Raw genomic sequence first — 57,465 nt, 5'->3', positions numbered from 1 at the left:
GCCGGCGGGGCGTGGGAGCGCTCGGAGGTGCCCGTGCACGTGTCGGCGGCGGCGGACGAGCGGCCGGACATCACCCGGATCGTGGCCACCGTCCGGTCCGCGGCGGAGCGGGTCGGGCTCGACGCTCCCCGCCGGCCGTGGCTCGACGAGCTGGCCGGCGAGATCCCGCTCGAGCGGCTGCTCGCGACCCCCGAGGCGGCCGAGCGGATCGCCGCCGGGGCGATCCCGTTCGGCCTCGGTGACGACCCCGCCGAGCAGCGGCAGCTCCCCATGGGCTTCGACCCAGAGCGGGACGGGCATCTGGCGGTGTTCGGCACGGCCGGGTCGGGCAAGACGACGGTGCTGCGCACCCTCGTCGCCGCGCTCGCGCAGGGCGAGGAGCGTGACCGCGTGCACGTGCAGGCGCTCGACCTCGCCGCCGGCGGGCTCGCCTCCCTCTCCGTGCTGCCCTGCGTCGGCTCGGTGATCGGCGGCGACGACGCCGACCGGGTCAGCCGGCTGATCGGGCTGATCCGCGCCGAGATCGAGCAGCGGGCGCCGCGGTTCGCCGCGGTGCGGGCGGGCGGGCTCGCCGAGTACCGCCGGCTCTCCGGGGAGCGTGACCTGCCCCGCATCGTCCTGCTGCTCGACGGCATGGCGGCCTTCCGCAGCGAGTACGAGTTCCAGTCCCACTCGAAGGTGTTCGACGGCCTGCTGCAGATCCTCACCGACGGCCGCCAGGTCGGCGTGCACGTCGTGCTCACCGCGGACCGGCCCGGGGCGCTCTCGCCGAGCGTGGCGAGTGCGGTGCCGCGGCGGCTCGTGCTGCGTCTGGCGGACGCGACCGACTACGCGTCGTTCGAGCTGCCCCAGGACGTGCTCGGCCCGGACAGCCCGCCCGGTCGCTGCCTGTTCGACCGGCTCGAGACGCAGGTCGCCACGCTGCGCGGCACGGCCAGCGTCGTCGAGCAGGGGATCGCCCTCGACGAGCTCGGCGCGCGGCTGCGCGCCGAGGGCGTCGCCCAGGCCCCGGCCGTGCGCAGCCTGCCGGAGCGGGTCGCGCTCGCGGATGTCGCCGACGCGGCCCGGCCGGACCTGCTGCCGATCGGCATCGCCGACAACACGCTCGCCCCGGCGGGGATCGAGCCCGCGGGCACGTTCATGATCAGCGGCCCCTCGGGGAGCGGGCGGACGACGGCCCTGCGCACGATCGCGCGGATGGCGGGCCGCGTCGGCGGGTTCCGCACGGTGCTGCTGAGCGCGTGGGCGCGCACGACGCTCGACGCGGGCGAGGACGCCGCGCTCTGGCAGACGGTGCTCCGGGGGCCGGACGCGGTGCGCGAGGCACTGCCGGAGCTCACCACCGCTGCGACCGTGCCCGCCACGGCGGACCACCGACTGTGCCTGGTCGTCGAGGACATCAGCGGCTTCCTGGGCAGCGGCGTCGACACCTCGCTGACCGAGCTGCTCAAGACCGCCAGGCGGGCGGGGCACCTCGTCGTCGCCGAGGCGGAGACGAGCGACTGGGGGCAGTCCTGGCCGCTCATCATGGAGCTGCGCCGCGGCCGTCGCGGGCTCGCCCTGCAGCCGGATCAGCAGGACGGCGACCTGCTCTTCCGCACGTCGTTCCCCCGTGCCAGCCGCTCGGGCCTCCCCGAGGGCCGCGGGTACCTCATCGAGCGCGGGCGGGCCCGCGAGATCCAGGTCGCCCGGTGGGCGCGTCCCCGCGACGGAAGCGCCGGAGCGGAGGCCACATGCGCGCCGGGTTGAGGGTGCCTCGCCGACCGCTACCGCGTCCCCGGCGCGGTGACGAAATCGATCAGCTGCTCGACGCGGCCGGTCAGCGCCGGCTCGAGGTCGCGCCAGGTGCGCACCCGGGCGAGGATGCGAGACCAGGCCCGCCCGACATCCGCCGGTGTGTCGGCCGGCCAGCCGAGCGCCCGGCACATGCCCGTCTTCCAGTCGACGCCGCGGGGGATCGACGGCCATGCGTCAATGCCCAGCCGCTCGGGCCGCACGGCCTGCCAGATGTCGATGAAGGGATGCCCGACCACGAGCACCGCGTCGCGCGTCGTCCCGGCGGGCAGGGCGGCGACGAGCCGGCTCTCCTTCGACCCGGCGACCAGATGGTCGACGAGCACGCCCATCCGCCGGTCGGGGCCGGGGCGGAACTCGTCGACCGCCTCGGCGAGGTGGTCGACGCCGAGCAGCTGCTCGACGACGAGCCCCCAGGCCTTCAGATCGTCGCCCCACACCTTCGCCACGAGCTCCGCGTCGTGCTTGCCCTCGACGAACAGGCGGCTCGCCCGCGCCACCCGGGCCTGCTCGTCCGGGGCGACGCGCATCCCGCTGCGGCCGACCCGCGGGCGACGGGGCGCCGGAGTCGGGGGCACGAGGTCGACGGGCTCGCCTGCGAGCAACAGCCCCGGCCCCCAGCGGAACGCGCGCACGGCCCCGTGGCGGTCCTCCAACGACAAGGTCGCGCGGTCGAAGCGCACGAGGGCGCCGACGAACCCGCTCGCCGGGTCCTCGTACACCTCGCCTATGCGCGCGGCCACCCGGCGCGGGGCTGTCACCCGCTGCCACGAGCGGTCGGCCAGCGGGTCGACATCATAGCGGTCGTCGAACATCGCGTCTCCTCTCCACCGGCGCGGGTCGCCACGGGGCTCGCCCGCCGCTCACCCCGCGAGCAGGCGCCGCAACCGGGTCAGGCTCGCGGGCGCGGCCGTGCCGAGCTCCTGCGCCCACAGGCCCACCTGCAGCTCCTCGAGCATCCACCGGGCCTCGTCGAGCACCCGGGCGCGGTCGTCAACGAGGGCCAGCCACCAGTCCGCCCCGGGCAGCGTGCCACCCGCCTCGCGGTAGAGGGCGCGGGCCTGCTCCGCCTGGGCGCGCCAGGCGTTGTCGCGGCCGGGGGCGCGCTCGAGCTTGCGCAGGCGCAGCGCGAGCCCGTCCAGGTACCGGCGCACGTGCGGCAGCCGGGCGAGCCCGTCGACGCGCACGAACCCGTCGTGGACGAGCTCGTCCAGATGCTCGCGCACGTCGGTCACCGCGCCGAGCAGCGCGAGCGACGTCGTCTTCTTCAGCGCCCGCTCGCAGTCGCGGCGCGCGCCGAGCACGCGTGCCACGGCTCCGGTCGCCTCGAACAGGCCGTCGGCCATCCGGGCGTTCACCCGGTCGGCGAGGGCGACGAACGCGTCCCGGTCGCGGGGCAGCCGCCCGGCCAGCCGCACGGCGCGCACCCGGTCGGCGGCGGGGGCCGCGTCCGCAGGGTCAGCCGCGTCGCCGGCGGGGGCGTCCGTCGTCTCCGCGCCGGTGACGAGGCGGGCGAGCTCGTCGTCGATGATCGCCAGCGCCGCGTCCTCGACGACCGCCCGTGGCGACGGGTACGGCGAGGCGGCCAGGGTCAGCTTCTCCGGCGCGGTGAGATGCCCGAGCACGTACTCGGTGGGCAGCGGCACGGTGAGCGCGACGAGGCGGCGCACCCCGCGCCAGTGGGCGACGAGGGCCTCGGCAGGGGTCGCGAGCGTGCGCAGGGCGACGCTCTTCGTCTCGTCGACGAGGGCCGGCCAGCCGCGCACGACGTTGCCGTCCAGCCGCTGCTCGGTGGCGACCGGCAGCGTCCCCAGCGCGTCGTCCCAGGCGACGATGCCCGTCCGCTCGGCTGCCGTGCTGTGCCGGGCGACGGCCGCCCGGGCGGTGACCCGGTGCTCGCGCTGCAGGGCGGCGAGGTCGGTCGACTCGCTCAGCGCCCGGCCGCGGTCGTCGAGCACCCGGAACGTCACCCGCAGGTGGGCGGGCACCCGCGAGCCGTCCCAGGCGTCGGCGGGGATCGGCATGCCCGTCAGCCTGCGCAGCGCGTCGCCGAGCGCCGTGGTGAACAGCCGGCCGTCGGGCCGCGCCGGCAGCGTCGCCAGCGCCCTGCGGGCCCAGTCGGCGGCGGGCACCACGTGACGGCGGACCGGCTTCGGCAGCGTGCGGATCAGCGCCACGGCGAGATCCTCCCGCAGACCGGGCACGAGCCAGTCGAAGCCGTCCGGGCGCAGCCGGGCGAGCAGGGGCAGTGGCACGTCGACGTTCACCCCGTCGGTGTCGCTGCCCGGGTCGAAGCGGTAGCTCACAGACAGGGTGAGATCCCCCTGCCGCCACACGCTCGGGTAGTCGGCCTCGTCGACGGCGGCCGCGTCGGGGTCGGCGACGTCCGCCAGTCGCAGCGTGAGCAGGTCGGGATGCTTCCGCCGCTCGTCGCGCCACCACCGGTCGAACGCGCGGCCGCTCGTGACGTGCTCGGGGATGCGCCGGTCGTAGAACGCGAACAGCGTCTCGTCGTCGACGGCGATGTCGCGGCGCCGGCTGCGGTTCTCGAGCTCCTCGACCCGCTCGCGCAGCCGCTGGTTCTCGGCGAAGAACGTGTGGCGGGTGTGCCAGTCGCCCTCCACGAGCGCGCTGCGGATGAAGATCTCGCGTGTGGCGGCCGGGTCGACGCGTGCGTAGTCCGCGAGCCGGCCGGCGACGATCGGCACGCCGTAGAGGGTCACCCGCTCGGTGGCCACGACCTGCTCGCGGCGGGCCGACCAGCGCGGCTCGGCGAAACTGTGCTTGGCGAGATCCCCGGCGAGCGCCTCGGCCCAGGCGAGGTCGACGCGCGCGTTCACCCGGGCCCACAGCCGGCCGGTCTCAACGAGCTCGGCGGTCATGATCTCCGCGGGTGGACGCTTGAACAGCGCCGAGCCCGGGAAGACGCGGAACCGGGTGCCCCGGCTGCCCAGATAGTCGCCGTGCGCGTCATCGCGCACGCCGAGCTGCGAGAGCAGGCCCGCCATGAGCGAGCGGTGGATCGCGTCCTGCCGGGCGCCGGCGGCCTTGGCAGCGGGGTCGTGCGCGCCCCGGCCGCGACCACCGCTGCCGCGACCACCGCGGCCGCGACCGCCGGAGCGATCCCGCCCGTCGTGGGATCGCCGCCCGTCGCCGTCGTGTTCACCGTCGCCGGCCTGGCCGCGTCCGGCCTCAGCCGTCGCGGGACGCTCGCGCAGCGCGGCGACGGCCGGGGCCGCGGCGGTGCCCCCGGCGGCGTTCGCGGGCGAGGGCTCGCCCCCGTCGCGTCGGCGGCCGTGGCCGTCCTGGTCGCCGTGGCCGTTCCGGCCGCCCCGGTGCTCGCCCTCGCGGCGCAGCCGCTCGAGCTGGTGGACGAGGTCGACCCACTCGCGCACCCGCTGGTGGTTCAGGAACTCGCGCCGGCACATCCGCCGGAACGCGCTCGACGACAGCTCGGCGCGCTGTTGCTCCAGGTGCTCCCACAGGCGCAGCAGGCCGAGGAAGTCGCTCGTCGGGTCGGCGAAGCGGGCGTGCATCTCGTCGGCGGCCTGGCGGCGGTCGCGGGGACGCTCGCGGGGATCCTGCACGGTCAGCGCGGCGACGATGACGGTCACCTCGTGGGCGACGCCCTCGTCCTCGGCGGCGAGGATCATCCGCGCGAGCCGGGGGTCGATCGGCACCCGGGCGATGCGCCGGCCGATGTCGGTCAGCCGCACGCCGACGCGGCCGGCGCCTCTCCCCTGGCCGGCGTGCCCGCGTCCGCCGCCGTGCCGGCGCTCGGGCAGGATCGCGCCGAGCTCCACGAGCGTGTCCATGCCGCTGGCGATCGCCCGCGCCTCGGGCGGCTGGATGAAGGGGAAATCGTCGATCGCGCCGACGCGCAGCAGGGCCATCTGCAGGATGACGCTGGCGAGGTTCGTGCGCAGGATCTCGGGGTCGGTGTACTCGGGGCGGCCGGCGAAGTCGTCCTCGGCGTACAGCCGGATGCACACGCCGTCGGCGACGCGCCCGCATCGGCCGGCCCGCTGGTTCGCGCTCGCCTGCGAGATCGGCTCGATCGGCAGCCGCTGCACGCGCGAGCGGGTCGAGTACCGCGAGATGCGGGCGGTGCCGGTGTCGATCACGTACCGGATGCCGGGCACGGTCAGCGACGTCTCGGCGACATTCGTGGCGAGCACGAATCGGCGGCGCACCCCGGCGGCCCGGCCGGGCTCGAACACGCGGTGCTGCTCGGCGGCGGAGAGTCGCCCGAACAGGGGCAGCACCTCGGTGAAGCGGTGCCGGCCCTCCAGCGCGCGGGTCGTCTCGCGGATGTCGGCCTCGGTGGGCAGGAAGACGAGCACGTCGCCGTCGGGCTCGAGCATGAGCTCGTCGGTCGCCCGCAGCAGGGCCTCGAGCGTCGACTCGTCGCGCTCCGGGGGTCGCCAGCGGATCTCCACCGGGTAGGTGCGGCCGCTGACCTCGATGACCGGCGCGTCGTCGAAGTGGCGGCTGAACCGCTCGACGTCGATCGTCGCGCTCGTGATGACGAGCTTGAGGTCGGGGCGCTCGGGCAGCAGCCGCTTCAGATACCCGAGCAGGAAGTCGATGTTCAGACTGCGCTCGTGAGCCTCGTCGATGATGATCGTGTCGTACTTCAGCAGGCGCCGGTCGCGGCGGATCTCGGCCAGCAGGATGCCGTCGGTCATCACCTTCACCCGCGTGTCCGGCCCGGTGTGGTCGGTGAACCGCACCTGCCAGCCGATCACGTCGCCGAGCTCGGTGCCGGTCTCGGCGGCGAGCCGCTCGGCGATCGTGCGCGCGGCGATCCGGCGCGGCTGTGTGTGGCCGATCATCCGACGGCGGCGGTGCCGGCGGCCGTCGCGGCCGACGCGCTCCACCTCGCCCCCGCGGCCGAGCTCGAGACACATCTTCGGGATCTGCGTCGTCTTGCCCGACCCGGTCTCGCCGGCGATGATGACGACCTGGTTCGCCTCGAGCGCGGCGATGATCTCGTCGTGGCGGGCGCTGACCGGCAGCTGCGGGGGATAGGTCAGGATCGGCTCGCTCATGTTCTCACCACTGTAGCCGTCGGGATGCCACGGCCGGGTGCCGTGGTCGGGTCCGGTCGTCGGGGCGGGCCGCGGGCCGCGAACCGGGCGGTCCGCCGCGTCCGCCCGACACCGGGGTCACAGCCAGCTCGACGGCAGCCACGCGTGCAGCGCCCAGACGTCGCGGGCGATCGTCTCCCCGGTCCACAGCGGGTAGAACCAGGCGGAGAGGAGCACGGCGACGGCGACGAACGCGACCGTCGCGGGCCGCGTCCACCGCCGTCGGCGCAGGGCGCGGGCGGAGTCGTCGGCGCCGTCCGGCTCGAGCAGGCGCAGCGCGGCGACGAGGGCGAGCACGAGGAACGGCTCCCACGCCACCGCGTAGAAGAAGAACACGGTGCGGTTCAGGTACAGCAGCCACGGCAGCCAGCCGCCGGCGACGCCGGTGATGATGAGCCCCGCCCGCCAGTCGCGCCGCCACGCCAGCCAGCCGAGCACGACGAGGGTCGCCAGCCCGGCCGCCCACCAGATGAGCGGGTTCGCGATCGACGAGACGGTGGCCACGCAGCCGGAGGGGTCGGTGCAGCCGTCCTCGCCGTACGCGGTGATCGTGCGATAGAAGAGCGTCGGCTTGAGCATCAGCGGCCAGGTCAGCGGACTCGACGCCCAGGGGTGCGGCGCGTCGAGCGTGGTGTGGAACCGGTAGGCGACCACGTGATAGTGCCACAGGCTGCGCAGCGGGCCGGGCACGAGCGCGGCCACCCCCGAGACGGGGTTGTCGTCGGCCCAGTGGCGCCCCCAGCCGTCCTGCGTGACGAGCCAGCCCGTCCACGACGCGAGGTACACGACGAGCACCGTCGGAGCCATGATCGCCGCGTTCACGAGCCCCTGCAGCCCGCCCCGCAGCGGCCACAGGCGCACGCGGGCCGGCGGGCGGGCGGCGCCGGTCGCGTCCCGGCGCAGCACGTGGCGGGCGGCCAGGTCGTCGACGACGGTGAACAGCCCGAACGCGAGGGCGAACCACAGGCCTGACCACTTCACCGCGGTCGCACAGCCGAGCAGCACGGCCGCGGTGAGCAGCCACGGCCGACGCCAGTCGATCGCGCCACCCGTGGCGACGAGTCTGCGCCGGTGCCGTTCACGGTCGAGGACGATCGCGCCGGCCGCGGCGGTGACGAACAGGCCGATGAACACGTCGAGCAGCCCGGTGCGGCTCATCGAGATCGCGAGGCCGTCGATCGCGAGCAGCCCCCCGGCGAGGGTCGCCCACCAGCCCGAGCGGAACAGGCGCAGGGCGAGCAGGCACACGAGCAGCACGGTGAGCGTGCCGGCCAGCGCGGCCGACAGCCGCCACGCCCAGCTCTGGCCGACGTCGGCGTTCATGCCGAGCCAGATGAGCCACTTGCCGAGCGGCGGGTGGACGACGAACGACCCCTCGCCGGGCAGGAACGAGCTCCAGTCACCCGACTCGAACGTCGGGTTCGGGTCGTCGGACCACTGCGCCTCGCTGCCGCGGGCGCCGAGCGACCAGGCATCCTTGACGTAGTAGGTCTCGTCGAACACGAGCGTGTCGGGCCAGCCGAGCCGCCACAGCCGCAGGCCCAGGGCGAGCAGGGTGACGGCAGCGGGACCCATCACGCGCAGGTCGCTCCACCAGTGCCGGGCCGTCTCGGGATGCCACCGGGCATGCCGGGGCTCGCCGGCGCGCGAGCGGCGGGGAGACGCGGCGTGGTCGTCGTGGGTGCGGGCGTCCGGCCGGTGCGCCTCGCGGTCGTCAGCCGGGCCGCCGGCGACATGCCGGGGGAGGGAAGACGGCGTGCGAGGCATGGCGCCATTGTACGGAGTGCGGCCCTGCCGGGGGCTGTGTCAGGACGCGGCTTCAGTCCACCCCGCGGGCGGAGAGCGCGTCGGCCAGCCCGTCGGCGTGCCGCAGCACGAGCACGAGCAGCGGCACAAGCCAGGACCGCAGGCTCCACGGGGCGCCTCGGGCGACCTGCGCCTCACGGACCCGCCCGGCGAGCGCGGCGATGACGGGCACCGCGGTGATCGTCAGGGCGAGGGTGAGGGCGACCCGGGCCGGTCGCACGCCGACCCGGGCGAGGGGGCGCATCCCCCGCTCGAGCGCGTCGAGCAGCTCCGTCGTCGAGGTGGTCAGCGCGATGAGCGTGGCGAGCAGCACCACGGCGACGATCCGGCTCGTGGTGACCAGCGCGTCCTGCCACCCGTGGAAGACGACGAGGAACGCGGCGAGCACGACGATCATCCAGCGCAGCCCCCACAGCTGATGGCCGAGGGCGGCCGGCCTCTGGCCGCCGAGGGCGTACAGGACGACCACGAGCCCGGCCAGCGCGGCCGGCAGCCAGGCGACGGGCGGCGTGAGCGACACGGCGAGGGCGAGCCCCATGAGCGTGAGAAGCTTCACCCCGGCGGGCAGGCGGTGCAGCGGGCTCGTGCCCGGCCGGTACAGGGCGATCATCGCCACTCCGCCCGGTAGTCGGCGATGAGTCGGGCGGGGGCACCGATGTCGACGACGCGCCCGGCGGCGAAGCGCACGGCGAGGTCGCAGCGGGCGGCGAGGTCGAGGTCGTGCGTGGCGATGACGATCTGGCCGGGGTGCTCCTCGACGAGCAGGCGGGTGACCCGGCGGGCGTTGGGCAGGTCGAGCATCGTCGTCGGCTCGTCGGCGAGCACGAGGTCGGGGCGGCGGATGAGCACCGCGCCGATCGCGAGCAGCTGCTTCTGCCCGCCGGAGAGGCTGTGCGCCGGGGCGTCGCGGCGATGGGCGAGCCCGTGGTCGGCGAGCCACCCGTCGACTCGCTCGGCGATCTGCACGCGGGAGAGCCCCGTGCCGCGCAGCGAGAAGGCGAGATCCTCGTGCACGGTGGGCATGATGATCTGCATGTCGGGGTCGGTGAACACGAACCCGACCCGGCGGCGCAGCGCCCGGGGAGCGGCCGCGGGGTCAATCCCGTGCACGCGCACCGTGCCCGAGACGGGGCGCACGAGCCCGTCGAGCACGCGCAGCAGCGTCGACTTGCCCGAGCCGTTCACCCCGATCACCGCGACGCGACGGGCGTCGAGGTCGAGCGAGACGTCGTCGAGGATGCGGGTGTCGCCCGCCTCGACGCTCACGTGGGCGAGATGGACGCCGGCCGCGGCGGGGCCGGCGGGATCGGGGCCGGCGGGGCGTCTGGGGTGCCTGCGGTCGCTCATCGCACGACCTCCACGAGCAGCGCCTCGCCCTGGCCGCCGCCGATCGACACGGCGGCGAGGCCGAGCGTGCCGGCCGGGGCGCCGGAGCGCACGAGCCGAGTGAACAGCCGCACGACGGTCGCCGCGCCGCTCGCACCCCAGGGATGCCCCCAGGCGAGCGTGCCGCCGTCCGCGTCGACGCGCGCGTCGACGACGCCGGGTGCGGCGGGCGGGGGCACGGTGGCGTCGGACCGGGCGCCGGGGACGTGTCGCGGCTTCGCGTTCGCCCGCTCGCGCAGCCCGAGCGCGTCGAGCACGGCGAGGGTCTGGGCGGCGAACGCCTCGACGAGCTCGATCGCCGCGACCTCGTCGAGGGTCACCCCGGCCCGGTCGAGCAGGACGGGCACGGCGACCGCGGCGCCGAGTCCGGGGCGGGCCGGGTCTGCGGGCACCGCGATCGCCGCGCGCACGCGCAGGCCCGGGCGGGGGTCGTCTGCGCGGTCGGGCACGAGCACTGCGGCGGCGGCCCCGTCGCAGTCGCGGGTGCTGTTCGAGGCGGCGACCGTGGGCGCCCAGTCGGGATGCCCGGCGGGTGAGGCGGTGATCGGACGCAGCCGGCCGAGCGCGGGCTCGACCCGGGCCGGCACGATCGTGTCGTGGTCCACGCCGGCCAGCGGAGCGATCTCGGCGGCGAAGGCACCGCGAGCCTGTGCGGCGCGGGCGAGCTCGCGGTCGCGGCGCGCCCAGGCGTCCTGCGCCGCCCGGGTGAGCCCGCCCTCCGCGGCGAGCAGCTCGGCGGCCTGGGCCATGTCCGGGTCGGGCATCCCGGCCGGTGCGAACGGCGCCCGTCGGAACGGCACCCCGTCGAGCGTGCGCACGGGCGCCCGGGAGGCGCTCTCGGCTCCGCCGGCGACGACCATCGCCGGCTCGGGCTGCGAGCGCACGAGCCGGTCGGCCAGGGCGATCGCGGCCAGCCCGCTGCCGCACTGGCGGTCCACGGCGATCCCCGGCGCGGCGAGACCGGCGGCGAGGGCGGCGCGGCGGCCGAGATCCCCGCCCGGGCCGGTGCATGTGCCGAGCACGACCTCCTCGACCGGCAGCGTCGGGCGCGGTTCGAGCACCGTGGCGTCCCGGAGCGCCGCGCGGATCGCGGCCGCGGCGAGCGCGTCCTCGGGCAGGTCGCGCAGTCGGCCGCCGCGCACCGCGAACGGTGTGCGCCGGGCGGCGACGATGCGGGATGCGGTGGGGGTCATGGTCTCGCTCCTCCTCGACTCATCATCGCGCCCTCGCCTTCCCGGCGCCCTGTGGGACGGCCTGCCCCGCGGTCGCGCCGAGCGCGGCCAGGATCGCCCGCCGGTCGGGCTTCCCGCTCGCGGTGAGCGGCAGCGGGGCGAGCACCCGCCAGCGGCGGGGGACGTGTGTGGCGGGCAGGCGGGATGCGAGCGTCCGCCGGCATGCGGCGACGAGCGCGGCGGGGTCGGCCGTCGCGTCCTCGGGTTCGACGGCGCAGCCGATGAGCGCGCCGACGACCGGGGCGGGCACGCCCACGACGACCGCGGCGGCCACGCCGGGCACGGTCTCGACGAGCCGCTCGACCGGTGCGGGCGGCACGGTGACCCCGGCGGTCGTGATCGCCCCGTCCTCGCGGCCGAGCAGCTCGAGTGCCCCCGAGGGGGTGCGGCGCACCTGGTCGCCGACGGTGTGCCAGTCGCCGTCGCGGCGCAGGAGGCCCGGGCGGTCGGGCGGGTCGAGGCGGCCGGCCGCGACGAGGTCGCCGGCGACCCAGAGGGTGCCGTCGGCGTCGACGCGGGTGCGCACCTCGGGGATCGGGTGCAGGCCGTCGTGGCGCGCGACGGCGACGTACGAGAGCTCGGCGGCGCCGTAGTAGGCCACCACCAGCAGCCCGGCGCGCTCGGCCCGCAGCCGCAGCCGGTCGGGCAGGTGCGCCGCCCCGACGAGCGCGGCCCGCAGCCGGCCGGGGCGGACGACGCCGCGCGCGTCGGCGAGCCCGTCGAGCAGGCGGGCCAGCTGCGAGGGGGTCACATGGGCGATGGTGACCCGGTCGGCGAACGCCCGGGCGGGCATCCCCGCGCCGGGCACGAACGGCAGGCCCCGGTCGTCGGCGTGGCCGAGGGCGAACAGGGTCAGCGAGGACGACAGGGGTGCGCGGATGCCGATCACATCGTCCGCCGCGAGCCCCACGAGCCGCTCGGTGACCCGGTATGAGGCCCGCCAGGAGGCGGCCGAGCGCACGATCGTCGCCGGCGTGCCGGTGGTGCCCGAGGTCAGTGTGGCCCAGGGCAGGTCGGCGCCGGCGAGCCCGGGCCGCACGCCGGCGGCCGCGAGCAAGGCCCGGGCATCGGGCCCCTTGAGCGGGCCGCGGGCCGCTCGCCACACGGCGTCGGGCCAGCGGACGTCGCCCACCACGGGGATGCGGCCGGCGGCGCGCGCGGCGCGGATGCGGGTCACGATCGTGGCGTCCGCACCGCGCATCGGCGTGAACAGGTCGGCCGGGACCGCGCCGGGCATCGGGGCGGTCATGCTCGCGGGTCGGCGGGCTTCGCGGTGGGCGGCGTGGCGGCGGTCGGGGTCGCCGTGGTGGCTGGTGCTGCCGCCGCGGCGCGGGCGCGCCGTCGAGGAGTGGGGAACGCCTGGGGGTAGGCCTTCGCGAGTGCCTGGACGACGAGGGTCGCGACGACGGCCTTGAGCAGGTCGCCGGGAAGGAAGGCGAGGGAGGCGATCGCGGCCTGGCCGAGGTCGAGGCGGGCGACGAGGGCGCTGATCGGGATGCCGAACGCGTAGATGACCGGGATGCCGCCGACGATCGTGCCGAGCAGGGTGCGCCACCACACGACGCGCGAGCCGGCGTGGGTGATGAGGCCCACGGCCCAGGCTCCGGCGATGAAACCGACGAGGTAGCCGGCGGTCGGCGAGACGAACACGCCGGGGCCGCCGCGTCCGCCGCTGAGCAGCGGCAGGCCGACGAACACGAGCGCCTCGAAGGCGATGACGCTGAGCGCCCCGCGGGTCGCGCCGAGCACGGCGCCGGCGAGCATGACCCCGAGCGTCTGGGCGGTCACCGGCACGGGCAGACCGGGCACGGGGATCGGGCCGACGAGGCCGAGCGCGGCGATGAACGCGGCGAACACGGCGATGCGGGCGATGTCACGGTTGTCGAAGGAACGGTGTGCGGACATGTCTCGCAGTATACCTGAACGGTGTTCACCTGAACGACGTTCGCGTGCCGTGTCGGATGCGCCGGTACACTCGACATGTGCCCGCCGAACCGTCACCGTCCTCCGTGCGCCCGTCCGCAGGGCGCGTGCGGCACTCCGGTGACGACGTGCTCGCCGCGGCCGTGGCGCTGCTCGACCGCTACGGGCTGGCGGATCTGACCATGCGGCGGCTCGCCGCCGAGCTCGACGTGCGGCCGAGCGCCCTGTACTGGCACTTCGCGAACAAGCAGACGCTGCTCGCCGCCGTGAGTGACTGGATCACCCGTGACCGGCCGGAGCGCGACGCGCTGCTCGCCCGGGTCGCCGAGCGGCTGCCCGGCTGGACCGGCCGGCTGCGCGCCGAGGCGGTGTGGCTGCGCCTGGCGCTGCTCGAGCACCGCGACGGTGCCGAGGTCGTCGCGAGCACCATCGCGCTGGGGCTCGGCCATGACGTCCCCGAGCGTCACCTGACCCTGGCCGCGGCCGCCGCCGGCGTGCCCGACGACGTCGCCCGCGCCGCCGCCCAGGCGATGCTGCACCTCGTGCTCGGCTCCACCCAGCACGAGCAGCAGCGCGCCCAGGCACGCGCGCTCGGCGTGGCGGTCGGCGACCCCGCCCCGGTCGCGCACGCGCTCGCGGACGGCGCGCTCGCCGACGTCCCCGAGGTCGCGGACCTGCCGGGAGACGTCGCCTTCGGCGTCGACCTGCTCGTCGACGGGCTCGACGCGCGCGTGTCCGCGGCCGGTGCCGACGGTGCGGCCGGCACCCGAGGCACGGCCGATGCGGCCGAGCCCGGCGCCGGCGAGTCCTGGCCGGCGCGCGGCGAGGCGGCCCGATGACCTCGGTGCTCCAGCCCCGGCTCGCCGTCCTCGCGGTGCTCGTCGGGACGTTCGTCGCGGTCGTGCTGTTCGTGCCGTTCGTCGTCGTCAGCTACCGCCGCCGGGGCGGGGCCGGCGTCTGGTGGGTGCTCGGCTGGGTGCTGATGGCCGTGTACCTGGCCGGCCTCGTCGCGTACACGCTGCTGCCGCTGCCCTCCGCCGGCTACCGATGCCGAGCCGTGCAGCTCGTCCCACTGGACGACCTGCGCCGCCTGCTGGCCGCGCATCCCTCGCCGGGCGTGCTGCTGCGCTCGATGACTGTCTGGCAGCTCGCGCTGAACCTCCTGCTGTTCGCGCCCCTCGGCGCGCTGCTGCGCGTGCGTCACCGGCGGGGCGTCCTCGTCGCCGGCGGGGTCGGCCTCGCCGTCTCGCTGCTGATCGAGCTCACCCAGCTGACCGGGGTGTGGGGCGTGTACCCGTGCGCGTACCGCGTGTTCGATGTGGACGACCTGCTGGCCAACACCGCCGGCGCCGTGCTCGGCTCGCTGCTCGCGCTGCCGTTCGCGCGGCGGGGCGAGCGCGCGGACGCCGGCGCCCCCGCCCCGGTCACCGCGCTGCGCCGGGCCATGGCCGCGATCAGCGACGGGATGCTCGTGCTCGTGCTGCCGGAGCTGCTGCGGCTGTCGGCGGCCGTGGTCGCCGCCGGGCTCGGCCTGCCGGGCGCGGCGGACCTGCCCGCGAACCCATGGCTCGTCGCGGCGGTCTGGGGCGTGCCGCTCGCCGTGCAACTGGTCATGGTCGCCAGCGGCGGGCGCACGTTCGGCGAGTGGGCGGTGCTGCTCGTGACCCGGCCGGCCGACGGGCGGCCGGCGTGGCTGGCCCGCGCCCTGCGGTTCCTGCTTGGCAGCGGCGGCGCGGGCGTCGTCGGGATGGCCGACATGCTGCTTGACGTGACGGGCCAGGCCTCGTCGGGGCCGTTCGCCGTCGTACGACCGCTCCTGCAGACGACGGCCCAGGTGCTCATCCTGCTCGCGGTCGTCGGCGTGTGGTGGCCGCGCGACCACCGCGGTATCCCCGCGCTCGTCGCCGGGCTGCGGGTCGTCGACCAGCGGGACCGGCCGTCGGGGCTCGTGGCCGGTGGTGCGGCGCCTGCGGGCGGCCCCCGGTCGGACTGCGGGAGCACCCGCCCGAGAGATGGAGGACACGCATGATCATCCTGGCCGGAACCCCGATCGGCAACGCGTCCGACGCCTCGCCCCGACTCGTCGAGACCCTCGAACGGGCCGACGTCATCGCCGCCGAGGACACCCGCAACGCCCTGCACCTGCTCGAGGTGCTCGGCGTGGCCAACCGGCCGCGGATGCTCAGCATGCATGACTTCAACGAGCGCGGTCGCGTCGCCGAGGTGCTGGAGCTCGCCCGCACGCAGGACGTCGTGGTCGTCTCCGACGCCGGCATGCCCACGATCAGCGACCCCGGCTACCATCTGGTCGCCGCGGCCCGGGGCACGGACGTCACTGTCACGATCGTGCCGGGGCCGACCGCGGCGGTCTCCGCGCTCGCGGTCTCCGGGCTGCCGACCGACCGGTTCAGCTTCGAGGGGTTCGTGCCCCGCAGGCCAGGGGAGCGCGCCCGACTCTGGCGCGAGCTCGCCGACGAGCGCCGCACCATGATCTTCTATGAGTCGCCGCATCGAGTCGCCGACGCGCTGGAGAGCATGATCGCCGGGTTCGGCGCCGACCGGCCGGCTAGCGTCAGCCGCGAGCTGACCAAGCGGTTCGAGCACACCGAGCGCGGCACGCTCGCGCAGCTGCACGAGTGGGCGCAGGCCGGGGTGCGCGGCGAGGTGGTCATCGTCGTCGGCGGCGCGCCGGAGCGGCGGACCAGCCCGGAGGACCACGTCGACGAGGTGCGGCGGCTCGTTGACGGCGGGATGCGCCTCAAGGACGCCACCCGCGCGGTCGCCGAGCGCACCGGGGTCAGCCGGCGGGAGCTGTACGACCTCGCGCTGCGTGCCCGGCGGGGCTGATCCGGCGGGGCTGATCCGGCGGGGCTGATCCGGCGGGGCTGGTCTGACGGGGCTGGTCCGGCGGGGTGGCGGACGCGTCCCCGTGGCATGCCGGGCGCACCGATGGCCGGGCTCATGCGGCACCTCCGTACGGGGGCTGCGGCGAGGCCCGCGCGGTGGGGGTCGCCGGCGGGGAGTATGACGCGTACGGGCTGCCGTACGGCACCGGCCCCGCGGAGCCGTGCGGGAAGCACGGGGAGAGCACGGTGACGTAGAGCCGGCCGCGCTGCTCGGCCCCCTCGCCGCTGGAGGCCCAGAGGTTGTAGCCGTCGGCGTCGGTGATCTCCACCCGCTCGCCCTCGGAGTCCAGCCGCCAGCGGCGCATCTGGGATCCGGGCTGCCACTGCCAGTGGGCGGCGACCGCGTCGGCGGCCTCGCCGGCGGCCTGGGCGTCCGTGAGCGTGATCGTCATCACGTCGTCGCCGGTGACCGTGCCCGAGGAGCGGCCGCAGGAGGTCAGCTGCAGCGACCCGGTTGGCTCGTCGACCGCGATGATGGTGGCGGGGTCGAGGACGTCGCGGATCAGCTGCAGCCGGGTCACCACGCCGCTGGCGGCCTCCGCCTCCGAGAACGGCGTGCCCGTGCGCTCGGGGGCGTCGGGGGTGCATCCGGCCAGTGCCACGGCCAGCAGCGGCAGCCCGGTCAGCAGGGGCAGCGCCCGCGGCGCTCGTGGCACGAGCCCGTGCGTCCCACGTGGTCCGGGCGGGGGCGGATGCCCGGGGTGCGTCGGTCGTGTCCCGGGCCGGTCGCGGAGGTCGTCTCGTCGTCGTGGCGCGTCCATGCCGCTGCTCCTGTCCTGTGTGCACACCGCCCGGTCGGCCACCGGTCGGCTCACTCCTCGATGTCCCGGCGGATGCCGTCGATCACCCGCGGATTGCGCTCCTCGCCGTCGAACACGCGGATGTGGTTGGCGACTGGGTCGTCCTCGTGCTGGGGCTCCTCCGCGGGGTCGAACACCCGGCGCTCGAACGGTGGCGTGGCGAACGGCGTGGCGATCCCCGCGCCCTGGAGCGTGCGGGGCAGCTCCAGGGCGTTGATGCCGTCGAAGCCGTACTGGTAGTGCACGTACTCGGTGCCCTTGACGGGACGCCACCCCGGCAGCAGAAACGACCCGGCCAGCGAGTGCACGGTGTCGAAGCGGGCGCCGGCGAGCTCGGCGCCGCTGACCACACTCATCCCGGCGCTGTGCCCCACGGCCCCGACCGGGACGTCCTCCGGCAGTTCCGTCGCCAGCGCGCGGCGCAGCCGGGCGAGATCGTCGCCGAGCTCGCGCAGCCGGGTGACGTCGGTGTTCGCCCCGTCCCCCGTCCATGTCACCCAGGGGCCGTCCCGGTGGACGAGCACCGCCGTGCCGGGGGAGGTGCGCCGCACGGACTCCGCCAGCGCGGTCGCCTGGCCGTCGACGAGGTGCGTGAGCTCGGTGCCGGTGCCCGGCACGACGATGAGCACGCGCTCGAGCCCGGCCAGCGACCCGTGCAGGGTGATGATGCGATCCTCGGCGGGACTGTAGCCGACCAGATGCACGGGCGGGCGGTCGTCGTCGACGGCGTCGCCGGCGACCACGCGGCGCAGGAACGCGATGCGGGTGAGCAGGCCGGCTCGGGTGGACGGCTCGACGGTGGCGCGCAGCCGGCGCTCGAGCCGGCCCAGCTCGCGCTCGGCGGTCAGCCGGTTCGCCCGGATGCGCACGGCCAGCGGGATGCCCGCGAGGTTGCCGATCACGAGCGACGCCTCGGTGACGAGACGCTCCCGGGCCGCCGCGTCGGTCCGCGCCCACAGCGCGGCCACCTGCTCGGGATCGCCGTCGAGTCGCTCGAGCTCGGCGAGCACGGCGCCCGTGGCGTGCGCCCACCCGCCGATCGCCGTGGCGGCGGCCGTACCGGTCGCGGCGTCCAGACCGCCCAGCCGGGCCACGAGCGCGGGCTCGCCGAGCCGGCTCGCGGTGCGGGCGTCGAGCTCGCCTCGGGCCGCCTGCAGCTCGGCCCAGCGGGCGAGGGCGGCATCGACAGTCTGCTCGGCCTGCCGCCACCGGGTCAGCAGTGCGGAGCGCTCAGCGGCCCGGGCCGCATCCACGGCGTCCGCGCCCGCGGAGAGCTGGAGGCCCAGCGCGTGGTCGCCCAGCCGGCCGCGCGCCGACCCGGGCGGCCGCCACGTCCACGGACCGAGCCCGGCGACGCCGAGCCCGGTGAGCGCGGAGCGGATCGCCGCGATCGTCCCCATCGTGTCGTCGACCGTGCTCCGGATGGCGCTGGCCCGGTCGGCGAGGTCCCGCGCCTCGCGGGCGTGGTCGCGCAGTACGGCGCCGCCGTGCCCGGCCGTCCGGGCGACCTCCGTCGCGAATACGTCAGAGCGGCGCACCGCCCGGACGATCCGCGCGGTCGTGAGACTCTCCTGCCCTGCCAGCGTCCCCGCGAGCCCCTCGGCGCGGGCGACGAGTCCGTGCAGTGCGGCATCCGTCTCGGCGAGCCGGCCGCCCAGCGCGTCGATCGCGGCGGCGTCCCCGACATCCGGAGCGGGATCGGGGAGCACCCCGTCCGCTCCCGTCCACGCGGCCATCATCCGGCCTCGGCGGTCTCGGAGCCGATGGCGGCCTGCTCTCCAGCGCTCGGCCGTGCAGCATCGGCCCCGGTCGTCCCGGGGCCCGCCCCGGTGGCGGTCCGCAGCGCGGTCGGGGAGAGGTCGATCGCGGGTTCCTCGGCCAGTGCGCGATCGACCGCGGCGAACGTCTCGGCGGTGACGGCGACCGCCCGCCCGGCGAGGTCGAACGACTCCTGCAGGGCCCGGCCCGCGTGGGCCAGCGCCTGTGCGAGCCGGGCGATCGCGGCGTCCACCTGTGCGGCGCCGGAGGACACGGCGGCCGTGGCCGGCGCGGACAGCAGCTGCCTCAGTGCCGGGTCGTCCGCGGCGGCGCCGAGTCCGCCGCGGACGTCATCGAGCGTGATGTGATCCAGTCGCAGCATGGCGGCCTCAGTGGATGCGGGCGGCGAGATCCCGGTCGACCTGCTGCAGCGTCTGCGCCGCCCGGGCCAGATACCCGCCCATCTCGTCCAGCCCCGACATCGTCTGCCGGGCGCCCGCGACGAACTGCTCGGCCGCGGCGCCGAAGCGTCCCGACGCGTGCTGCGTGACGAATCCGCCGGAGACGAGCTCGTCGACCAGGGCCCGGGCGCGGTCGAGCTCCGCGTCGATCGTCTGCCGCTGGGCGAGCAGGCGGCTCGCCGCGGCGTCCATCTGCTCGTAGGAGACGGTGATGCCGGATGCGCTCATGATTCCTCCTCGGGGTCTGCCGTCGTGACGGGGCGTCACGGGTGGACGGCGAGGTCGACGCTACCGACGCCGGCGCGCGTGGAGGAGGTGCGGGCGGGCGCTGTGGAGAACCTGAGCGCGCCGATCGCGTTGTGGAAGGCTGACCGGGGCGGAGGAACGCCCCCTACAGCAGATCCCCGTGCACCTGCCGGCCGGCGATCAAGGTCGAGACCACCGCGAACCGGAAGGTCACGCCCTGGAACGGGGTGTTGAGCGCCTTCGTGCGCTGCCGGGCGGCGTTGACGGTCAGCTCCGCCCGGTCGTCGACGAACACGAGCGTCGCCTCGTCGCCGGCGCGCACCTGCTGGTCGGCGACCTCGGGCAGCCCGCCGATCCGGGCCGGCTGGTCGTGCATCACGCGGTTGAGCAGCCGCCAGTCGACCTCGCCGTCCCGCTCGAGCACGGAGGCGACGACCGGCAGCGCGGTCTCCAGCCCGGTCATGCCGAATGCGGCCAGCGGCCACCCGCACTGCTTCGCGGCGACGGTATGCGGGGCGTGGTCGGTGCCGATCGAGTCGACGGTGCCGTCGACGACCGCCCGACGCAGCGCGGCGACGTCCGCGCGCGAGCGCAGCGGCGGGTTCACCTTGAACAGCGGGGCGCCGAGGGCGGCGAGATCGTCGCTGAGCATCAGGTGGTGCGGGGTGGCCTCGACCGTCACCGGCCAGCCCAGCGCCTTCGCCTGGCGGACGACCTCGAGCGTCCGCGCCGTGGAGACGTGGCAGACGTGCAGGTGCCCCTCGGTCTCGGCGGCGAGCACGGCGTCGCGGGCGACGACGGCCGCCTCGCCCGCCACGGGCCATGGCGCGAACCCGGTGCGCTCGGACGCGAACCCCGCGTTGATCTGCCCGGCGCCGGCCAGCGCGTGCGCCTGGGCATGCTGGGCGATCGCCGCGCCGTGCTCGGCGGCCTCGGAGAGCGCGGCGGCCATGAGGCCGGCGTCGTCGACGCAGCGACCGTCGTCGGAGAACAGGGTGACCCCGGCGTCCGCGAGCTCGGCGATCGGGGCGAGCTGCGCGCCGCCGAGGCCCACGGTCACCGCGCCGACCGGATGCGTGCGCACCCGGCTGACCGCCGCGGCCTGGTCGCGGATCCACGCGACGCGCTCCGGGGTGTCGGTGACAGGGTCGGTGTTCGCCATCGCGAACACGTCGGCGAAGCCGCCCGCGGCGGCGGCCGCGAGGCCGGTGGCGATCGTCTCCTGGTCACTGCCGCCGGGCTCGCGCAGGTGCGTGTGCAGGTCGACGAACGCGGGCAGGACGATCAGGCCGTCGCCCTCGACCACGCGCGCCGGCTGCACGCGGGAGAGCACGAGCGGCCGCAGCGCCACGTCGAACACCCCGGCGATGACGGAGCCGTCGATGAGCAGGTCGCACGGCGCCTCGCCGTACGGGCGCACCCCGGTGACGAGCACCGCGCCGTTCATCCGGGGTACCCGCACGTCCTCGGCGTCGGTCGTGCTCGTGGTGCGCTTCTCGCTCATCGCTCTCCCTCGACTCGTGTGCCGGTGGGCGTCTCGGCTCGGACTCCGCCGTGACCCGTGCCTGCCGGGTCCTCCCGCCGGGTCGGTCGACGCGCTCACGTCCTTTGACGGCCTTCACCTGCGAGTCTACGGACGCCGTGTGGCGTCCCGTGTGCGGCGCGCGGCCCGGTGTCGAACGGCGCGGATAGAATGGAGGTCATGGCGACTGGCGCATCCTTCTTCATCACGACCCCGATCTTCTACGTCAACGACGTGCCCCACATCGGCCACGGGTACACCGAGGTCGCCGCCGACGTGCTCGCCCGGTGGCACCGCCAGCGCGGGGACGACACGTTCCTGCTCACCGGCACCGACGAGCACGGGCAGAAGATCCTGCGCACCGCGACCGAGCACGGGGTCACCCCGAAGGAGTGGGCCGACCGGCTCGTCGAGGACGCCTGGCACCCGCTGCTGCGCACGCTCGACATCGCCAACGACGACTTCATCCGCACCACGCAGCCTCGCCATGAGGCGGGCGTGCGCCGCTTCGTGCAGGACCTCTACGACAAGGGGTACATCTACCCGGGCGAGTTCGAGGGGTACTACTGCGTCGGCTGCGAGGAATACAAGCAGGAGAGCGACCTGGTCGAGGGCACCGGCGAGTTCGCCGGCCAGCGCGTGTGCGCCATCCACTCGAAGCCGGTCGAGCTGCTCAAGGAGCGCAACTACTTCTTCAAGCTCAGCGAGTTCACCCAGCCGCTGCTCGACCTCTACGAGCGGCAGCCGGACTTCATCCGCCCGGACTCGGCCCGCAACGAGGTCGTCCAGTTCGTCCGTCAGGGGCTGACCGACCTGTCGATCTCGCGCTCGAGCTTCGACTGGGGCATCAAGCTGCCGTGGGACCCCGCGCACGTGCTCTACGTGTGGGTCGACGCGCTGATGAACTACGCCACCGCCGTCGGCTACGGCGACGCCGCCGCCGCGTTCGCCCGCCGCTGGCCGCCGCAGATGCACCTGGTCGGCAAGGACATCCTCCGGTTCCACGCCGTGATCTGGCCGGCGCTGCTGATGGCCGCGGGGCTGCCGCTGCCCGAGCACGTGTTCGGGCACGGGTGGCTGCTCGTCGGCGGCGAGAAGATGTCGAAGTCGAAGCTCACCGGCATCGCGCCCACGCAGATCACCGACGTATTCGGGTCGGATGCGTTCCGGTACTACTTCATGCGCGCCATCTCGTTCGGGCACGACGGCTCGTTCTCGTGGGAGGACATCGCCGCCCGCTACGAGGCCGAGCTCGCCAATGGCTTCGGCAACCTCGCCAGCCGCGTGCTCGCGATGATCGTCAAGTACTTCGACGGCACGGTGCCCGAGGCCGGCGACGTCACCCCCGCCGACCGGGTCGTGCTCGACCTGGTCGGGCAGGCCCCGGCCGCGGCCGACGCCCGCTTCCTCGACTTCGACATCAACGGCGGCACCGCCGAGATCTGGCGGCTCGTGGACGTGCTCAACGGCTACATCACCGAGCAGGAGCCCTGGGCGGTGGCGAAGACCGGCGACATCGCCCGGCTCGGCACGATCCTCAACACCGCCTGGCGCGGCATCGGCGCGCTCGCCGTGCTGCTGTCGCCGATCATCCCGAAGGCGTGCGCCACGCTGTGGTCGGTGCTCGGCGAGGGCGACGTGCGCGACGTGACGATCACCGCCGCCGACCGGTGGACGGAGCGCGCCCGGCCCGTCGTGCACACGATCGCGCCGCTGTTCCCGCGCGTCGACGCCTCCGAGGTGCCGGCCACGCCGGTGCCGCGTCACCAGGCGTGAACGGGCCGCGATGAGTCGCCACCACCACCGCGACCCCAGCTACCCGCCGCTGCCGGAGCCGCTGACCGTGCCCGTCATCGACGACCACACGCACATCGAGCCGGCGCTCGTCGACGGCGTCCTGGCGGATGCCGCACCGGCCGTCCCGGCCGGGTCCGACGCCGCGGCGCCCGAGTCCGAGCCCTGGCCGGCGGGCGTGCCGAACGCGCCGGCCGACTGGCGCGAGCAGCTCGACCGGGCCGAGTCGGTGGGCGTGACCCGCATCGTGCAGGCGGGGACGACCCTCGCATCCTCGCGCTGGGGCGCGGCGCACGCGGCCCGCGACCGGCGGATGCTCGCCGGTGTCGCGATCCACCCGAACGAGGTGCCCGCCTACGTCGACGCGGGTGTGCTGGACGACGCGCTCGCCGAGCTCGACCGGCTCGCCGGCGAGGAGCGCGTGCGCGTGGTCGGCGAGACCGGCCTCGACTTCCACTACACGCCGCCGGAGCGTTTCGGCGACCAGATCGCCGCGTTCGAGCGGCACATCGAGCTGGCGAAGGCCCACGGGCTCGCCCTGCAGATCCACGACCGCGATGCCCACCGCGAGGTCGTCGACACGTTGCTGCGCGTCGGGGCGCCCGAGCGCACGGTCTTCCACTGCTTCTCCGGCGACGCCGAGCTGGCAGACGTGCTCGCCGAGCATGGCTGGTACGCGTCCTTCAGCGGCACCGTCACCTTCGCCAACGCCGCGGGTGTGCGCGCGGGGCTCGCCCGGATGCCCCTCGACCACATCATGGTCGAGACGGACGCGCCGTACCTGACCCCCACGCCGTTCCGGGGCCGCCCGAACGCCCCGTACCTGCTGCCGTTGACGCTGCGGTTCGTCGCCGCGCAACGCGGGCTCGACGCGGAGACGATGGCCGCGCGGGCGAGCGAGACGGCTCGGCGCGTGTACGGGGAGTGGTGAGCATGGCCGGCGCGCAGGAGACGGCACCCGGCGAGCGCGCGGACGCGAGGGTCGGTGCGCGGGGCGCCGCGGCTCCCGACCGGCCCGGGGACGCGGTCGCCCTGCTCGGCCCCGCGGAGGTGCGCGAGCTCGCCGCGTCCCTCGGCATCCACCCGACGAAGCGGCTCGGGCAGAACTTCGTGATCGACCCGAACACGATCCGGCGCATCGTCGCCCAGGCCGGCATCGGCGCGGACGACCACGTCGTCGAGGTCGGCCCCGGGCTGGGCTCGCTCACGCTCGGGCTGTTCGAGGTCTGCGACGACGTGACGGTCGTCGAGATCGACCCCGCCCTCGCCGAGGCGCTGCCGCGGACGATCGCCGCCCGCGCGCCCGGGCGCATGGTGCGGGTCATCGCCGCCGACGCCGCGACGCTCACCGCCGAGACGTGGCGGACGGCGTGGGCCGGCCATGCCGATCCCGCAGCGGCCGGGCCGACCGCGGTCGTGGCGAATCTGCCCTACAACGTGGCGGTGCCGATCCTGCTGCACCTGCTGGAGACGTTCCCGACGATCCGCCGGGTGCTCGTGATGGTGCAGGCCGAGGTCGCCGAGCGTGTCGCTGCGGCTCCCGGCGGCCGGGTGTACGGGGTGCCGAGCGTGAAGGCGGCCTGGTACGGGGTCTGGCGGCTGGCCGGCACGGTGGGCACCCACGTGTTCTGGCCGGCGCCGAACGTGACCAGCGCGCTGCTCGCCGGCGAGATCCGCCCGACCGCGGAGCGTCCCGGCGACGAGGCGCTGCGCCGGCGGACGTTCGCGCTCGTCGACGCAGCCTTCGCCCAGCGGCGCAAGACCCTGCGCCAGTCGCTCTCCGGCGTGTTCGGCTCCCCGGCCGCCGCCGAGACGGCGCTCACCGCGGCCGGCGTCGACCCGCGCGCCCGCGCCGAGCGGCTAGGCGTCGCCGAGTTCGCGGGCGTCGCCCGGATCATGACCCGCTGACGGGGCGACGCGGGTGCCTGACCCGGCTCAGTTCCTCGCGTCGCTGAAGCGGCGGCCCTGATCGAACAGGGCGCCGACCACGACGACGATCCCGGCGATGACGAGCACGATCCCGACGCCCGTCGTCGAGTTCGTCGGCGAGGTGGTCACGAGCGACAGGGCGCCCAGCGGGGCGAGCGCACCGGCGATCGCGGTCCCGATCTCGCGGGCCGTGCCCACCCCGGTCGACCGAGACTCGGCGGGGAACTGCCGGCTGAGGAACGATCCCTGCGACGAGAACATCATCGGGGCGAGCACGCCTGTGCCGAACCCGATAGCGAGGAACACCGACCACGGCTCGGCCACCCGCAGCAGCCACAGGAACACGAACGCGAACGCCGCGGCGATGAGACCGCCGAGCATGATCACGCGTCGGCTGCCGATCGCGTCGCACAGGCGGCCGAACAGGGGCACGGTGAACAGCGCCACCACGCCGGCGACGGTGATCGCCGTGGAGTTCAGGTTCGCCGAGACGTCTTGGAACTCGGCCAGATAGGCGATCGAGAACGTCTTGAAGATGTAGCTGAGGGCGTTGTAGCCGATCGCCACGACGAGTACGACGAGCAGGCCGCGCCACTGGGTGCGCACGACCGACCAGAACGAGACGGTGCGCTGCTCCCGCTTCACCTCGGTGAACTCCGGGGACTCGGGCATCCGTTCTCGCACCCACAGGCCGATGCCGACGAGCACGATGCTCGCGATGAACGGGATGCGCCAGCCGCCGCCCATCAGGAAGTCGTCGCCGCCGACCGTCAGCAGTGCGACCGTGCCGGAGGAGAGCACGAGGCCGAGGTTGAGCCCCAGCGCGGGCCAGGCGCCCTGTCGGCCGCGGTGCTCGGGACGGGCGTGCTCGTAGGCGTTGACGGCGGCGCCGGCGTACTCGGCGCCTGCGCCCATGCCCTGCAGGATGCGGATGACGACGAGCAGCAGTGGGGCCCAGAAGCCGGCCTGCGCGTACGTCGGCAGCAGGCCGATCGCCGCGGTGGCGAGCCCCATGAGCAGGAAGGTGATCACCATCGTGTGCTTGCGCCCGATCCGGTCGCCCAGATGGCCGAAGACGATCCCGCCGACGGGGCGGGCGATGAAGCCGATCGCGAAGGTCGCGAACGCCTTAAGCGTCGCCGCCTGCGAGTCGCCGGCGGGGAAGAACACCGTGCCGAACACGATCGCGGCCATCGTCGCGTACAGGTAGAAGTCGTACCACTCGACAGTGGTGCCGACGACGGTGGCCACGGCGACCCGGCGCAGCCGCACGCGCTCCTCGTCGGGGGTCTCGGTGCGGGGCGCGGATGGCGTGTTCGGGTCGGTGGGGGAATCGGTGGTGCTCACGGCAGGTACCTCGTTGTCTCTCTCGTGTGCGTGGATGGGGATGGGGCGTCGCCCCGGCGGGTGGCCGGAGCGGGACGGATCGGGCGGCTGGGCTACGCGCCCAGCCCATGCTGGACGGTGGCCTGCTCGACGATGTGCTCGGCGATCGCCATCGAGCTCGTCGCACCCGGGGAGGGCGCGTTGCGCACGTAGGTGGCGTGTGCGCCGTGCTGGATGACGAAGTCCTCGACGAGCGACCCGTCGCGCCACATCGCCTGGGCGCGGATGCCGCGGGTGGCCCGGTGTCCGCGGGCGTCGGCGAGGTCGGGCACGAGCTCGGCCGCTCCGGCGATGAACTCCTGCGCCGAGAGCACGCCGCCGAGCTGCTGGAACGCGGTGGGCAGGTTCTTCAGCGCGAACCGCCAGAACCCGGGGTTCAGGGCGGTGCCCAGGGTGTCGGGCACGTTGAGGCCGAGCCCGTGGTAGCCCTCGCGGGAGAACGACAGGAATGCGTTCGGGCCGACCATGAGGCCGCCGTCGATGCGACGGGTGACGTGCACGCCGAGGAACGGGTAGGCGGGGTCGGGCACCGGGTAGACGAGCCCGCGGGTGGCGTGCTCGTGGGCGCGGTCGACGAGCACGTACTGGCCGAAGAACGGCACGATCGCCGGCCAGGCGTCCTGGCCGGAGGCACGGGCGATGCGGTCCGACTGCAGCCCCGCGCACACGACGACGAACCGGAACCGTTCTGCGGTGCCGTCCTCGAAGCGCACGTCCACGCCGTCGCCGCGCTCTTCGAGCCGGCGCACGCCCGTCGACAGCCGCACGTCCCCGCCGGCCGCCACGACGTCCGCCGCCAGGGCCCGGGTGACGCCGGGGAAGTCGATGATCGCGGTGTGCGGCGAGTGAAGGGCGCGCACGCCGGCGGCGCCGGGCTCGATGTCGGCCAGTTCCGCCCGGTCGACGAGGCGCACATCCGGCACCCCGTTGGCGACGGCCTTCTCGTATATCCCTTCGAGCCGCTGTTCCTCGACGGCGTCGCGGGCGACGAGCACCTTGCCGCACTCCTCGTAGGCCACGCCGCGGTCGCGGCAGAAGGAGGAGATGAGCTGCACGCCCCGGCGGCACAGCGTCGCCTTGAGGCTGCCGGGCGTGTAGTAGAGGCCCTGGTGGACGACGCCCGAGTTGTGGCCGGTCTGGTGGCCGCTGAGCTCGGACTCCTTCTCGAAGAGGGTCACGTGCGCGTCGGGGTGGCTGAGGGTCAGCTGCCGGGCGACGGCGGCGCCGATGATGCCGCCGCCGACGACGGCGTACTCGCGGTCGCGGGACGATGTGCTGGTCATGCTGCGTGCTCCTGGTGGATGGCGGATGTAATGACTGGGCCGGCTGGCGGTCGGCAGGGCGGGTGGGGCGACGTGTCCGGACCGTGGGCGGTGCCGCGACGGGAGCGGACGGGGTCGTGTCGGTGTCGGGTGGGATGATGGAGGGCGTGGAACAGATCGACCAGCCGGGCACGCTCACCGAGCAGACGGTGCGCCGTCTGCATCGGGCGATCCTCGCCGGCGAGCTCGCGCCGGGCCGTCGTTACTCGACGGCGGCGATCGCCGGGCAGCTGGGAGTCTCGCGCACGCCGGTGCGCGAGGCGGCGCTGCAGCTGGAGCGGATGGGGCTCGTGGCGATCGAGCGTAACCGCGGCATCCGCATCCTGACCACGTCGGTCGAGCAGCTGCTGCAGGGGTACGAGCTGCGGCTCATGCTCGAGCTGCCGCTCGTCGAGCGGGCCGTCGGCCAGGCCACCGACACCGAGCGCGCCGAGGTCGACCGGGTGCACGAGGCGTTCCGGCAGGCCGCCGCGCGCGGCGACGATGAGGGGACGCTGCGCTGCGACCGCGACTATCACATGGCGCTGCTGCGCGGTGCGCACAATGGCCGGGCGCTGCGGGTGCTCGAGGAGCTGCGCACGATGGTGCTCGTCAGTGGTGTGGGCACCGTGCCGACCTCTCGCAGCGCGCAGGAGTGCTTCGACGACCACGCGGACGTGCATGTGGCATGGCTGCGTCGGGACGCGGCTGGGGTGCGCGAGGCGCTCGGCCGGCACATCGTGCACACGGCGAGCATCCTCATCCGGCAGGAGAGCCGGCGTCGGCCGGACTTCGCCGAAGACGTCGACGTGCATGAGCGGCTGGGCTGGTTGCTGCGCTGAGCGTGTCAGGTGCGAGGCGAGGGCCGGGGCCGCCGCCGTCCCGGTGAGGGATGCGGGTGACCGACGCCGGTGCCGCGGATGCGGGCGTGCTGTCACGGCCGGGGCGATCGACGGGCACGGTGTGCACACGGCGACCTCCTCGTCCGCTGACTCGTCCGCCAGGGGGATGTGGGGACGGCGACACCGGCGTCGGTCTCGCGAGAGCGAGCCTACCGCGAGTTGCATGCAACATGCAATTGGGGTCGTCTGTGCCTGCGCCGTGTCCGGGATGCGACGCCGCGCATCGCGGGATGGTGCTCAAGATTTGATCCATTCAAATTAGCTGGTACGCTCAAGGAACCCCACGGGGTATACGGCCTCGTGGCGATCCGAGAGGAACCACTCATGTCCGACACCATCGCATCCGCCGCCGCCGAGACCGCGGCCCCCGCACTGCCCCGACTCAACGAGCCGGCTCCCGCGTTCACCGCCGTGACCACGCAGGGCGAGATCAGCTTCCCCGACGACTTCGCCGGGCACTGGGTCGTCTTCTTCAGCCACCCGGCCGACTTCACCCCCGTGTGCACGAGCGAGTTCATGACCTTCGCGCACATGGAGGAGGAGTTCGCCGCGTACAACACGAAGCTGCTCGGCCTGTCCATCGACAGCCTCTACGGGCACATCGCCTGGCTGCGGCTCATCACCGAGCGCATGGAGTACCGCGGCTGGAAGAACGTGGAGGTGCACTTCCCCCTCATCGAGGACATCAAGATGGAGATCGCCCGGAAGTACGGCATGATCCAGCCGGGCGAGGGCGACACCCAGGCGGTTCGCGCCGTGTTCATCGTCGACCCGCAGGGCATCCTGCGCACGATCATGTATTACCCGATGAGCACCGGGCGGAACATGCGCGAGATCTTGCGCATCATCAAGGCGCTGCAGACGACTGACGAGTTCGACGTGGCCACGCCCGCCGACTGGGTGCCGGGCGAGCGGGTGATCGTGCCGACGGCGGGGTCGTGCGGCATCGCGAAGGAGCGCATGCAGGGCGAGGTCGAGGGGGTCGAGTGCGTCGACTGGTTCTACTGCACGAAGGCGCTTGACGAGCAGACGATCGAGCAGGCGATCCGACGCGACCCGAAGGAGGTGCTCGGCCGCTAGGACGTCGCTCCCCGTCCCGATCGCGCCGGTGCGCCCGGCGTCGGTCGGGGCGGCCGCGCCGGGCGGCGCGTCACACGCGCAGCGCCCACATCGCGACGGCGCTTGATGAGGCGACGTTGAGGGAGTCGACCCCGTTGGTCATCGGTATCTCCACGAGCGTGTCGGCTGTGCGCAGGCAGGCGTCGGAGACCCCGTAGCCCTCGGAGCCGAGCACGAGCGCGATGCGGTCGAGGCGGTCAGCCGGGCTCTTCTCCGCATCCGCGCCAGTCTCGCCCCGCACTCGTCTGGCGAACGCGTCGAGCGTCACCGCCCGGTCGTCGAGCGCGAGGGCCGCGATGTGGAAGCCCGCCGCGTGCAGGCGAGGCGCGAGATCCCGCCACCCACCGGTGTGCGCCCACGGCACCTGCAACACCGTGCCCATGCTCAGCCGCAGCGCGCGACGGTAGAGCGGGTCGGCGGTGCGCGGGGTGAGCAGCACGCCGTCGGCGCCGAGCCCCGCCGCCGAGCGGAAGATCAGCCCGACGTTGGCCGGGTCGACGACGCCCTCGATCACGACGAGGCGCCTGGCTCGGGATGCCTGCCCGGTCGTCCCGTCAGCAGTCGCCGACTCCGCCGTCCCGGCGATCACCGCATCCTGGTCGAGGGGCTCGGGGCGGTCGAGGCAGCCGATCACCCCGTGGTGCAGGGCGAACCCGGTCAGCCCGGCCAGGGTGTCCCGGTCGCCGGTGAACACCGGCAGGGGCGGCAGGCCCCGCTCCGCGCGCGTCCGGTCGCCCTGCCCGTGCGCGCCGAGCTGGAACGTCACCTCGGGCAGCGCGGAGCGTTCGACGAGCACCGCCCGTGGCACGTGCCCGGCGGCGAGCGCCCGCTCGAACACGAACTGCGATTCGGCCAGGTACAGGCCCCGCTCGGCGTCGATGCGCCGGCGCAGCGCCGAGTCGGTCAGCCGGGCGAAGACGTCTAGGCGTGGGTCGTCCAGGCGGTCGATCTCGATGACGGGCATGCGACCAGCGTAGGCCTCGCCGCCGGCCTGCCCCCGCCGACGGCCCGCGTCCGGCCCGCTTTCGCGTCCGGTCCGCCCGCGCCCCGCGGATAGACTGGCGCCATGCATCCGGCAGCCCAGCAGATCACGACCCGCACCCCGGGCAAGATCAACCTGCTGCTGGCCGTGGGCGCGCGCGGCGCCGACGGGTACCACCCGCTCGTCACGGTGTTCCACGCGGTGGGCGTGCACGAGGACGTCACGGTCGCCCGGGCGGCGGAGTGGCGGCTCGCGATCACCGGGCCTCGCCGCCTTCCGCCTGATGACGACAACCTCGCGCTGCGGGCGGGCCGGCTGCTCGCCTCCCGCGCCGACCCGTGGCGCACGGCGGCCACGCCGCGCACGCTCGCGGCGTCGATCACGCTGCGCAAGCGGGTGCCCGTCGGCGGCGGCATGGCCGGCGGGTCGGCGGACGCGGCGGGCGCGCTCGTCGCCCTGGCCCGGCTGTGGCGGCTCGACGTCACCCGACAGCAGCTCGTCGACCTGGCCGGCGAGCTCGGCGCGGACGTTCCCTTCGGTATCTCGGGCGGCGTCGCGATCGGCACGGGCCGCGGTGACCGGCTCACACAGGTCATCGCCCGGCGCACGTTCCACTGGGTGCTCGTGCCCGACGCCGAGCCGCTGTCGACGCCCGCGGTGTACGCGCGCTTCGACGAGATGGTCGCCGACGGCGCGATCACGCCGACGACCCGCGAGGCGGCGCTCGCCCGGGTCGAGCGGGTGGTCACCGCGCTGTCGGCCGGGGATGCGGCCGCGCTCGCCGCATCCCTCGGCAACGACCTCCAGGAGCCTGCGCTCACGCTGCGTCCCCGGCTGCAGCAGGTGCTCGATCTCGGCGCCGAGCTCGGTGCGGCGGGCGCGATCGTCTCCGGCTCCGGCCCCACGGTCGCGCTGCTCGCCCGGGACGCGCACCATGCGGCCGGGCTGTCGCAGTCGCTGCTGGCCCGTGGCCACGAGACGATCGTCACGACGAGCTCCCACCGCGGCGCGCACGTGCTGCCCTGACGGCGGGCCAGGCGTCCCCGCCCGATGTTGCGCTTCATGTCGTCCCCGCGAGGGCCGGGCGGCCTGCGGCGGTAGCCTGCTCTCGGTGGCGGTGAGGACCACATGGTCCCCCGCCGGGAGAGCCGCGGACCGGCGTGAGAGCGCGGGCGTCGCGGCGGCGAGACAGCCAGCACAGCAGAGAGCGGAGAGACAAGATGGCGGAGCAGCACGACTGGAAGTTCGACACCCTGCAGGTCCAGGCCGGTCAGGAGGAGCCGGATCCGGCGACCGGCGCCCGGGCGGTGCCGATCTATCAGACCTCGTCGTATGTGTTCAAGGACACGGACCAGGCCGAGGCGCGGTTCGCGTTGAAGGACCCGGGGGCGATCTACAGCCGGCTCGGCAACCCGACCGTCGACGTGTTCGAGAAGCGCGTCGCCGCGCTCGAGGGCGGCACGGCGGCCCTCGGCGTCGCATCCGGTGCGGCCGCGGTCACCTACGCGGTGCTCAACGTCGCCGGTGCCGGTGACGAGATCGTCGCGGCGAGCACCCTCTACGGCGGCACGTTCAACCTCTTCGAGCACACTCTGCCGCATTACGGCGTGAAGACCGTCTTCGTCGACCCGGACGATCCGGAGAACTTCCGTCGGGCGATCACCGACCGCACGAAGGCCATCTACTACGAGACGCTCGGCAACCCCGGCATCAACGTGGTCGACTTCGACGCGGTCGGCGAGATCGCCCGCGAGCACGGCATCCCGGTCATCGTCGACGACACGTTCTCCACCCCGGTGCTGTTCCGGCCGTTCGAGCACGGCGCGAACGTCGTGGTGACCTCGGCGACGAAGTTCATCGGCGGCCACGGATCCTCCATCGGCGGCGTCATCGTCGACGGCGGCAACTTCGACTGGACGAACGGCCGGTTCCCGGCGTTCACCGAGCCCGACCCGAGCTACCACGGCATCCGCTTCGCCGATCTCGGCGGGGTCGCGTTCGTGACGAAGATCCGCGCCGGGCTGCTGCGCGACACCGGCGCGTCCCTGTCGCCGTTCAACGCGTGGCTGTTCCTGCAGAGCCTGGAGACCCTCTCGCTGCGCGTCGAGCGCCACGTCGCGAACACGCAGAAGATCGTCGAGTTCCTCGAGAACAGCCCGAAGGTCGCCTCGGTGAGCTACCCGTCGCTGCCCTCGAGCCCGTACCACGCGCTCGCCGAGAAGTACTTCCCGAAGGGCGCCGGCTCGATCTTCACGTTCGCGGTCAAGGGCGACGAGCAGACCGCCCGCACGCTCATCGACAGTCTCGAGATCTTCTCGCAGCTGGCGAACGTCGCCGACGCGAAGTCGCTCGTCATCCACCCGTCGTCGACCACGCACCAGCAGCTCACCCCCGAGGAGCAGCGCGCGGCCGGCTTCGGCCCGGAGACGATCCGCATCTCGGTCGGTCTCGAGGACGCCGAGGACCTGATCGCCGACCTCGCCCAGGCGCTGGACCGGGCGGTCCGCGACTGAGCCGACATCGTCCCGTGCGCCGGTCTGTCCCCGTGGGGGACGGCCGGCGCACGGCATCCGCGGGGGATGACGGGGGAACGTCGTGTGAAAGGATGGGCGCGATGCCGATTCGAGTACCAGAGGGCCTGCCCGCCATCGACGAGCTGAGCCGCGAGAACATCTTCGTCATGGGGCGGCACCGCGCCCTGAGCCAGGACATCCGCCCGCTGCGGCTGATCGTGCTCAACCTGATGCCGCTCAAACTGGCCACCGAGCTGCAGCTGCTGCGCCTGCTCGGCAACACGCCGCTGCAGGTCGACGTCGAGTTCCTGCAGACGGGCACCCACCGGTCGAAGAACGTCTCGAAGGACCACCTCGACCGCTTCTATCGCACGATCGACGACGTGGAGGGCCGCCGCTACGACGGACTGATCGTCACCGGGGCACCCGTCGAGCGGCTGCCCTTCGAACAGGTCGACTACTGGCCCGAGCTCGTGCGTATCCTCGACTGGGCCGCTGAGCGGGTGTGGTCATCGCTGTTCATCTGCTGGGGCGCACAGGCGGCCATGTGGCACTACCACGGCATCCCGAAGCGCGAGCTGCCCGGGGGCAAGCTCGTCGGGGTGTTCGAGCACGAGGTCGTCGACCGCTCGCACCCGCTCGTGCGCGGGTTCGACGACCGCTTCCGCGCCCCGCACTCCCGGTACACGGGCAACAGCCGGGCCGACATCGAGGCCTCGCCGCTCGACGTGCTCGCCGTCTCCGCCGAGGCGGGCGTGTACCTGGCGGCGCGTCCCGATCTGCGCGAGGTGTACATCACCGGGCACGGGGAGTACGAGCGCGAGACGCTCGATCAGGAGTACCACCGCGACCAGCGCGCCGGGCTCGACCCGGCCATCCCGCGCAACTACTACCCGGGCGACGACCCGGATCGCACCCCGGAGGTCACCTGGCGCGGGCACTCGCAGCTGCTGTTCGCGAACTGGCTGAACCTCGCCGTCTATCAGAACACCCCGTTCGACTGGCTCACCCGCGACTGACGTGCGGCGGCCGCGCTCGCGGGCGGGGTCGCTGTCAGAGGACGTGACCACGAATGCGCCATGCCAACGGGGTGACCAGCGCTGCGCCACGGAGCGGCGCGGTCGCGGCTGTCCTGCACCCGACTGGTGTGTTCGCCGCTCCGCCCCCGCATCCCGCCCTCCGCCCCCCCGGCAGCCCGCCTCCGGCTAGAATCGTCTGCCGTGCGCGCGGCCGCGACGACAGGGCGGTCTCAAGCGTTCAGAGAGGAACCGCCATGTCGTTGCTGCAGAACATGTTCCACAAGGAGGACCCGCAGGTCTACCTGCGCAAGGACGCGCATCTGAAGCGCGTGCTCACGGTCCGCGACTTCCTCGCCCTGGGCGTCGGCACCATCGTGTCGGCCTCGATCTTCACCCTGCCCGGCCAGGTCGCCGCGCAGCACACCGGCCCGGCCGTCGCCCTCTCCTACATCGGCGCGGCGGTGGTCGCCGGCCTCGTCGCGTTCGCGTATGCAGAGATGGCCTCGGTGATGCCGTTCGCCGGCTCCGCGTACTCATGGATCAACGTCGTCTTCGGCGAGGTCTGGGGATGGATCGCCGGGTGGGCGCTGCTCGCCGAGTATCTGCTCGCGGTGGCCTTCGTGGCGAGCGGTCTGAGCTCCAACCTGCAGGGCATGCTCGGCACCGTCGGGGTCACGCTGCCCACGAATCTCGCCAACCCGATGGGCACGGCCGGCGGCTTCGTCGACCTGATCGCGGTGCTCGCGATCGTCATCGTCTTCCTGCTGCTGTCGCGCGGGGTGTCGGCGGCCGCGCATGTGCAGAACGTGCTCGTGGTGTTCAAGGTCGCCGCGATCGCGCTGTTCATCATCGTCGGCGCCACGGCGCTGCACCCCGAGAACTACGTGCCCTTCATCCCCGAGTACCGGGTCAACGAGGACGGCACCGCGTTCGGCGGCTGGCAGGGCATCTACGCAGGCGTGTCGATGATCTTCCTCGCCTACATCGGCTTCGACTCCATCGCGGCGAACTCCGCCGAGGCGAAGGATCCGCAGCGCACCATGCCCCGCGGCATCCTCGGTTCGCTGCTCATCGCGGTGACGCTGTTCGTCGCGGTGTCGCTCGTGCTGGTGGGCATGAACCACTACAGCGTCTACGGCGGCACCGCCGCTGAGCCGATCGGCTTCGCCCTGCGCAACGCCGGCCATCCCGTGATCGCCGTGATCGTGCAGATCATCGCGGTCGTCGGCATGTTCACCGCGCTGATCGGCATGCTGCTGGCCGGTTCCCGGCTGCTGTACTCGTTCGGCCGCGACCGGCTGCTGCCCGGCTGGCTGGGGCACCTCAACGAGCGGCACCTGCCCAATCGCGCGCTGCTCGTGATCACCGTCCTCACCATCGTGATCGGCGCGTTCTTCCCGTTCACCTTCCTGTCGCAGCTCGTCTCGGCCGGCACGCTGATCGCCTTCGTGTTCGTCAGCCTCGGCGTGTACGCGCTGCGACGCCGTGAGGGACGCGACCTGCCCGAGGCGACCTTCAAGGTGCCGTGGTACCCGGTGCTGCCCGGTCTGGCGGCGCTGGCCTCGGCGTTCGTGTTCATCGGTCTCAACAAGGACGCGCAGATCGTGGCCGGCGTGTGGTTCGCGCTCGGCCTGGTGATCTACTTCGCCTATGGTGTGTGGCATGCGCGCGCGCGCCGTGCCGTCGAGGCGGCGAAGGCCGACATCGAGGCCTGAGCCCCCGGGCGGGGCTGTGGTCGCTGTCTCGCGCTGCCCCGCGCCCTCGCCCCGCCCGGGTGCGGCTACGCTGGCTGGGTGGCAGCTCATCTCATCGGCGCCGAGCGCATCGGCGTGTCGTACCCCACCAAGGACGTCTTCGAGGACGTGTCGCTCGGCATCTCCGAGGGCCAGCGCATCGGCATCGTCGGCCGCAACGGCGACGGCAAGAGCACCCTGCTGCGGCTGCTCGCCGGCCGGCAGCAGCCGGACACCGGCCGGGTGACCCGCCGGGGCGGCATCACCGTCGGCGTGCTCGACCAGCGTCCCGACCTCGACGCCGACGAGACCGTGCGTCATGCGGTCGTGGGCGACCTGGCCGAGCACGAGTGGGCGTCGCAGCCCCGGGTGCGGGACGTCATCGCCGGCCTGCTCGGCGACCTCGACGCGGATGCGCCGGTCGGCTCGCTCTCGGGTGGGCAGCGTCGCCGGGTGGCGCTCGCGGCGCTGCTGCGTGGCGACTGGGACGTGCTGCTCCTTGATGAGCCGACGAACCACCTGGACGTCGAGGGCATCGCCTGGCTGGCCGACCACCTGCGCCACCGCTGGGCGCATGGCGCGGGCGGGCTCGTGATGGTCACGCACGACCGGTGGTTCCTCGACGCGGTGTGCACCGACACGTGGGAGGTGCACGACGGCGTGGTCGAACCGTTCGAGGGCGGCTACGCGGCGTACATCCTGCAGCGGGTGGAGCGCGACCGGCAGGCGGCGCTCGCCGAGACGAAGCGGCGTAACCTGCTGCGCAAGGAGCTCGCCTGGCTCGGCCGCGGCGCCCCCGCGCGCACCTCGAAGCCCCGCTTCCACGTGGAGACGGCGAAGGCGCTCATCGCCGACGAGCCGCCCGTGCGCGACCGGGTGCGGCTGCGGTCGCTGGCCACGAGCCGGCTGGGCAAGGATGTCATTGACGTGCTCGGCGTGACCGTGCAGTACGGTGACGAGCCCCTGTTCACCGACGTCGAGTGGCGCATCGGCCCCGGCGACCGCATCGGGCTGCTCGGGGCGAACGGGGCCGGCAAGTCCACGCTGCTCGGGCTGATCCGGCAGGCGGCGTCCCGTGCCGGGTCGACCGGGGTCGGCGAGCTGGACGCCGGCGACGGCACCGAGGTGACCGCCGGGCGCATCCGGGTGGGCAAGACGGTGCGGCTCGCGGAGCTCACCCAGGAGCTCGCCGAGCTCGACGAGATCGCCGACGACCGGGTGCGCGAGGTGATTGGCCGCATCCGCGCCGCCTACCGGGTTGACGACGAGGAGCTCACGCCCGCGCAGATGCTCGAGCGGCTGGGGTTCTCGACGGCGCAGCTGTCGACGCCGGTGCGGGATCTCTCCGGCGGGCAGCGGCGGCGGCTGCAGCTGCTGCTGACTCTGCTCGACGAGCCGAACGTGCTCGTGCTCGACGAGCCGACGAACGACATGGACACCGACATGCTCGCGGCCATGGAGGACGTCCTCGACGCCTGGCCGGGCACGCTCATCGTCGTCAGCCACGACCGGTACTTCCTCGAGCGGGTCACCGACGACCAGTACGGTATCGTCGGCGGCCGGCTGCGGCACCTGCCCGGCGGCGTCGACGAGTTCTTGCGGCTCGACGCCGAGGCGCAGCGGCAGCGGGCGGATGCCCGGCGCGCGGACGCCGTGGGCGGCTCGGCCGGTGGGCGCGGCTCCGCCCACGGCGCGGCGGATGCGTCGGGCGCCGCCTCGGGCGGTCTCACCGGTGCGGAGCGCCACGCCGCGGAGAAGGAGATGGCCTCGCTCGAGCGCCGGGCGGAGCGGCTGCGCGCTCAGGCGGCCGAGGCACGCACGGCGCTGGCGGGCCTCGACCAGTCGGACTATGAGCGGCTCGCGGCGGAGATGGCGCGGATCACCGCGCTCGAGGACGAGGCGGCCGGGCTGGAGGATCGCTGGCTGGAGCTCTCCGAGCAGGTCGGCTGAGCGGGGCGAGGACCGCTGGAGGGCCGCTCTCGGTGCTGGTCGGTCGGGCGTCGCGGTCTGTGCGGCAGGCATCGCGACGGGGCATCGCGGGCACGCCTCGAGGTGGACGCGAGGATACCCCATCGGGTATCGTGCGGGCATGGCCACCACAGCGATCACCCGCGGCGATCTCGCCGCAGCCCTCGCCGGGCATGACCTCGTGCTGCTCGACCTGTGGGCGACCTGGTGCGTCCCCTGCCGGGCGTTCGCGCCCGTGTTCGAGGCGGCGTCGCAGCGGCATCCCGACATTCTCTTCGGCCGGGTCGACACCGACGCCGAGCAGGAGCTGGCCCGGGGCTTCCACGTCACGTCGATCCCCACACTGCTCGCCTTCCGCGGCGGGGTGCTCGTGCACGCGCGGCCGGGCGCGCTCACCGAGCCGCAGCTCGAGCAGCTCATCGCCGCGGTGCGCGCGCTCGATCCGGCCGAGGTGCGTCGGCGGGCCGGACTGACCGATGCCGCGAGCGTTTCCGGCGGGTCGACGAGCGGTTCTGGCGGGCCGGGCGTGAGCGGATCTGGCGGGGCGAGTCATGCAGACAGGCCGAGTCATTCAGACGGGCCGGGCGCTTCAGACGAGATGGGCCATCCGGGCCAGGCGAGCAGACACACCAAGACGACGAGGAGGGTGACGCGATGAGCGGCGGAGCCTGTGCGACGACCCCCGGCGAGCGGATCGGACGCGGCGTGGTCGCGATCATCACCGCCGCGTTCGCGATCAATGTGTGGCCGAACCTGTGGTGTGTGATCCCGGCGGGGCTGTGCACGCTGTGCCTCGCGGTCGGGGCGATCACAGGGTGGTGCCCGACGAGTCTCTTCCAGCGGACGCCGGCCGAGCCGGAGCCGAACGGCCTGGGCATCCCCGAGGCCCGCGGCCTGCTCACGTTCGATCCGACGGATGCGCCCGCGTCGCCGGATGCCTCTGCCGCGGCGGATGCGCCTGCGCCGTCCAGCCCGCACGAGATCGATCGCACGCGCGGCTGAGCGATCACGCGCTCACTCACCTGACTGTGCCTGTGCCCGGCCGCGCCTGCGGGCCGGCGTTCGTCTGACCGCCGGACCGCTCAGACGCGTGACTCCCGGCGCAGCAGCACCACGCTGTCGGCGAGCTCGCCGGTGATCCCGTTCGGGCCGGTCGCCTGCCGATGCCGCACGGCGGCCTCCTCGACCGTCCACGCGGCACCTGTGTCGTCGTGCATCGTTGCACCGGGGACGAGCTTGGCAGGATCCAGCGTCGCCGTCAGCCCGGCAGCGTTCGATGATCCGGCTGCGTCGTTCGGCTCGGCCGGATCGACAGGGCCCTCGACTGTGAGCCCCAGCGCGGCGGCGACGTCCTCCGCCGGCGTGGGGTAGTGGCGCTCGGGATGCGCGTGGTCGTGCGTCCCCGTCTCGTCCTGCGCCGTCCGGTGCGCGGCCGCCTCGGGCCCGGCCTCCGTGTGTGCCTCCTCACGTCCGGCATGGTGCCCGGTGGCGTCCCCATGCCCGGCCCCGTGCCCTGAACCGTGCCCCGCCCAGGGTGGCGGAGCGGCATGGGAGGTGACGAGCAGCCGGCCGCCCGGGGCCACGGTCGCCGCAGCCCGGCGCAGGATCGCCGTCCGGGGGATCGGGGGATCCCACGAGTGCAGGTACGACACGGTCACCAGATCGAAGAGGGCGTCGCCCGCGTCCCAGGTCGCGAGATCCGCGGCGATGAACCGGGCGCGGCCGTTGAGGCCGCGGCGGGCCGTCTCGGCGCCGGCTCGCTCGACAGCCGTGGGCGACACGTCCACGCCGAGCGCCCGCCAGCCGTGCTCGGCCAGCCAGATGACGTCACCGCCCTCGCCGCAGCCGAGGTCCGCGGCACGGCCCGGCACGAGACCGGCGGCGACGTCTGCGAGCACGCCGTTGACGCGTCCAGACCACAGGTGCTCTCGGTCGGCGTAGCGGCGCTCCCATACGTGGGCGACGTCATCCTGTGCTGGTCCGGTCATGGTCTCATCCTGTCTCTCACTGAGGGGGCATGCGATCGGCGTGCGCGCCGGCGGCGTCCGCTCCGCCCTCGAGTCTGACACGTCGCCAGGCGGATGTGGTCACCCCACCGTGCACTGCCCGGTGGACACTCGGGCGGTGAGGCCCGGCGCGGCGGTGGCCACGGGCTGGAGGGTGGAGAGCGTGAGCGCGTAGCCGACGTCGTCGACGGAGCGCTCCTTGGCGAACACGACGCCGGCGACCCGGCCGTCCGTGTCGAGGAACGGGCCGCCCGAGTTGCCGGGGCGCACCTTGGCGGCGAGGGTGAGCACCTCGCGGCGTCCGCTGTCGCTGAAGTCGACGACGCCGTCCTTGACCACCTGTGCCGCGCCGGAGACGAAGGGGCCGCCGCCCGGGTAGCCCTGCACCGCACCCCGCTCGCCGACGGTCACCCCGGAGGCGAGCTCGAGCGCCTGGGTGTCCAGCCCGTCGACGTCGATGACGGCGAGGTCCGCGCTCGCGTCGTAGTAGGTGACCCGGCCGGTCTTCGCCCGCTCGCCGGGGGCCTCGACGACGGGGTCGGTCACCCCAGCGACGACATGGGCGTTCGTGACGACGCGGTCGTCGGCGACGACGAACCCGGAGCCGGTCTGCTCCTGGCCGCACGCGTAGGCGGTGCCGCTGATCCGCACCACCGAGCGCGCGGCCTGGGTGAGCGCTTCGCTGTCGAGGTCGACCTCGGGCAGCGTCGGCGACTCGGTCAGCCCGCCCAGGGCCTCCACGATGCCGGGCAGGTCCTTCGCCGCGCTCTGGCCGAACTCGGTCGCCCCGGTGCGCAGGCCGGCCGGCATCAGCGACTCGATCGTGCGCACGGTGGCCGAGCTGCTCAGCACGGGGGTGAGCCACGGGGCGCCGAGCCCGGTGAGCGTGGAGGCGACGACCCCGATCACGAGCGTGGTGGTGAGGAACCCGCCGGCGGCGCCGAGGATGCGGTTGAGCGCCCCGAGCCGCACGCTCGCCAGCGCGGCGCCGAGGGAACGGCCGACCCCGCCGCCCACGATGCCGCCGATCGCCACCAGCGAGATCGCGACGATGACCGCGAGCGCGATCCGGGTGCTCGCCACGTCAGACCAGCCGAGCGTGAGCGGCACCACGAGCCAGGCGCCGAGCCCGCCGGCGACGAGGCCGAGCAGGCGCAGCAGGATGCGGGCGAGCCCGCGGCGCGCGCCGCTGACCGTCTGACTCGCGATCAGGGCGATGAGCATCACATCGAGGGCGAGCGCCGGCGCGGCCGTGGAGAATCCGGTGGAGGCGTCCATGGGCCCATCGTAGGAGGAACCGGTGACATCGAGCCGCCTCGTGGTCGATCCGGGCCGCGCGACGTCGTGCCGCACTGCGGGGGGCTCGGAGCCGAGCCGGATCGAGGATGCGGGTCGCGCGCGGCCGTGCCGGCGCCCTCGAGCACGCGATCCGGGCGCCCCTCCCGCCGCGCCGCCGGTTGGAGGGGCCACCGAGGCCGGGGGTAGAGTGTTCTGCGGCAGCCAGCTGCCGGTCCGCCCTGGTGTAACGGCAGCACGACAGCCTTTGGAGCTGTGAAGACCAGGTTCGAATCCTGGGGGCGGAGCGCACACGGAGGATGGGAGCGCGCGAACGATGGTCGACAACAATCTCGCAGTGATCGTGCTGGCCGCTGGCCAGGGCACGCGGATGAAATCGGCGACCCCGAAGGTGCTGCACGAGCTGGCCGGCCGGCCCATGATCGGTCACGTGCTCGCGGCGGCCGAGGCCCTCGAGCCCGAGCACGTCATCCTCGTCGCCCGTCATCAGCGCGAGCGTGTCGAGGAGGCGGCGCGGGAGCTGCTGCCCCGGGTCGAGATCGCTGCGCAGGGCGAGGTGCCCGGCACCGGCGCCGCGGCGGATGCGGGGCTCGCCCTGCTCGACGACGGCTTCGTCGGCGACGTGCTCATCACCAGCGGCGACGTGCCCTTGCTCGGCGCGGGCCCGCTCGGCGCGTTCCTCGCCGCCCACCGCGACGCCGAGGCGGCGGCGAGCGTGCTCACCGCGAGCCTGCCCGACCCGTCCGGCTACGGCCGCGTCGTGCGCGACGGGGTCGGCGACGTGCAGGCGATCGTGGAGGACGGCGATGCGACCGACGCCCAGCGCGCGATCCATGAGATCAACTCGGGCACCTATCTCTTCCAGGCCAACGACCTGCGCCGTGCCCTCGAGCAGGTGGGCACCGACAACGCGCAGAACGAGAAGTACCTCACCGACGCGATCGGGGTGCTCGTCGCCGAGGGCCGCAAGGTGATCGCCCACCAGATCGACGATCCGGTGCTCGTCCGCGGCGTCAACGACCGCCAGCAGCTGGCGGAGGTGGCTCGCGAGCTCAACGACCGCATCGTCCGCCGCTGGCGGCTGGCCGGGGTGACGATCCAGGACGCGACGAGCACGTGGATCGATGTGACCGTCGAGCTCGGTCAGGATGTGACCCTGCTGCCCGGCACGCAGCTGCGCGGCACGACGGTGGTGCAGGATGAGGCGACGGTCGGCCCCGACACGACGCTCATCGACACGGAGGTCGGCTTCGGCGCCGACGTGACCCGAGTGCACGCGATCTCGGCCCGCATCGGCGAGAACGCGCATGTCGGCCCGTTCTCCTACCTGCGCCCGGGCACGGTGCTCGGCGCGGAGGGCAAGATCGGCACGTTCGTCGAGACGAAGAACGTGACGATCGGCCGCGGCGCGAAAGTGCCGCATCTCAGCTACGCGGGTGACGCGGAGATCGGCGAGGGGTCGAACATCGGCGCCGGCACGATCTTCGCCAACTATGACGGGGTGCACAAGCACCGCTCCACGGTGGGGCCGCAGGTGCGCACGGGCGCGCACAACGTGTTCGTCGCCCCGGTGCACATCGGCGCGGGGGTCTACTCCGGAGCCGGCACCATCATCCGCAAGGACGTCCCGGCCGGGGCGCTCGCGATCACCCAGGCCCCGCAGGTCAACCGCGAGGGCTGGGTGGCCGAGCACCGGGCGGGCACCGCCTCGGCCGATGCGGCCGAGGTCGCGTTGCAGCACAGCGGCGCGGACGAGAACGACGACTAGACGATCGAGCACAAGTAGACGGCAGAAGGGCAGCACACACGTGTCTGGTATCAACGCGGACAACCACAAGAGACTGGTCCTGGTCAGTGGGCGGGCGCATCCGGCGCTGGCGCGGGAGATCGCGGACGATCTGGGCACGGAGCTCGTGCCGACGAAGGCGCTGGACTTCGCCAACGGCGAGATCTACGTGCGATACGACGAGAGCATCCGTGGGTCGGACGCCTTCGTCATCCAGTCGCACACCACGCCGATCAACAAGTGGCTGATGGAGTCGCTCATCATGGTCGACGCGCTCAAGCGCGCGTCGGCGAAGCGCATCACGGTCGTGGCACCCTGCTACCCGTATGCGCGGCAGGACAAGAAGCACCGTGGACGCGAGCCCATCTCCGCCCGCCTGGTCGCCGACCTGTTCAAGGCCGCCGGCGCCGACCGGCTCATGTCGGTCGACCTGCACTCCCCGCAGATCCAGGGCTTCTTCGACGGGCCGGTCGATCACCTGTTCGCGCAGCCGATCCTGCTCGACCACTTCGCCAAGACGCTCGACCATGACAAGCTCACGATCGTCTCGCCCGACATGGGCCGGGTGAAGGTCGCCGACACCTGGAGCGACAAGCTCGGGGCGCCGCTGGCGATCATCCACAAGCGGCGCGACCCGCTCGTGCCGAACCAGGCGACTGCGCACGAGATCGTCGGCAACGTCGAGGGGCGCACCTGCCTCGTCGTCGACGACCTGATCGACACCGGCGGCACGATCCTCGCCGCGGCGCGCGCGCTCAAGGCGCATGGGGCGGCGAAGGTCGTCGTGGGTGCCACGCACGCGGTGTTCTCGGATCCCGCGGTCGAGCGGCTGTCGAGCCCCGAGATCGACCGCGTCGTGGTGACGAACACGCTGCCGATCCCCGAGGAGAAGCGGTTCCCGACCCTCACCGTGCTCTCGATCGCCCCGCTCATCTCGAAGGCGATCCACGAGGTCTTCGCGGACGGCTCGGTCACCTCGATGTTCGACGGCGCGGCCTGATCCAGACGGCCTGACACGCGGAAGGGCCGGATCCCGACATGATGTCGGTGATCCGGCCCTTCTCGTCTGTGGGTGCTGGACTCGGGATCAGTCCTGCACCTTGTAGATCAGCGCCGCGAGCGCCTGGAGGATCGAGGTGACGAACTTGGCGGTGCCCTCGTTCGCGAACGCGCCGTGTTCGTCGAGCAGATCCGGGGTGAACTGGATGTAGCCCTCGGGCTGGCCGAGCTGGATCGTGTTGAGGAACGCGAGGATGCTCTTCAGGTGCTGCTGGCCGGCGGCGGTGCCGATCGCGCCGGGTGAGGTGCCGATGACGGCGACGACCTTCTCGTTGAACGAGTTGGTGCCCCACGGGCGGCTCGCCCAGTCGATGGCGTTCTTGAGTGCGCCGGGGATCGAGCGGTTGTACTCCGGGGTGACGATGAGGATGCCGTCGGCGCCCTCGATCGCGGCCTTGAGCGCCTTGCCCTCGGCGGGGTAGTCGGCGTCGTGGTCCCAGCTGTACAGCGGCAGGTCCTTGATCGGGATCTCGAAGAACTCCACGTCGTCGACGTCGAGCTGCTGGATCGCCCCGGCGAGCTTCCGGTTGATGGACTCGGTGGCGATGCTGCCGATGATGATGCCGATCTTGAGGGTCATGCTGGCTCCTGACACAGTCGTGGTGACATCCGGGGTCGGTCGCCTCGGATGGTGCTTCCGCCCGGCGGGCCGGGTGGCGGGCCGTCGTGCGGTCGCCGCGTCGGGCGCGGGCGGATCGGAGGACCGGTGGAGCCGTGAGCGTCGGACGACGCCCGTCTCACGACGGGATGAGGAGGGGGGTGCTCATGCTCCCGGCTCCACCGGCGATCCGTGGTCAATCGTACAACGTTTGTCGTGACAACGAGTGATCGAGCATGCATCTCGGCTGTGGGGTCGCTGTGCGGGCCGGAACCCGGTGGCCGAACCCACGCACCCCGTACCTCGCACCTCAGACCCCGCACTCTAGAACAGCTGCGCGTCCTCCGCGGCCGCCGAGCGCAGACTCGCCTGGTCGAGCAGCATGAGGATGCTCGCGTTCGCGTCCCGATACCGGCCGAACAGCTGCTCGCCGACCAGGGCGTAGTGCCACTCCAGCCCGTCGCGGTCGGTCTCGGGCAGGGTGTTGATCCGCTCCACCCAGGTGAGGGCGGCCCGCCGCTTGCGCTGCACGTTCGCGTCGCTCAGCCCGGTCTGCGCCTTCGTCTCCACCACGTACACGTCACCGGCGGTGCGCACGATGAAGTCGGGGGAGTACCGGGCCGGATGGCCGTTGTCCTTCAGATACGGTCGCTGCAGCCAGTCGTGGCGGCGCTCGTCGATGCGGCAGAACGCCTCGACCGCCGTGTCCTGGTCGGCCCACTCGATGAACCGCCGCTCGAGGCCTCCGCCGTGGCCGGCCTCCAGCGCGCGCAGCCGCTCGTAGACGCACTTGCGCACCGGCACCAGCCGGCGTGCGGACGCGGTGAACGGCCCCGCCTCCGAGATCATCCGTCGCTGCACCACGGCCTCGCTCGCGTCCACCCGGTCGAGCTGGGCGACGAGGGCGGGGATGAACACGCCGGCGATCTGCTCGACCATGCCGGGCAGCATCAGCATCCGCCAGTTCTCGTCGGTGAGCGGGTCGAACGGCCGGGCGAACAGTCGGGTGCGCACGTACCGGTCGAGCCAGGCGACGAGGGTGGGCCGGGAGACCTGCAGCACGGGGAACGCGCTGGCACGCCGGGACCGCTCGCCGGAGGCGGTGCGGGCGCGGCCGGCGAGGTCGTCGATGTGCGCGGCGATGCGGGCGAGGTACTCGCTGTAGCTCGTGGCGGTGAACGAGCCGGCGTCGACGACGTACTCGCCGTAGCGGGTGCCGACCATGACGTCCTCCGAGGCGAACCGCTCGCCGTGGCCGAGGCTGCGGCGCAGCTGCTCGTACGGCAGGGTGGAGACCGGCAGCGCGTCGATGTCGATGGTGGGCTCGGCGAGCTCCTCCTCGGCGTCGCGGATGATGATCGGCACGGCGATGTCGAACCGCTCGAAGTCGTCGCGCAGGTCGACCCGCTCGATGTCGCCGGTGGCGCCGGTGCCGGTCTCGTCGGGGTCGTTGGTGAACAGGCCGTCGCCGAGCTCGCGCCGGTAGAACTCCTCATAGGCGGGGTGCTCGACGATGGAGAGCAGGTCGTAGCGGGTGGTGGGCTCGCGGCCCTCGGCGATGAGGCGGCGGTTCTCGGCCTTGGCGGCGTCGATGTCCGGGTCTCCGCGCCACATCAGTCGCAGGCCGCGGCCGATCACCTGCTCGAGCAGGATGCCGCTCTCGGAGGCCCGCAGCGGCACGATCACGCAGATGCTGTTGACGTCGAAGCCCTCGCGCAGCATGAGCACGCTGATGACGATGCGCACGGTCGGGTCTGTGTCGAGCGTGGTCAGTCGCTGCTTGACGCGCTGCCAGTCGGCGTCCTTGAGCTCGCCCTTGCGGTCGGAGTCGATGCGCAGCATCTCCTCCTCGGGCACGCCCTGCTTGCTCAGGTGTCGCTCGATGGCCTTCGCCGCCTCGGTGTTCTCGGCGAGCACGAGCAGCTTGGGATGTTTCGTCGGGTCGACGCGTGCGAAGTCGGTCTCGAGCTGTTGCAGCTTCGTCAGCCCGGCGGCGAGCATGGTCGTCTGGCCGTTGCTGACGACGAGGCGGCCCTCGTCGTCGCGGTCGGCGCGGAAGTCGAGCGCCTCGGTGGGCAGGGCGCCGATCTCGTTGCGCTTGTCGATCGCGATGCTCTTGACCAGGCCCTGTTGGATCGCCAGGCGCAGGTCGAAGTTCACCACGATGTGGGGGAAGTACCGGCGGGTCTTCTGTCTCGTGCCGGACTCGGCGTACGGGGTGGCGGTGAAGTCGACCTGGGTGAACCGGTCGCCCTTGGGGGCGCCGATCTCGTCGAGGGCGCGCTGCCACTCGAGTGGCTCCACGATCCCGCCGCGGCGTACCTTGTGCACGTGGTGGGCCTCGTCGTTGAAGACGAGCAGGTCGGGCAGGTCGCGCAGCCACTCGAACTCGAGGCCGCGTCCCGCCTGCCGGTCGAGCCGCTCGAGGCTGTTGCCGGCGGCGGTGCCGGGCACCACGGGCAGGAAGCTCTGGGCCACGGCCTTCACGTCCGGGGCGGCGCCCGGGGCGGCGACCTCGGGCTCGTCCTCGTCGGGCAGGAAGTCGGGGACGTCCTTGTCTCGCCCGGCGAGCAGGTGCCAGTTGGTGATCGCGATGACGCCGCCCGGGGTGGTGCGTCGGCCGATCTGCGTCTTGTCGATGGCTGCGCCGCGCACGAACTGCAGCACGCGCTCGCGGTGCCGTTCGGGGATGAACAGCGTGCGGTTCGCGTACAGGTCGCTGGTGTGCCAGTCGCGCTGGCCGGCGGCGTCGGGCTTGCCGAGGAAGGAGTCGAGCAGCCGGTCGTAGACGATCAGGCCCGGGGCGACGATGAGGAAGTTGCGGGTGAACCGGCGGTCGCCCGGCGCGGCGAGGGCGTTGAGGTACTGCCAGACGAGCAGGGCGTTGAGCACCCACGTCTTGCCGGTGCCGGTCGCCAGTTTGATCGCGTACTTCGGGTGCCGGCTGCTGTCGGCGTCGATCTCGGTGCGGTCGACGGCGTCGAGGTCGGTGCGGCGCGCCCACTCCTCGCCGAGCACTTTGTCGTACAGGTCGGGCAGCGAGGTCGCGCCGAGCACCTCGTGGCCGTAGATCACGGCGAGGATGGCGTCCCGCTGTCCGTCGTGGAAGTTCGGCTCGCCGGCGGCGGCGCGGGCGGCGATGCCGTCCTCGTGGAACCACCAGTCGAGCAGCTCGGCGGTGACCGGGGTAACCCGGTCGTGGAACAGGCCGGGCTCGCCGTAGCGCAGGTGCAGGGCGGCCTCGGCGGTCTGGGCGGCGATGCCGCTGACCAGCGGCAGGCGCACGTCCTCGGTGGGCAGGGTCTCGCCGCGGATCATCGGGTCGCCTCCGTCTCGTTCGTGGTGGTCGCGGGGTCGGCCGGCACGTGCAGCAGGCGCTCGGACTCGTAGCCGAAGACGTCCACGGCGCGCACCGCGATGACCCGCTCGCGTGGCTCGGTGAGCGCGGGGACGGTCAGCGCCGCGGTGGTGCCGGTGCGCAGCGGGTCGTCGTCCTCGTCGCCGTTGCCGCGGTACTCCTGCCAGCGGGAGCGGAACGTCACCCCGTCGTAGTCGGGGTCGACCGCCCAGTACTCGATGAGGGCGAGGGGTTCGGCGTGCAGCACGGCGCGCACGCGTTCGCGGTCGTCGGCGCTGTCGAGGGGCAGCGCGTCGGGGTCGATCAGCACGTAGTTGTCGAGCTGCACGACGAGATCCTCGGTGGGGCGGCCCTCTGCGTCGGCGCCGCGCGAGTGCTGGGCGAGGTGGGCGTCGACGTACTGCAGCGTGGAGAAGCGCACCTGACTGATCCCGTAGGGCCCTCTCTCCCTTCTTGCGCAGCTCGTCGAGCAGGTTCGAGGGGATGGCGAGCACCTGCAGGCGCCCGTCGTCGAGCTCGCGGATGGCGTCGGTGATGTCGGTGGCGAAGTTCCAGCCGAGCACCGTGACCCGTTCGAAGCCGCCAAGAGTGCTGTCGCGCAGGGCCATCGCCTTGCGCAGGACGTTCCGGCCGGTGACGCTGCGCGGGCTGTCGACGTACACGAGCTCGCGTTCGTCGACCTGCCCCAGGGCGCCGCGGTAGTTCACCTCGGGCGGCAGCGGCACGGCCCCGTGCTCGCCGTACAGGCCGAGCAGACACGGGTGAGGTCGCCGATGCGGAAGCGTCGGCCGAGCACGTTGCGCGCCTGCTCGATCTGGTAGTCGCCCACGGACTGGTAGAGGAACGGCCTGGCGCGGCCGTCCGGGGTTGGCGCGTCGGCGATGTCGATCAGTCGCTTGCGCGTGATCATCACCGCCGGCTTGCCCTGATCGACGGCGATCCACCGTCGGCCCAGCTTCTCGGCGACCGCCGCGGTCGTGCCGGACCCCACGAAGAAGTCGGCCACGAGACCGCCGGCGGGGCAGGAATGCTTGATGATGCGATGCAGTAGGCGTTCGGGCTTCTGCGTGGCGTAGCCGGTGATCTCGGAGTGCCGTGCCTGATCGCTCTTGTACGCGCGTGGGTCTGCGTAGACCTGCTTGATGTCGGTCCAGACTGTCGAGGCTGGGACCCCACGGCTCTCGTCCAGATACTGGCGCTCCCACAGGCCATTGCCGCGGGAACGGCGTCGATACGGTCTGCCGTCCTCATCCGTCCACTTGAACCAGTTGGCGATGTATTTCTCCGAGTAGGGGAGATAGATCTTGTGCTCGTCTCGTTCCCTGTATGAGTACGCGTAGTGCTCGATGTATTCGTGCATCTTGACGAGCTTCGACCCGGCGGCGCGGCCTCCTGAGGGCGAGCCATAGGCCCAGATGATCTCCTCGACGAAATTGCGTTTGCCGAAGATCTCGTCCAGCACGAGCTTCACCGGATGATTGACTTGGATTCCGAGATGCACGTAGATGCTCCCCGTGTCCTTGAGCAGCTCGCGCATGAGGATCAGGCGCGGGGTGATCATCCGCAGATATGACGCGGTGCCGCTGGCCCAGGTGTCGGAGTAGGCGGACTGCTCGGCGACCGTCGGGCGCTTGCTGACGTCCACGTTCTCGTGCGACCCCCCGGCTGCGGGCAGGGTGATCTTCGAGCGGTAGTCGGCCTTGGAGTCGAACGGCGGGTCGATGTAGATGAGGTCCACTTTGCCGCGCAGGCTCTCGTGCTCCTCGTCGCCGGCGAGCAGCGCCGTGATCGCGAGCAGGTTGTCACCGAAGATCAGGCGGTTGAGATCGGGACGGCCGGTCTCGGGGGGCGTGCCGGTCGTGTCCCCGGGCCCCGTCGCGCCGCCCGTCGCACTGATGCCGCCCATCGCGTCCGTCGTGCTCAGGGCGCGCAGGTCGAGGCCGGAGCTGTTGGGGTTCGGCAGCACGAGCTCGCGCGTCTGCAGGCCCACACGGCGGGAGGAGCCGAGCCCCTCGAGGATGCGCTGGGCCTCGCGCCGGCCGTCGCGGACGATCTCCGGCAGCTGGTCGATCAGTGATCGCTGTGGCATGGGCTCCCCTCTCGGGCACGCGTCGAGGTCCCGACGGATGCGGTGTATATACATGAAGCATAAAAGCATCGACCGCTGACGCGCTGGTCGGGGAGGCCTCGTATCTGTAGGCATGAGGCATGTCTCAGCCGCAGTCGGAGGCCGCCCGTGTCGTCGGACGGCGTATCAGCGAGCACCGGAGAGCGGCGAGGATCAGCCAGATGGAGCTCGGTGAGCTCGCGGGCGTCCACTTCACGAATCTCGGCCGCATCGAGCGCGGCCTCGCGAACCCGACCCTCACGACGCTGGTGAAGATCGCGGTCGCCCTCGATATCGACCCGGCGGAGCTGGTCACCGGTCTCGGCGCTGATGACCTGCCCGAGACCGAGCCGCCGTTCCGGGTGAGGGACTTCGTGCGGATGCGCGAACACGCACAGCGGAGCGACTGACCGCTGGCCTCGTGGGCTGTTCGCACTGTGAGCCCGGCGGTGCTGCGCATGCGGCAGACATCCACTGATGCGGTTCTGCACAGGCCACCGGTCCAGTCCGATCTCTCCACACACCCTGCGCAGGCGGGCCTCACCCCGGCGGATGTCGGCGCGGCATGGTCGGATGGGGTCATGACCAGCACCGCGACTTCGCAGCAGCCCGACCCGGGCGCACCCGTTGGCGCCTGCGTGGTGCTCGGTGCGGCGGGGCGGCCTCGGGCGATGCGAGCCGGGCGCCTGATCGAGGTCGGGGCCAGTCCGTTCCTGACCGATGCCCCTGGGGCTGGCAGCGCTGGGCAGCGGCTGGGCGCAGCGGTGGAGGACGTCGCGGTGCTGCAGATGCGCATGGACCAGCTCGAGGCGCGCCAGACCGAGCGCCTCGGCCGGATGCAGCAGCGCATCGTCGCCGAGGCGCTCGCCGAGGACGCACCGGGTGGGGCAGGCCGCCGGCCTCATCCCGCGGCGCCCCCGCCCGGCGGGCGCGTCCAGTGGCGGATCAACGCGCTCATCGCTGACATCGCCCAAGAGCTGCAGCTGAGTGAGCGCGTGGTCACTCGGCTGATGAACCTCGGCGACCGCCTCATCGCACGACTGGGCCGCACGCTCGACGCGTGGCTCGAGGGGCTCGTCACCCGTCGGCATGTCGAGGTGATCGATCGTGAGCTGCTCGGCGCCGATCCCATGACGATCGACCGCATCGAGCCGGTGCTGCTCGCCGCCGTCACCGACCACGGCTGCACGCCGGCGCAGCTGCGTCAGCTCGCCCGCCGGCTGCGCGAGCGCGCCGAGCCGCTCTCCCCGCAGCAGCGGCACGAGGCCGCACTGCGCGAACGCTGCGTCACCCTGCAGCCCGCCGAGAACGGCATGGCCTGGCTGAGCGTGCTCCTCGGCGCGGTGGATGCTGCAGCGGTGTTCGACCGCACTCGCGCGATCGCGCGTTCCGTGCGCCGCGCCGCTGACTCTGGTTCCGCCCCCGCCTCTGGGCCTGCCCCCGCTCAGCCGAAGGAATCACTCGACCGAGAACTCCGCACGGTCGCCCAGCTGCAGGCGGATGTCGTCCGCGACCTTCTCGTGCACGGCATCGTCCCCGGCGTCAGCGCTCCGACGCGTCACGAGCTCCATGTCGAGCGGAGCCTCGAACCCAGTCAGCACGAGTCCGACCGCACCGCACTTGGCCGGCATGAGACAGGCCGTCGTGAGGCAGGCTGCGTCACACCCGACCATCTCGATCCGGACAGGGCCACATCCGATCGTCTTGGCCTTGACCCCACCACGGCCGGCCCTCCTGCCGCTGACTGCATTCCGGCTGCCCCTCCCGCCTCTGATGGTGTACCGACCGGATCTCCTGCTCCTGGGCCCCTGCACCACCACGGTGCGGGAGCCCCTGTGCATGACGCCTCGCCGCACCTGCCCCCGGAGGTCTCCGCCGCGTCCTCGCCCCCGGGACTCGGCACGGGCATCGTGGCCAGGGTGACCGTCACCGTCCCCGCACTCGCGCTGCTCGCCAGAGAGGCCTCGGCGGGGGCTCGGGACGGCACTGGCCTCGGCCCGCTCGCCGGCCCGGCTCAGGTCGCCGGCCTCGCTCCAGCCACCGTTCTCGACCCGGTCGCAGAGCTCGACCCGGTCGCAGAGCTCGACCCGGTCGCAGAGCTCGACCCGGTCGCAGAGCTCGACCCGGGCATAGAACTCGCCCCGGTCGCAGAGCTCGAGGGTGTCGGCCCGATCCCGGTCGAGGTGGCCGCACAGCTCGCCGCGGAGGGCGGCACTCTGCGTCGGCTGCTGACCGACCCGGTCTCCGGGGTGCCGCTCGCGCTTGATCGCCGTCAGTATCGTCCGCCGCCCTCACTCGCCGAGTTCATCAAGGCGCGGGATGGCACCTGTCGGTTCCCGGGCTGCGATCGCCCCGCCCACCACTGCGAGGTCGATCACACCGTCGACTGGCAGTGGGGCGGCCCCACGAATGCTGACAACCTTGCCTGTCTCTGCCGACGCCACCATGTGCTCAAGCACGAGTCGGAGTGGCAGGTCATGCAGATCGGTGATGCTGTCCTGCATTGGACGAGTCCGACCGGTGCGGCACGGGCGACTCGGCCGAGAAGGCCCGGCCGAATCGCTGTCGCACGGCAGCCGCTCTGATGGCAACCGGACTGCCGAGGTCCGTGCTGGCCACAGGCGGCGTGGTCTCTGCCGGGGCGCATTGCAGCATGGCAGTGCCGCGCCTGGTCATCGTGTCGCATGGCCCCGGCACCGATGCGGCGAGTCCAGGGCGGGCACGCTGGGGACCGTGCCGATGGGTGCTGCGGATCGTCCGTTGGCGGAGGATCGACCTCATGCACGGGACGCGGTGACCGTGGCGGGGACGACGGCCACCCCCGTGCCGGCTGCGGGCATGCGTCGACCAAGGATCATGCCAGATGCAGGGGGAACGACCGCGCGAGCGCCATCCGGTGGCGCATGTGTGGTCGTCACTGTGCTCGGTGGCGCATGTGTGGTCGTCGCCATGACCGATGGCACCCCAGCTCGCCCCCCATCCGCGGTGCAGCAAGTCGTTCTCGCACCGTTCGTCCCCGAAACTCGGCGGAGATCTCCCCCAGTGCGGGGGCCGGGACTAGCATGGCTCTGTTCGTGACCGTCACGAACATCCGAGGAGGAGTCATGACGCAGCGTCTCGCCGCATCGTCCGTGCACAGCCGGAACGGCGCGCTCCTTCTTCTCGAGCTTCCTCGCCGGTAGAGCCCGCGACCCGAGCCCGGCCAGGCACGACCCGGCCCTTCGTCACCGATCCGCGAGTTGCGCATCCAACCGATCACACTCGCGCCGTCACTCGCTCTGCCGGCTGAAATCTTCATCCCGCCCAAACCCGGTTCCGGCCCGCCTCCCGCATGCCCGGCCTGCACGCTGTCCACGGCATTCGCACCACACGTGCTCCCGTGACGATGCTCGCGGACCTCGCGAGATCCCCCAGACGTTGCCTGCGGATCCACAAGTCCCGGCAGGGTCCACAAGACCCCACGGATCCCGCAGCTCCCACGGATCCCGCAGGTTCACACGGCCCCGCCCACCCGCGCATGCCCCCACCGGTGCATGTGCCCACCGGCGTCACCGTATGAGGGCGAGACCAGCCATGTCCCAATCCATCCCGGGCTCACGCCCGAAGCATGATCGCCTCGCCGGCGGACTCCACATCGAGTCCTCGCCGGACGTCGAGCCCCGCCGGCGAGGCGTGCACAGAAGGTTCGCATCCCACATGTCCACCACGAAGTCCACCCAGGCCGCATCACACCACGCCGCGCCCACATCGGCCACATCGGCCGCGTCGTCCGCCACCGCGCCGGCCGCGCCGCCCACGGCGACACCCACCACCTCGCCCGCCCGCTTCGGCGAGCGCGGCGTCCGACTCATCCAGCGGCTCGACCAGACCCGTGAGTCGCCGCTGTTCCGACACGTGTTCGCGCTGGTCGCCGGCGGGATGCTGCTCGACGCGTTCGACGTCTATCTGGCCAGCGCGGTCACCAGCGCGATCCTGGCCAACGGCTGGTCGACGCTGCAGCTGAACTCGCTGTTCCTGTCGGCCGGGTTCCTCGGCCTGTTCCTCGGCTCGCTCGTCTCCGGTTTCGTGGGCGATCTGCGCGGTCGCCGGGTCGCTTACCAGGTGAACCTCGCGGTGTTCGGGGGAGCCTCGCTGCTGAGCGCGCTCGCCCCGAACATGGGGGTGCTCATCGTGCTGCGCTTCATCGCGGGGGTCGGGCTGGGCGCCGAGATCGTGACGGGCTACGCGCTCATCACCGAGTTCGCGCCCGTCGGGCACCGCGGACGCTGGGCGGCGGCCACCTCGGTCGTCGCCAACTGCGGTGCCCCGGTCACGCTGCTCGTGAGCACGATCGTGATCCCGCACCTGGGCTGGCGGCCGATGTTCGTCATCGTCGGCGTGCTGGCCGCGATCCTGTGGTGGCTGCGGCGCGACGTCCCCGAGTCGCCCCGCTGGCTGGTCGCGCATGGTCGTCTGGACGAAGCCGAGTCGATCATCGCCGAGCTGGAGACAGGCGGGCGCATCGAGCCCACCGAGGCGCGTGCGCACGAGCTGGTGCGGCGCGGCTCGCGCGGGCGGATGCTGCTGGTCGCGTCCGTCGCCGCCTCGGCGACGATCATCTGCCAGTACACGTTCACCACGTGGGTGCCCACGCTGCTCGGACGTCGTGGCATCGGGATCTCCGGGTCACTGGGACTGAGCACGCTGATGATGGTCGGTGCTCCGCTCGGCTGCCTGCTGGGCGCCTGGGCGGTCGATCGCATCGGCCGCAAGCCGACCATCATCGCCGCGTTCGCGGCGACCGCCGTGCTGGGCGTGGCGTACGCGATGCAGACGTCTCGGGTCGGCGTGGTGGTCGTGGGCTTCGTGCTGACCGCCTGCTTCTACGTGCTGATGGCGAGTGTGATCGCGGTGTATGTCGCCGAGCTGTTCCCGACCGACTGGCGGTTCCGGGGCGCGGGCATCGCCAATGCGGTCGCCAAGCTGCTCACGGTCGCGATGCCGGTCGTCGTCACGGCGGTGCTGCAGGTCGCGCCCGACTGGACGATCTTCGCGGGCATCAGCGCGATCGCGGCGATTGCCTGTGCGGTGGTGTGGGTCTGGGGGCCGGAGACGAACCGCCGGCTGCTCGACTGAATCGCCGGCTGCACGACGCCGTACGGTGGGGCGGGGCTGCGAGGCGCAGGCGGTCCCGCCCGTGCTCCGTGTGGCACCGCCCGGGTCCGCACCCCTCCGCTGCCCCCCGCCCATGTCAGCCCTCCCGCACCACCCCGCCCGTAGAATGACGCCATGGCCATCTCTGCATCCGAGCTCAACGCGACCCGCGCCTGGAACGCCTTCTACGCCCCGGGCACTCCGAAGGACATCGACCTGCCGACCGGGTCGCTGTACGACATGCTGGAGGGCAGCGCGAACCGCTTCGGTGACCGCGTGGCCATCGAGTTCTTCGGGGAGGAGACCACCTATGCCGAGCTGCGTGAGCAGGTCGACCGGGTCGCCGAGGGGCTGCGGCTCGAGGGCGTCGGCGAGCGCACCCGGGTCGCGCTGATCATGCCGAACTGTCCGCAGCACGTCATCGCGTTCTACGCCGTGCTGCGTCTCGGTGGCATCGTCATCGAGCACAACCCGATCTACACGCCCGACGAGCATGAGCGACAGTTCCGCGATCACGAGGCCGACATCGCGATCGTGTGGACGAAGGTGGTCGCCACCCTGCGCCGGATGCGCCCGGACACCGTGCCGAGCCGGCTCATCTCCGTCGACATCACCCGGGCGATGCCCCTGCGGCTGCGGCTCGGGCTCCGGCTGCCGACGAAGGCGGTCCGCGAGAAGCGCGCCGCACTCGTGTCGCGGGCGCCGGAGACGAAGCCGTTCGAGCGCCTGCTCGCATGCGAGCCGATCGACGACTCGTATCCCCGGCCGACGGTCGACTCGATCGCGGTGTTGCAGTACACGTCCGGCACCACGGGCAGCCCGAAGGGCGCGATGATCACCCACGGCAACCTGTGGTCGAACGCACGCCAGGGCGCGGCCTGGATGCCGCGGTTCACTCCGGGCGCCGAGACGATCTACGGGCTGCTGCCGATGTTCCACGCGTTCGGCCTGCTGCTGTCGGTGATCTATTCCGTGCACGTCGCCGCGCGGGCGACGCTGTTCCCCGCGTTCGACCCGGCGCTCGTCGTCCAGGCGTCGAAGCGGCATCCGGCGACGTTCATCCCGGCCGTGCCGCCCATGTACGACCGGCTGGCCCGGGTCGCCCGTGAGGGCAGGCTGGACCTCTCCGGCGTGATCTACGCGATCTCCGGCGGCATGACGCTCAACGACAAGGTCGTCGGGCGCTGGGAGTCGGTCGCGGGCGGACGCCTCGTCGAGGGGTACGGGCTCACCGAGTGCAGCCCGGTCGCGCTGGGCAACCCGTTCACCGAGCAGCGGCGCGTGGGCACCATCGGCATCCCGTTCCCGTCGACCGACATCAAGGTCGTCGACCCGGCCGACGTCACGCGCGAGGTCGAGCTCGGCGAGGTGGGCGAGCTGCTCATCCACGGCCCCCAGGTGTTCCAAGGCTACTGGAACCGGCCTGACGAGACCGCGAACGTGCTGCTCGAGGGACGCTGGCTGCGCACCGGCGATCTCGTCCGCCAGGATCAGGACGGTTTCGTCACCGTGGTCGACCGACGCAAGGAGCTCATCGTCACCGGCGGGTTCAACGTCGCTCCCAGCGAGGTCGAGGCGGTCGTGGACGCGATGCCCGGTGTGGCCGAGTCCGCGGTCGTCGGCGTGCGGCGGGGTCGCACGAAGGCCGAGATCGTCACGGCGGTGGTCGTGCTGGAGCCCGGGGCGACGTTCGACGAGCAGGCCGCCCGTCGGTATGCCCGTGAGCACCTGGCCGAGTACAAGGTGCCGCGCAACTATGTGGTGTGGGACAGCCTGCCCAAATCGCTCATCGGCAAGATCCTGCGACGCCAGGTGCGCGAGCGGCTCGAGGATGGGGCCGCCCGGCGTTGAGCCGGGGGGCTCGGGCCGCGGCGTCGAGGTGCCGGTGTCGTCTGATGTCCCAGTGTGGGGCTGCCAGCATGTCAGCGTCGTCTGGCAGCAGGTCGGCGCCGGGTCGGCGCCGACCTGCTGAGGGTCGGGCGGGACAACAGGTTCCGGGTGGTGGGCTCCTTCGCGACACGCCCGGGAGGCGGGCCGGAATTGTGGCACGTGAGGCACTCGCCTAAATTAACTGATTGTCACCCCAAAGGTGCTGCGGCCGGTACGGCTGCGGGCCTCAAGCGGGACCGCCTTCCACTCGGAACGATCGCAGGATCGTGAAGATGGATCGCGTGTGGATTCGGAAGGATCCCGCTGAAGAGCCGGTTGAACGCCGACTTGACAGCAGGAAATCTTCTGGTGACATGATCCAGTCACATTGACTCCGAGCGACACGGTTTCAGCCGGGTTGCGAAGTTGAGAAGATGTGGTATGCTGGAGAAGTTGCGCTGGCAGGTAGCCGCCTGGTTGGTTTGGGTGGTGATGGTTGGTGTGTCCGATCCTTGAGAACTCAACAGTGTGCACATGTCGATGCCAATTTTGTCCTCGGCTGGCTGGGTTTTTGCCTGGTTGGTTTGAGTGATTTCTTTTGGTTTTGCATGCCATGGCTTTCGGGTCGTGGTGTGTTGGAGCCGATCAGATTTTCTTCGGAGAGTTTGATCCTGGCTCAGGAC

At 72.9% G+C, this 57,465-nt stretch carries 45 protein-coding genes and 1 tRNA gene (1 of these 46 only partly in view); 23 read left to right on the top strand and 23 right to left on the bottom strand.

All coding sequences use genetic code 11. From position 1 onward, the window contains the following. Positions 1 to 1,749 carry the 3' portion of an FtsK/SpoIIIE domain-containing protein gene (locus tag F8O02_RS08575; RefSeq protein WP_158036835.1) on the top strand. 2,895 nt of this gene lie to the left of the window's left edge, so the window shows 1,749 of its 4,644 coding nt (coding positions 2,896-4,644); its start codon lies beyond the left edge, outside the window; its stop codon occupies positions 1,747 to 1,749. Between the two features lie 17 nt (positions 1,750 to 1,766). Here the strand turns inward: F8O02_RS08575 and F8O02_RS08570 are convergent, their stop codons facing one another. The 8 genes from F8O02_RS08570 to F8O02_RS08535 all read right to left on the bottom strand — a co-directional run bounded on the left by F8O02_RS08570 (position 1,767) and on the right by F8O02_RS08535 (position 13,213). Then, the gene (locus F8O02_RS08570; RefSeq protein ID WP_158036834.1) at positions 1,767 to 2,609 is read right to left on the bottom strand and encodes a DUF3097 family protein; all 843 of its coding nucleotides are present in this window, start codon (positions 2,607 to 2,609) and stop codon (positions 1,767 to 1,769) included. A 48-nt stretch (positions 2,610 to 2,657) separates the two neighbouring features. Next, a complete protein-coding gene (hrpA, locus tag F8O02_RS08565) occupies positions 2,658 to 6,845 on the bottom strand; it encodes an ATP-dependent RNA helicase HrpA (RefSeq protein WP_158036833.1) in 4,188 nt (1,395 codons plus the stop codon). 117 nt (positions 6,846 to 6,962) lie between these two features. Then, entirely contained in the window at positions 6,963 to 8,651 is a 1,689-nt protein-coding gene (locus F8O02_RS08560; RefSeq protein WP_158036832.1) for a dolichyl-phosphate-mannose--protein mannosyltransferase, read from the bottom strand. 52 nt (positions 8,652 to 8,703) lie between these two features. Next, positions 8,704 to 9,300 carry an energy-coupling factor transporter transmembrane component T family protein gene (locus F8O02_RS08555; RefSeq protein WP_158036831.1) on the bottom strand — a complete coding sequence of 199 codons (597 nt, stop codon included), beginning with the start codon at positions 9,298 to 9,300 and terminating at the stop codon, positions 8,704 to 8,706. Further along, positions 9,297 to 10,037, bottom strand: a complete 741-nt coding sequence (locus F8O02_RS08550; RefSeq protein ID WP_158036830.1) for an energy-coupling factor ABC transporter ATP-binding protein — start codon at positions 10,035 to 10,037, stop codon at positions 9,297 to 9,299. Before F8O02_RS08550 ends, F8O02_RS08555 begins: the two co-directional genes overlap by 4 nt. Further along, positions 10,034 to 11,269 carry a thiolase family protein gene (locus F8O02_RS08545; RefSeq protein WP_158036829.1) on the bottom strand — a complete coding sequence of 412 codons (1,236 nt, stop codon included), beginning with the start codon at positions 11,267 to 11,269 and terminating at the stop codon, positions 10,034 to 10,036. The genes F8O02_RS08550 and F8O02_RS08545 overlap by 4 nt, the downstream gene beginning before the upstream one ends. Positions 11,270 to 11,291: 22 nt before the next feature. Then, a complete protein-coding gene (locus tag F8O02_RS08540) occupies positions 11,292 to 12,545 on the bottom strand; it encodes an AMP-binding protein (RefSeq protein ID WP_179416265.1) in 1,254 nt (417 codons plus the stop codon). Between the two features lie 8 nt (positions 12,546 to 12,553). After that, a complete protein-coding gene (locus F8O02_RS08535; RefSeq protein ID WP_158036827.1) occupies positions 12,554 to 13,213 on the bottom strand; it encodes a biotin transporter BioY in 660 nt (219 codons plus the stop codon). A 77-nt stretch (positions 13,214 to 13,290) separates the two neighbouring features. On the opposite strand from F8O02_RS08535, the gene F8O02_RS08530 reads away from it, so the two are divergent. Genes F8O02_RS08530 through rsmI form a run of 3 tightly spaced genes read left to right on the top strand, consistent with a single transcriptional unit; the run spans position 13,291 to position 16,078 of the window. Beyond that, complete coding sequence (locus F8O02_RS08530; protein WP_225734244.1) at positions 13,291 to 14,070, top strand: TetR family transcriptional regulator; 780 nt, start codon at positions 13,291 to 13,293, stop codon at positions 14,068 to 14,070. Then, entirely contained in the window at positions 14,067 to 15,260 is a 1,194-nt protein-coding gene (locus F8O02_RS08525; RefSeq protein WP_158036825.1) for a VanZ family protein, read from the top strand. The genes F8O02_RS08530 and F8O02_RS08525 overlap by 4 nt, the downstream gene beginning before the upstream one ends. Next, positions 15,257 to 16,078, top strand: coding sequence for a 16S rRNA (cytidine(1402)-2'-O)-methyltransferase (gene rsmI / locus F8O02_RS08520; RefSeq protein WP_158036824.1), 822 nt, complete (start codon positions 15,257 to 15,259; stop codon positions 16,076 to 16,078). The genes F8O02_RS08525 and rsmI overlap by 4 nt, the downstream gene beginning before the upstream one ends. A gap of 112 nt (positions 16,079 to 16,190) precedes the next feature. Here the strand turns inward: rsmI and F8O02_RS09045 are convergent, their stop codons facing one another. The 5 genes from F8O02_RS09045 to F8O02_RS08500 all read right to left on the bottom strand — a co-directional run bounded on the left by F8O02_RS09045 (position 16,191) and on the right by F8O02_RS08500 (position 20,906). Continuing rightward, on the bottom strand, positions 16,191 to 16,793 hold the full coding sequence (locus F8O02_RS09045) for a hypothetical protein (protein ID WP_179416266.1): 603 nt from the start codon (positions 16,791 to 16,793) through the stop codon (positions 16,191 to 16,193). A gap of 155 nt (positions 16,794 to 16,948) precedes the next feature. Further along, entirely contained in the window at positions 16,949 to 18,673 is a 1,725-nt protein-coding gene (locus F8O02_RS08515) for a hypothetical protein (RefSeq protein ID WP_158036823.1), read from the bottom strand. After that, complete coding sequence (locus F8O02_RS08510) at positions 18,673 to 19,077, bottom strand: hypothetical protein (protein ID WP_158036822.1); 405 nt, start codon at positions 19,075 to 19,077, stop codon at positions 18,673 to 18,675. The genes F8O02_RS08515 and F8O02_RS08510 overlap by 1 nt, the downstream gene beginning before the upstream one ends. A 7-nt stretch (positions 19,078 to 19,084) precedes the next feature. Next, a complete protein-coding gene (locus F8O02_RS08505; protein ID WP_158036821.1) occupies positions 19,085 to 19,384 on the bottom strand; it encodes a WXG100 family type VII secretion target in 300 nt (99 codons plus the stop codon). 163 nt (positions 19,385 to 19,547) lie between these two features. Then, positions 19,548 to 20,906: a dihydroorotase gene (locus F8O02_RS08500; protein WP_225734243.1), complete on the bottom strand. Its 1,359-nt coding sequence runs from the start codon at positions 20,904 to 20,906 to the stop codon at positions 19,548 to 19,550. 198 nt (positions 20,907 to 21,104) lie between these two features. Here F8O02_RS08500 and metG point away from each other — a divergent pair, with 198 nt between their 5' ends. Genes metG through rsmA form a run of 3 tightly spaced genes read left to right on the top strand, consistent with a single transcriptional unit; the run spans position 21,105 to position 24,626 of the window. Beyond that, positions 21,105 to 22,700, top strand: a complete 1,596-nt coding sequence (gene metG / locus F8O02_RS08495) for a methionine--tRNA ligase (RefSeq protein ID WP_158036820.1) — start codon at positions 21,105 to 21,107, stop codon at positions 22,698 to 22,700. A 10-nt stretch (positions 22,701 to 22,710) separates the two neighbouring features. Continuing rightward, on the top strand, positions 22,711 to 23,649 hold the full coding sequence (locus F8O02_RS08490) for a TatD family hydrolase (protein ID WP_158036819.1): 939 nt from the start codon (positions 22,711 to 22,713) through the stop codon (positions 23,647 to 23,649). Positions 23,650 to 23,651: 2 nt separating this feature from the next. Next, complete coding sequence (gene rsmA, locus F8O02_RS08485) at positions 23,652 to 24,626, top strand: 16S rRNA (adenine(1518)-N(6)/adenine(1519)-N(6))-dimethyltransferase RsmA (RefSeq protein ID WP_158036818.1); 975 nt, start codon at positions 23,652 to 23,654, stop codon at positions 24,624 to 24,626. Between the two features lie 27 nt (positions 24,627 to 24,653). On the opposite strand, the gene F8O02_RS08480 is transcribed toward rsmA, so the two are convergent. Continuing rightward, positions 24,654 to 25,994 (bottom strand): MFS transporter, encoded by a 1,341-nt coding sequence (locus tag F8O02_RS08480; RefSeq protein WP_158036817.1) that lies wholly within the window; start codon positions 25,992 to 25,994, stop codon positions 24,654 to 24,656. 92 nt (positions 25,995 to 26,086) lie between these two features. Continuing rightward, on the bottom strand, positions 26,087 to 27,316 hold the full coding sequence (gene lhgO / locus F8O02_RS08475; RefSeq protein WP_158036816.1) for an L-2-hydroxyglutarate oxidase: 1,230 nt from the start codon (positions 27,314 to 27,316) through the stop codon (positions 26,087 to 26,089). A gap of 146 nt (positions 27,317 to 27,462) precedes the next feature. Between lhgO and F8O02_RS08470 the strand changes: the two genes are divergently transcribed. Both F8O02_RS08470 and F8O02_RS08465 read left to right on the top strand, forming a co-directional pair. After that, a complete protein-coding gene (locus F8O02_RS08470) occupies positions 27,463 to 28,176 on the top strand; it encodes a GntR family transcriptional regulator (RefSeq protein ID WP_179416267.1) in 714 nt (237 codons plus the stop codon). 384 nt (positions 28,177 to 28,560) lie between these two features. Beyond that, positions 28,561 to 29,316: a peroxiredoxin gene (locus F8O02_RS08465; RefSeq protein ID WP_179416268.1), complete on the top strand. Its 756-nt coding sequence runs from the start codon at positions 28,561 to 28,563 to the stop codon at positions 29,314 to 29,316. Positions 29,317 to 29,386: 70 nt separating this feature from the next. On the opposite strand, the gene F8O02_RS08460 is transcribed toward F8O02_RS08465, so the two are convergent. After that, positions 29,387 to 30,319, bottom strand: a complete 933-nt coding sequence (locus F8O02_RS08460) for a TrmH family RNA methyltransferase (RefSeq protein WP_158036814.1) — start codon at positions 30,317 to 30,319, stop codon at positions 29,387 to 29,389. A gap of 102 nt (positions 30,320 to 30,421) precedes the next feature. Here F8O02_RS08460 and F8O02_RS08455 point away from each other — a divergent pair, with 102 nt between their 5' ends. The 7 genes from F8O02_RS08455 to F8O02_RS08425 all read left to right on the top strand — a co-directional run bounded on the left by F8O02_RS08455 (position 30,422) and on the right by F8O02_RS08425 (position 38,572). Next, entirely contained in the window at positions 30,422 to 31,363 is a 942-nt protein-coding gene (locus F8O02_RS08455) for a 4-(cytidine 5'-diphospho)-2-C-methyl-D-erythritol kinase (protein WP_158036813.1), read from the top strand. A 194-nt stretch (positions 31,364 to 31,557) separates the two neighbouring features. After that, entirely contained in the window at positions 31,558 to 32,850 is a 1,293-nt protein-coding gene (locus F8O02_RS08450; protein ID WP_158036812.1) for an O-acetylhomoserine aminocarboxypropyltransferase/cysteine synthase family protein, read from the top strand. 101 nt (positions 32,851 to 32,951) lie between these two features. Continuing rightward, entirely contained in the window at positions 32,952 to 33,869 is a 918-nt protein-coding gene (locus F8O02_RS08445) for a homoserine O-succinyltransferase (protein WP_158036811.1), read from the top strand. Between the two features lie 254 nt (positions 33,870 to 34,123). Continuing rightward, positions 34,124 to 35,584: an APC family permease gene (locus F8O02_RS08440; protein ID WP_158036810.1), complete on the top strand. Its 1,461-nt coding sequence runs from the start codon at positions 34,124 to 34,126 to the stop codon at positions 35,582 to 35,584. A 78-nt stretch (positions 35,585 to 35,662) separates the two neighbouring features. Continuing rightward, positions 35,663 to 37,552: an ABC-F family ATP-binding cassette domain-containing protein gene (locus F8O02_RS08435; protein WP_158036809.1), complete on the top strand. Its 1,890-nt coding sequence runs from the start codon at positions 35,663 to 35,665 to the stop codon at positions 37,550 to 37,552. Positions 37,553 to 37,691: 139 nt separating this feature from the next. Further along, entirely contained in the window at positions 37,692 to 38,228 is a 537-nt protein-coding gene (locus tag F8O02_RS09360; RefSeq protein ID WP_158036808.1) for a thioredoxin family protein, read from the top strand. After that, complete coding sequence (locus tag F8O02_RS08425; RefSeq protein ID WP_158036807.1) at positions 38,225 to 38,572, top strand: hypothetical protein; 348 nt, start codon at positions 38,225 to 38,227, stop codon at positions 38,570 to 38,572. Before F8O02_RS09360 ends, F8O02_RS08425 begins: the two co-directional genes overlap by 4 nt. Positions 38,573 to 38,652: 80 nt before the next feature. On the opposite strand, the gene F8O02_RS08420 is transcribed toward F8O02_RS08425, so the two are convergent. Both F8O02_RS08420 and F8O02_RS08415 read right to left on the bottom strand, forming a co-directional pair. Beyond that, on the bottom strand, positions 38,653 to 39,558 hold the full coding sequence (locus tag F8O02_RS08420; protein ID WP_158036806.1) for a class I SAM-dependent methyltransferase: 906 nt from the start codon (positions 39,556 to 39,558) through the stop codon (positions 38,653 to 38,655). Positions 39,559 to 39,657: 99 nt separating this feature from the next. Further along, entirely contained in the window at positions 39,658 to 40,854 is a 1,197-nt protein-coding gene (locus tag F8O02_RS08415; protein ID WP_158036805.1) for a MarP family serine protease, read from the bottom strand. A 233-nt stretch (positions 40,855 to 41,087) separates the two neighbouring features. On the opposite strand from F8O02_RS08415, the gene F8O02_RS08410 reads away from it, so the two are divergent. From F8O02_RS08410 to F8O02_RS08400, 3 genes are all read left to right on the top strand, one after another. Continuing rightward, a tRNA-Gln gene (locus F8O02_RS08410) sits at positions 41,088 to 41,159 on the top strand. 29 nt (positions 41,160 to 41,188) lie between these two features. Beyond that, positions 41,189 to 42,640: a bifunctional UDP-N-acetylglucosamine diphosphorylase/glucosamine-1-phosphate N-acetyltransferase GlmU gene (gene glmU / locus F8O02_RS08405; RefSeq protein WP_158036804.1), complete on the top strand. Its 1,452-nt coding sequence runs from the start codon at positions 41,189 to 41,191 to the stop codon at positions 42,638 to 42,640. A gap of 40 nt (positions 42,641 to 42,680) precedes the next feature. Beyond that, positions 42,681 to 43,658, top strand: a complete 978-nt coding sequence (locus tag F8O02_RS08400; RefSeq protein ID WP_225734242.1) for a ribose-phosphate diphosphokinase — start codon at positions 42,681 to 42,683, stop codon at positions 43,656 to 43,658. An 87-nt stretch (positions 43,659 to 43,745) separates the two neighbouring features. Here F8O02_RS08400 and F8O02_RS08395 read toward each other — a convergent pair whose 3' ends face one another. The 4 genes from F8O02_RS08395 to F8O02_RS09280 all read right to left on the bottom strand — a co-directional run bounded on the left by F8O02_RS08395 (position 43,746) and on the right by F8O02_RS09280 (position 49,762). Further along, positions 43,746 to 44,297: an NADPH-dependent FMN reductase gene (locus tag F8O02_RS08395; RefSeq protein ID WP_158036802.1), complete on the bottom strand. Its 552-nt coding sequence runs from the start codon at positions 44,295 to 44,297 to the stop codon at positions 43,746 to 43,748. Between the two features lie 342 nt (positions 44,298 to 44,639). After that, positions 44,640 to 47,633, bottom strand: coding sequence for a DEAD/DEAH box helicase family protein (locus tag F8O02_RS08390; RefSeq protein WP_158036801.1), 2,994 nt, complete (start codon positions 47,631 to 47,633; stop codon positions 44,640 to 44,642). Further along, complete coding sequence (locus tag F8O02_RS09285; protein ID WP_218859540.1) at positions 47,630 to 48,094, bottom strand: hypothetical protein; 465 nt, start codon at positions 48,092 to 48,094, stop codon at positions 47,630 to 47,632. Before F8O02_RS09285 ends, F8O02_RS08390 begins: the two co-directional genes overlap by 4 nt. Before the next feature lie 282 nt (positions 48,095 to 48,376). After that, entirely contained in the window at positions 48,377 to 49,762 is a 1,386-nt protein-coding gene (locus F8O02_RS09280; RefSeq protein WP_218859542.1) for a site-specific DNA-methyltransferase, read from the bottom strand. 119 nt (positions 49,763 to 49,881) lie between these two features. On the opposite strand from F8O02_RS09280, the gene F8O02_RS08380 reads away from it, so the two are divergent. The 4 genes from F8O02_RS08380 to F8O02_RS08365 all read left to right on the top strand — a co-directional run bounded on the left by F8O02_RS08380 (position 49,882) and on the right by F8O02_RS08365 (position 56,764). Beyond that, positions 49,882 to 50,190, top strand: a complete 309-nt coding sequence (locus F8O02_RS08380; protein WP_158036800.1) for a helix-turn-helix domain-containing protein — start codon at positions 49,882 to 49,884, stop codon at positions 50,188 to 50,190. A gap of 171 nt (positions 50,191 to 50,361) precedes the next feature. Then, positions 50,362 to 52,365, top strand: coding sequence for an HNH endonuclease (locus F8O02_RS08375; RefSeq protein WP_179416269.1), 2,004 nt, complete (start codon positions 50,362 to 50,364; stop codon positions 52,363 to 52,365). A gap of 1,111 nt (positions 52,366 to 53,476) precedes the next feature. Beyond that, the gene (locus tag F8O02_RS08370) at positions 53,477 to 54,895 is read left to right on the top strand and encodes an MFS transporter (protein WP_158036798.1); all 1,419 of its coding nucleotides are present in this window, start codon (positions 53,477 to 53,479) and stop codon (positions 54,893 to 54,895) included. A 153-nt stretch (positions 54,896 to 55,048) separates the two neighbouring features. After that, on the top strand, positions 55,049 to 56,764 hold the full coding sequence (locus F8O02_RS08365; protein ID WP_158036797.1) for an AMP-binding protein: 1,716 nt from the start codon (positions 55,049 to 55,051) through the stop codon (positions 56,762 to 56,764). 401 nt (positions 56,765 to 57,165) lie between these two features. On the opposite strand, the gene F8O02_RS09275 is transcribed toward F8O02_RS08365, so the two are convergent. Further along, positions 57,166 to 57,465 (bottom strand): hypothetical protein (locus F8O02_RS09275; protein ID WP_225734241.1); only part of this gene is annotated, 300 nt, incomplete at its 5' end.

It is taken from the genome of Pseudoclavibacter caeni (assembly GCF_008831125.1).
Lineage (GTDB): Bacteria > Actinomycetota > Actinomycetes > Actinomycetales > Microbacteriaceae > Pseudoclavibacter_A > Pseudoclavibacter_A caeni.
This window is presented reverse-complemented; position numbering and strand designations above follow the sequence as displayed.

What these genes read in the sequence shown, in the direction of transcription:
- F8O02_RS08365 (WP_158036797.1), top strand. Translation starts at nt 55,049, where the DNA reads ATGGCCATCTCTGCATCCGAGCTCAACGCGACCCGCGCCTGGAACGCC.
- F8O02_RS08515 (WP_158036823.1), bottom strand. Translation starts at nt 18,673, where the DNA reads ATGGCCGCGTGGACGGGAGCGGACGGGGTGCTCCCCGATCCCGCTCCG.
- metG (WP_158036820.1), top strand. Translation starts at nt 21,105, where the DNA reads ATGGCGACTGGCGCATCCTTCTTCATCACGACCCCGATCTTCTACGTC.
- F8O02_RS08505 (WP_158036821.1), bottom strand. Translation starts at nt 19,384, where the DNA reads ATGAGCGCATCCGGCATCACCGTCTCCTACGAGCAGATGGACGCCGCG.
- rsmA (WP_158036818.1), top strand. Translation starts at nt 23,652, where the DNA reads ATGGCCGGCGCGCAGGAGACGGCACCCGGCGAGCGCGCGGACGCGAGG.
- F8O02_RS08460 (WP_158036814.1), bottom strand. Translation starts at nt 30,319, where the DNA reads ATGCCCGTCATCGAGATCGACCGCCTGGACGACCCACGCCTAGACGTC.
- F8O02_RS08550 (WP_158036830.1), bottom strand. Translation starts at nt 10,037, where the DNA reads ATGAGCGACCGCAGGCACCCCAGACGCCCCGCCGGCCCCGATCCCGCC.
- F8O02_RS08425 (WP_158036807.1), top strand. Translation starts at nt 38,225, where the DNA reads ATGAGCGGCGGAGCCTGTGCGACGACCCCCGGCGAGCGGATCGGACGC.
- F8O02_RS08375 (WP_179416269.1), top strand. Translation starts at nt 50,362, where the DNA reads ATGACCAGCACCGCGACTTCGCAGCAGCCCGACCCGGGCGCACCCGTT.
- F8O02_RS08370 (WP_158036798.1), top strand. Translation starts at nt 53,477, where the DNA reads ATGTCCACCACGAAGTCCACCCAGGCCGCATCACACCACGCCGCGCCC.
- F8O02_RS09280 (WP_218859542.1), bottom strand. Translation starts at nt 49,762, where the DNA reads ATGCCACAGCGATCACTGATCGACCAGCTGCCGGAGATCGTCCGCGAC.
- F8O02_RS08455 (WP_158036813.1), top strand. Translation starts at nt 30,422, where the DNA reads ATGCATCCGGCAGCCCAGCAGATCACGACCCGCACCCCGGGCAAGATC.
- F8O02_RS08415 (WP_158036805.1), bottom strand. Translation starts at nt 40,854, where the DNA reads ATGGACGCCTCCACCGGATTCTCCACGGCCGCGCCGGCGCTCGCCCTC.
- F8O02_RS08440 (WP_158036810.1), top strand. Translation starts at nt 34,124, where the DNA reads ATGTCGTTGCTGCAGAACATGTTCCACAAGGAGGACCCGCAGGTCTAC.
- F8O02_RS08395 (WP_158036802.1), bottom strand. Translation starts at nt 44,297, where the DNA reads ATGACCCTCAAGATCGGCATCATCATCGGCAGCATCGCCACCGAGTCC.
- rsmI (WP_158036824.1), top strand. Translation starts at nt 15,257, where the DNA reads ATGATCATCCTGGCCGGAACCCCGATCGGCAACGCGTCCGACGCCTCG.
- F8O02_RS08525 (WP_158036825.1), top strand. Translation starts at nt 14,067, where the DNA reads ATGACCTCGGTGCTCCAGCCCCGGCTCGCCGTCCTCGCGGTGCTCGTC.
- F8O02_RS08540 (WP_179416265.1), bottom strand. Translation starts at nt 12,545, where the DNA reads ATGCCCGGCGCGGTCCCGGCCGACCTGTTCACGCCGATGCGCGGTGCG.
- lhgO (WP_158036816.1), bottom strand. Translation starts at nt 27,316, where the DNA reads ATGACCAGCACATCGTCCCGCGACCGCGAGTACGCCGTCGTCGGCGGC.
- F8O02_RS08555 (WP_158036831.1), bottom strand. Translation starts at nt 9,300, where the DNA reads ATGATCGCCCTGTACCGGCCGGGCACGAGCCCGCTGCACCGCCTGCCC.
- F8O02_RS08560 (WP_158036832.1), bottom strand. Translation starts at nt 8,651, where the DNA reads ATGCCTCGCACGCCGTCTTCCCTCCCCCGGCATGTCGCCGGCGGCCCG.
- F8O02_RS08500 (WP_225734243.1), bottom strand. Translation starts at nt 20,906, where the DNA reads ATGAGCGAGAAGCGCACCACGAGCACGACCGACGCCGAGGACGTGCGG.
- F8O02_RS08545 (WP_158036829.1), bottom strand. Translation starts at nt 11,269, where the DNA reads ATGACCCCCACCGCATCCCGCATCGTCGCCGCCCGGCGCACACCGTTC.
- F8O02_RS08450 (WP_158036812.1), top strand. Translation starts at nt 31,558, where the DNA reads ATGGCGGAGCAGCACGACTGGAAGTTCGACACCCTGCAGGTCCAGGCC.
- F8O02_RS08535 (WP_158036827.1), bottom strand. Translation starts at nt 13,213, where the DNA reads ATGTCCGCACACCGTTCCTTCGACAACCGTGACATCGCCCGCATCGCC.
- F8O02_RS09360 (WP_158036808.1), top strand. Translation starts at nt 37,692, where the DNA reads ATGGCCACCACAGCGATCACCCGCGGCGATCTCGCCGCAGCCCTCGCC.
- F8O02_RS08490 (WP_158036819.1), top strand. Translation starts at nt 22,711, where the DNA reads ATGAGTCGCCACCACCACCGCGACCCCAGCTACCCGCCGCTGCCGGAG.
- F8O02_RS08380 (WP_158036800.1), top strand. Translation starts at nt 49,882, where the DNA reads ATGTCTCAGCCGCAGTCGGAGGCCGCCCGTGTCGTCGGACGGCGTATC.
- F8O02_RS08445 (WP_158036811.1), top strand. Translation starts at nt 32,952, where the DNA reads ATGCCGATTCGAGTACCAGAGGGCCTGCCCGCCATCGACGAGCTGAGC.
- F8O02_RS08390 (WP_158036801.1), bottom strand. Translation starts at nt 47,633, where the DNA reads ATGATCCGCGGCGAGACCCTGCCCACCGAGGACGTGCGCCTGCCGCTG.
- F8O02_RS08570 (WP_158036834.1), bottom strand. Translation starts at nt 2,609, where the DNA reads ATGTTCGACGACCGCTATGATGTCGACCCGCTGGCCGACCGCTCGTGG.
- glmU (WP_158036804.1), top strand. Translation starts at nt 41,189, where the DNA reads ATGGTCGACAACAATCTCGCAGTGATCGTGCTGGCCGCTGGCCAGGGC.
- hrpA (WP_158036833.1), bottom strand. Translation starts at nt 6,845, where the DNA reads ATGAGCGAGCCGATCCTGACCTATCCCCCGCAGCTGCCGGTCAGCGCC.
- F8O02_RS08420 (WP_158036806.1), bottom strand. Translation starts at nt 39,558, where the DNA reads ATGACCGGACCAGCACAGGATGACGTCGCCCACGTATGGGAGCGCCGC.
- F8O02_RS08510 (WP_158036822.1), bottom strand. Translation starts at nt 19,077, where the DNA reads ATGCTGCGACTGGATCACATCACGCTCGATGACGTCCGCGGCGGACTC.
- F8O02_RS08465 (WP_179416268.1), top strand. Translation starts at nt 28,561, where the DNA reads ATGTCCGACACCATCGCATCCGCCGCCGCCGAGACCGCGGCCCCCGCA.